Raw genomic sequence first — 55,565 nt, 5'->3', positions numbered from 1 at the left:
CCGGCTCTGCGAGGAGGTCTGCCCCGTCGACGCGATCCTGCTGACGCAGAACTTCGAGTTCACTGCGGACACGAAGGACGACTTCGTGTTCAACAAAGAACAGCTCAAGAACGTCCCGTGGTACAAGGGAATTGACCCGCTGGAGTCCCGGAACCCCGATCGCGGCGCGTGGATCGGGGAGGGCGACGGCGAGGTCGACTACCAGTAGCGGGCGCGTCTCGAAATCTTCAAAGGGGTTCTCATAGGAGACAAACACAATGGTTTATCCTACCATCGCGTTCGGGCTGTTCGCCGCGGTCACGCTGGCGTTCGGCCTCGGGGTCGTCCTAGCGCGCGACGTGTTCCACGCCGCGCTGCTGCTGGGCGGTGCCCTGACGAGCGTCGCGGTCCACTACGTGATGCTGCAGGCGGAATTCATCGCCGCCATGCAGATCCTCGTCTACGTGGGCGGGGTCCTGATCTTAGTCACGTTCGGCGTGATGCTCACGCGATCGGAGACGGAAACGGAGGTGAATAGCGCATGAGCGACGACGACTCGGGCCGCGGGGGACGCCTCGTCCCCGCCGCGGTGGTCGGGCTCCTCTTCGTCACGATGGCCCTGACGGCGTTGTCGGCGGACTTCACCGCAGGGGGTGCCGGCTTCCCGGCCGACGCGTCCGTCGTCCACAACATCGGGTACGCCCTGTTCAACCTCGGCGAGTACGACATCGCGACGATCCCCTCCGAGGGGTTCCTCGCCGCGTTCCTGATCGCCGCGGTCGCCCTCGACGTCGCCGTCGACGGCGCGGTGTACCTGGCGAAACGTGAGGAGGGCGGCTCGATCATCGCCGCCGTGGGACAGGCGTTTACCGACGGCGGCCGCGACGGAGGTGAGCGCTGATGACCGCCGTCGCCTCCTCGATTCCGCCGGAGTGGTACCTGCTGCTCGCGGCCGCCGTCTTCTGTATCGGCCTGTTCGGCGTGCTCACGCGGCGCGACGCGCTGTACTTCCTGATGAGCGTCGAGCTCATGATGAACGCGGCGAACATCAACTTCGTCGCGTTCGCGCTGTACTACGGCGACCTCACGGGACAGGTGTTCGCGCTGTTCGTCATCGCGCTCGCCGCCGCGGAGGTCGCGATCGGTATCGGCATCATCCTCGTGCTGTACCGCAACTTCGGGGTCACTGACGTGACCGTCCCAACGGAGATGAGGTGGTAACATGATAGACGTGTTCTCATACGTTCCGGCGATCGTACTCCTCCCGTTCTTCTCGTTCCTGATCGCGCTCGGTGCCGGCAAATACCTCCCCAAGGGGGGCGCGTTCGGCGGCATCGCGGCGACGGCGGGCTCGTTCCTGCTCTCGCTGTGGGTGCTCGCGACGGTCGCGGGGGGCGAGGCGGCGAATCGAACCATCTACACGTGGGCGAGCGCCGGCGGGATCGGCCCGACGGACGTCGAGCTTTCCTTCGGCATCCTCGTTGACCCGCTGTCGGCGCTCATGCTCGTCATCGTGACGCTCGTCGCGCTGCTCGTGCACGTGTTCTCGCTCGGGTACATGAACGACGAGGGCGAGACGGGGCTCCCCCGATACTACGCCGGTCTCGGCCTGTTCACGGCGTCGATGCTCGGCTTCGTCGTCGCCGACAACCTGCTGATGGCGTTCATGTTCTTCGAGCTGGTCGGGCTCTGCTCGTACCTGCTCATCGGGTTCCACTTCCGGCAGCCCGGCCCGCCGTCGGCGGCGAAGAAGGCGTTCCTCGTCACCCGCTTCGGTGACTACTTCTTCCTCGTCGGCGTCGTCGCCGTGATCGGAACGTTCGGTACGGCGCAGTTCGCCGGGCCGGAGTCGTTCCCGCACCTCGCCGAGGCGGCGCTCGCCGGCGAGGGCTCGGTCGCGTGGACTCCCGGCGGACTCGACCTGCAGACGTGGCTCACCGTCGTCGGCCTGCTCGTCCTGGGCGGCGTCGTCGGGAAGTCGGCGCAGTTCCCGCTGCACACGTGGCTCCCCGACGCGATGGAGGGCCCGACGCCCGTCTCCGCGCTGATCCACGCCGCGACGATGGTCGCGGCCGGCGTCTACCTCGTCGCGCGGATGTACGGCTTCTACGCGCTGACGCCGACGACGCTCGCGGTGATCGCCTTCATCGGCGGCTTCACCGCGCTGTTCGCGGCGACGATGGGCGTCGTCAAAGACGAGCTGAAGCAGGTCCTCGCGTACTCCACCATCTCGCAGTACGGCTACATGATGCTCGCGCTCGGCGCGGGCGGCTACGTGGCCGCGGTCTTCCACCTGACCACCCACGCGTTCTTCAAGGCCCTGCTGTTCCTCGGCGCGGGCGCGGTGATCATCGCGATGCACCACAACGAAGACATGTGGGACATGGGCGGGCTGAAGGACAAGATGCCCGTCACCTACTACACCTTCCTGGCCGGGTCGCTGGCGCTCGCGGGCATCTTCCCGTTCGCCGGTTTCTGGTCGAAAGACGAGATCCTCTACGAGGCGCTCGTCCACGCGCCGGGCGAGCCGCTGCTGTTCGGCGGCTACCTGATGGGGCTGCTCGCTGTCCCCGTCACCGCCTTCTACACGTTCCGGATGGTCTTCCTGACCTTCCACGGCGAGCCCCGCACCGACACCGCGCGCGACCCCGAACCCATCCGATGGAACGTGAAGGGGCCGCTGACGGTCCTCGGCTCGCTCGCGGTCGTCACCGGCCTCATTAACATGGTGCCGGTCCAGAAGGTCCTCGGACTGGAGGGGATCGACCTGCTCCACCGCTGGCTCGACAACGACTGGGGCGGAATTGAGGGGCTCTCCTCGCACCACTACGGCGACATCGGACCGTACAGTAGCGAGTACATCGTCGGCGGCGAGGTCGCCACGGTGCTCGTCGGTGCGGCCGTCTCGCTCGGACTGGCGCTGACCGGTCTGCTGGTTGCGTGGCGGCTCTACAACGTTCCGTCGCCGACGGAGCACACGGCGAAACTCGGCGGGATCAAAGACGTGCTGTACAACAACTACTACCTCGACGAACTGCAGGTATGGCTCGCGTATCGCACCGAGGACGTCGCCGGCGGCGCCGACACCTTCGACCAAGGTATCGTCGACGGCGTCGTCAACGGCGTCTCCTCGGTGAGTCTCATCGGCGGTGACCGGATCCGGCAGGTGCAGAACGGCGTCGTCTCGCAGTACGCCGCGCTGCTCACGCTGGGGCTGGTCGCGCTGATTCTCGTGCTCGGCGTCACCGGGGGGTGGTTCCTGTGATACTCGAAGCGCTCATCGCGGTCGTCTTCGTGAGCGCGCTCGTCGTCCTCCTCTCGCCGAACGAGTGGGCGGGCCGGCTCGCGTTCGCGCTGAGCCTGATCCCGTTCGCGGGATCGCTGTACCTCTGGTCCGGATTCAACGGCTCCGGAAACGCTCTCACGGGCGGCGACATCGCCTACCAGACCCAGATCGAGTGGCTCGAAGTCGGCGGCCGCTCGGTCTCGTGGTTCGTCGGGCTGGACGGCATCAGCCTCCCGCTCGTCGTGTTGACGACGTTCCTCGTCCCGCTGGCGATAGTCAGCGCGTGGACGCCGATCGACTCGCGCCAGAGCCAGTTCTACGGGCTCATGCTGTTCATGGAGGCGAACCTCCTCGGCGTCTTCACGGCGCTGGACTTCTTCCTCTGGTTCGTCTTCTGGGAGGCCGTCCTCGTCCCGATGTACTTCCTCATCGGCGTCTGGGGCGGCCCGCGCCGGAAGTACGCCGCGATCAAGTTCTTCGTCTACACGAACGCGGCGTCGCTGCTGATGTTCATCGGGTTCATGTCGCTGACGTTCGCGCTCGGCGACTCCGTGACCTCGTTCGCGCTCCCGGAGATCACCGGCGCGATCGCCGACGGCGGACTCGGAACCTGGTTCGGCATCTCGCCGGACCGGATCGCGATGGTCGCGTTCCTCGCGATGTTCGCCGGCTTCGCGGTGAAGGTCCCGATCGTTCCGGTACACACGTGGCTGCCGGACGCCCACGTCGAGGCGCCGACCCCTGTGTCGGTGCTCCTGGCGGGCGTCCTCCTGAAGATGGGGACGTACGCGCTGCTCCGGTTCAACTTCACGATGCTCCCGGAGCAGGCGTCCGCGCTCGCGGTCCCGATCGCCGCGATCGCCGTCATCAGCGTCATCTACGGTGCGATGCTGGCGCTCGCGCAGAAGGACCTCAAGCGCATCGTCGCCTACTCCTCCGTCTCGTCGATGGGGTACGTCATCCTCGGGCTTGTCGTGTTCACCGAGTACGGCGTCGGCGGCGCGACGTTCCAGATGGTCGCGCACGGCCTCATCTCGGGGCTGATGTTCATGGCGGTCGGCGTCGTCTACAACGCGACCCACACGCGGATGGTCGGCGACATGGCGGGGATGGCCGACCGGATGCCGGTCACGGTCGGCATCCTCGTCGCCGGCGCGTTCGGCTACATGGGACTGCCTCTGATGGCCGGCTTCGCCGGTGAGTTCTTCATCTTCGTGGGGTCGTTCTCCGCGCCGGCGCTCCCGTACGCGCCGCTGTTCACGGCGCTCGCGATGTTCGGCATCGTCATCGTCGCCGGCTACCTGTTGTCGGCGATGCAGAGCACGCTATTCGGGCCGTTCGAGCTCTCAACCGACTACGAGGTCGGTCCCGCGCCGTTCCACGACGTCGCCCCGCTTGCGGTCCTGCTGGTGGCGATCATCGTGCTGGGCGTCGCTCCCGACATCTTCTTCGAGATGATCCGTGACGCCGCCGTTCCCGTGGTCGAGGGGGTGAGCATCGATGGTTAACTCGCTCCCGCAGGTGACGGCGTTGCTGCCGGTGCTGCTGCTCGGGTTCACCGGACTCGCGCTGCTGCTCGTCGACACGCTCCGTCCCGACACGCGGTCGAACACTTCGATGGCGGTCGTGAGCGCGCTCGGCGCGCTGGCATCGCTGGCCGCGACGGTCTGGTTCGTCGCCTCCGGGACCGGGAGCGGCGACACCGGCGGCGCGATCCTGCTGTTCGCCGACGCGGTCAAGGTGGACACGCTTGGGCTGTTCTTCACGGCCATCTTCGCGTCCGTGACGTCGCTCGTCGTTGTCGCGGCCCACGACTACTTCCACGACCACCCGAACCCGGCGACGTTCTACTCGCTGACGCTGTTCGCGGCGACGGGCATGTCGCTACTCGCGGTCGCGAACTCGCTCGCGGTCGTGTTCGTCGCCTTGGAGATGGTGTCGCTGCCGTCGTACGTACTCGTCGCGTTCCTGAAGCAGAACCGCGGGAGCGTCGAGGCGGGGCTGAAGTACTTCCTCGTCGGAGCGCTCTCCTCGGCGATCTTCCTGTTCGGCATCTCGCTGGTGTACGCGGCGACGGGGTCGCTGATGCTCGGCGAGGTCGCCGGCGTCCTCGGCGATATCGCCTCCGACGCCAACGGGATCGGCAGCCGAAGCGGGATCGCCGGCCTCGGGATCGTGATGATCCTCGGCGGCGTCGCGTTCAAGACCGCTTCCGTCCCGTTCCACTTCTGGGCGCCGGAAGCGTACGAGGGCGCGCCCGCACCCGTGAGCGCGTTCCTCTCGTCGGCGTCGAAGGCGGCCGGCTTCGTGGTCGCGTTCCGCGTGTTCACCGAGGCGTTCCCGGTCGGCGCGTCGCTGGCGGCCGACATCAACTGGGTGCTCGCCTTCGGGATCCTGGCGGCTGTGACGATGACGCTGGGGAACTTCGCGGCGGCCGTCCAAGAGGAGGTCAAGCGGATGCTCGCGTACTCCTCGATCGGCCACGCCGGCTACGCGCTCATCGGCGTCGCGGCGCTCTCCGCGGACGGGAGCGGTAACGGCGCCGTGATGGGCGCGGCGATGGCGCACCTGCTCGTCTACGGCTTCATGAACACCGGCGCGTTCCTCTTCGTCGCGATGGCGGAGCGGTGGGGCGTCGGCCGGACCTTCGAGGACTACGCCGGGCTGGCCAAACGCGCGCCCGTCGCCTCGACGGCGATGGCCGTGTTCATGTTCTCGCTGGCCGGGCTCCCGCCGTTCGCCGGGTTCTTCTCGAAGTACTTCCTGTTCATGGGAGCCATCGACAACGGCTTCCTGTGGCTAGCGGCGATCGGCGCCGTCAACAGCGTGATCTCGCTGTACTACTACAGCCGGGTCGTGAAGGCGCTGTTCATCGACGATCCCGCGTCGCCGACCGCGCTGGACACGATCGACGTGCGGCCGACGGCGCTGTACGCCGCGGTCGTCTTCGCGGCAGTCGCGACGGTGCTGCTGTTACCCGGCTTCGGCCCGGTCATCGAGACCGCCGAGGCCGCCGCGTCGGCGCTGTTCTAGCGGCGTCGCGGTTCGCGCCCGCTTTTCGTTTTTTTCCGATCGATCAGCCGTCCGGTAACCGCAGGTATTCCCGCGTCCAGTGTTAATATCCGGTATGAGTAGGAATCGGACGTACCGCTGTCTGAACTGTCTGGATCACACCGTGAGCCGGGAGTTCGACACGTCGCACCTCTCGGTGACGTGTCCGAACTGCGGCTCGTTCGAGCGGTTTGTTAACGACGCGGTGTTTCAGCAGTTCCGCGCGTTCGAGGAGTCGCCGCCCGCGGAGCTCGACTGGGCGCGGCTGGACCGCACGGAGAAGTTGATCGTCTCGGAGCGGCTCGTCCGCTCGACGAAGACGCTGGCCGACTTCGACGTCGTGGAGGGGGAAGCGACGGTCGGCGAGGACGAGGCAGCGGCCGGAGACGGGGAGGCAGCGGCCGGAGATTGAGTCAGCGCGCGTACAGCTTCCCGCCGACGAGCGACGCGAGGCCGTCGCCGTCGTTCGGGGTGACGGCCACGTACGGCCGGTCGACTGGGCCGAAAACGTCGACGACGCGGCCGACCGTCGAGAGCGACTCGTCGACGACGGCCGAGCCGATCCGCGGCGGCTCCTCGCCGCGGTCGCCGCGGGCGATCGCGAGCCCCCCGGCGGTGCGGACCACGGTACCGACTCGCCGCATCGTCACTCGCGGATGACCCCGAGGTAGGCGGCGACCGCCTGCACGAGGTCGTTCTTCGCGGTGTCTTCGGTGCCGCGCACGACGACCGCGCCCCGCGGCTCGAACTCGCGGGAGTACGTCTTGTCGCGCTCGATCACAGCGTCGTAGCCGACTTGCTGGACCGCCTTAGCGATCTCGTCGACGGTGGGCTCGGAGATCGCGAGGTCCGCCGGCACGCGGCGGCCCTCCGAGCGCGACCGCTCGGCGTCGAAGTACGCGGGATAGACGACGTTCTCGACCATACCGGAGAGGCGAGCGCGCGGCCTAAGGTCGTTTCGGACCCGCGCGGCCGCAGACGCTGGGCGACCCGCGTCGCGGCCGCGGTCCCGCACCGGCGTCGTGGCACCCGGTTACGACGTTCTGAACTCGAATCTTGCGCCGCCGGACTCGCCGGTCACCGCGCGCGCCTCCCACCCGTGAGCCTCGGCGATACGTTCGCTGATCGCGAGCCCGAGGCCGGTCCCGTCCTCGTCCGTCGTGAAGCCGGTGTCGAACACGCGCTCCGTCTCCTCGGGGAGTCCGCAGCCGTCGTCCTCGACGAAGAACCCGGTCCCTCCGTCGCCGTCCGATCGGGGCGAGGCCTCGCCCACGCGGACGGTGAGGCCCTCCGCAGCGCACCCGTCGTCGACGGTGGTCGGTCGGCCGCCGGCGGACCCGAGTTCGACGCTCTCGCCGGGCTCCGCCCGGCCGTCAGTCGGGCCGTGCTCGACGCTGTTCCGGAACACGTTCTCGAAGAGCTCGCGCGTTCTGGCGGGGTCAGCGTCGAGGGTCACGTCCCCTTCCACGACCAGCTCGGCCCCGCCGGTGTCGACGCTCGCCCAGGCGTCTCTCGCGAGCGCCGCGATCGAGGCGCGCTCCGTCTCGCCGACCGACCGGCCCTGTCTGGCCAGCGAGAGCAGGTCGTCGACGAGCTCGCCCATCCGCCCCAGCGCCTCGCCCGCCTTGGGGAGGTGAGCCGTGTCGCCGGTGTCGCTCGCGAGCTCGACGTACCCCTGCGCGACGCCGAGCGGGTTCCGGAGGTCGTGCGAGACGATGCTCGCGAACTCGTCGAGCCGCTCGTTCTGCTCCCGGAGGGTGGCCTCGCGCTCGCGCCGGTCCGTGACGTCCGTGTAAATCGCGTACCCGGAGGCGTTCTCCGCGTCGAGCCGGATCGGGATGACGTGCAGGATGAAGTGGCGGAGTCCGTCCGCCGTCTTCCGGGTCACCTCTCGCCGGACGTTCTCGCCGCGTTGGAGCCGCTCGTTGAGGTCGATTGCCTCCTCGACCGCGCCGTCCTCAACCGGGACGATGTAGTCGTCGAGGGACTCGCCCCCGACTGCCTCCGCGTCGTAGCCGAACGTCTCCTCGAAGGCGTCGTTGACCCGGTGGACGACCGGTTCGCCGTCGACGTAATCGTACGCGACCGCGGGGTCCGGGACGTTCGAGAACAGCGCGAGCAGGCGGTCGCGCTCGCTCCGGAGCGCCTCGTCGGCCCGGATCCGATCGAGGGTCTCCTCGACGTGAGAAGCGAGCAGTCCGGCGAGGCGTCGATCGGCCTCGCTGAACCCGTCCGGGTCGTCCGTCACCAGTTGGAAGACCGTGTCGTCGCCGACGGGAAGGGTGAGAACCGTGTCGTACGGGCTCTCGGCGTTCGGATTCGGTTCCACGACCGGTTCGCCGGTCACCGCGACGGTCCCGGCGGCCCCGCTCCCGACTCGGACGCGGTTGCAGTCCTCGATCGGAACCTCGGCCGAGGCCGCGATCGGCTCGATCCACTTCCCGTCGCGTACGCCGACGAGGCAGTGGTGCGGCGGGAACACCTCGTCCGCGACGGCGATCGCGGCCCGGTGCGTTTCCTCCACGGACCGGACCGACGCGAGTCGCGTCGCCCCGGCGTTGAGTCGCTCGACCCGTGAGGGCGGTCGGGACGGATCGGACCGGACTGACCCGTCGCGCGCGAGGAGCCACCGGACGGTCGCCGCCACGTCGGCGGTCGTCGTCGACACGGCGTCGACGGTCGGGGCCGTCGCCACGTCACCGGCCGGGTCGTCTACGAGGGCGACGACCGGGAGGGACTCGCGGCCGTCGCGGACGCGAGCGAGCCCGGCGGCGTCGCTGACGACCGCGAGGTCGACGTCGCGCAGGCTCTCCTCGTCGACCTCGTTCGGCTCTGCGGATCGCGCTGTCGCGTCGTCGGGGAGATCGGCTGAGATGTGAGCATCGGTAGCGAGGACCAGTACCACCGGTCTTTCGCTCGGCGCGGCGTTCACTGTGATCCGGAAACGGGTCGACGCGATGATAAGTATTCCCTTCGTCGGGGGAGCTCGAGACGCCCCGACTCGCGGGCCGCCGACCCGACGCGACCCACCCCGGAACCCTTTTGCACGAACACGGGTCACGTTCCTGTAATGAGCGATCTCGAAGCGGAGTACCGTCTCGACTACTTCGAGGAGGAAGGGTTCGTCCGGAAGGAGTGCACCTCCTGCGGCGCGCACTTCTGGACCCGAGACGGCGACCGCGAACTCTGCGGGGAGCCGCCCTGCGAGGACTACAGCTTCATCGACGACCCCGGCTTCCCGGAGCCGCGGTCGCTGTCCGAGATGCGGGAGGCGTTCCTCTCCTTCTTCGAGGAACACGGCCACGAGCGGATCGACCCGTACCCGGTCGCGGCGAACCGCTGGCGCGACGACGTCCTCCTGACGCAGGCGTCGATCTACGACTTCCAGCCGCTCGTCACCTCGGGGCAGACCCCGCCGCCGGCGAACCCCCTCACCATCTCGCAGCCGTGCATCCGGATGCAGGACATCGACAACGTCGGCAAGACCGGCCGGCACACGATGGCGTTCGAGATGATGGCCCACCACGCGTTCAACACGCGCGAGGAGGTCGACGAGGACGAGTACGCCTACCACGGCGAGGTGTACTGGAAGGACGAGACGGTCGCGTACTGCGACGAGCTGTTCGAGAGCCTCGGCGCCGATCTGGACGAGATCACCTATATCGAGGACCCGTGGGTCGGCGGCGGCAACGCCGGGCCGGCGATCGAGGTCATCTACAAGGGCGCCGAGCTGGCGACGCTCGTCTTCATGTGCATGGAGCGGGACCCGGACGGCGACTACGAAATGAAGGACGGGAACACGTACTCGTTCATGGACACGTACATCGTCGACACCGGGTACGGGCTCGAGCGGTGGACGTGGATGAGCCAGGGGACGGCGACCGTGTACGAGGCCGTCTACCCCGACGCGATCGACTTCCTGAAGGAGAACGCGGGGATCGAGCACACGGAGGAAGAGCAGGCGCTCGTCCACCGCGCCGCGAAGCTCTCCGGTCGGCTCGACATCGACGACGTCGACGACGTGGAAGACGCGCGCGGCGAGATCGCCGACCGGCTCGACGTCGACGTCGACCGGCTCCGCGAGCTCGTCGAGCCCCTCGAATCCATCTACGCGATCGCCGACCACTCGCGGACGCTCGCGTACATGTTCGGCGACGGGATCGTGCCCTCGAACGTCGGCACGGGCTACCTCGCCCGGATGGTGCTCCGGCGGACGAAGCGGCTCGTCGACGAGGTCGACGTCGACGCCCCGCTCGACGAGCTCGTCGACATGCAGGCCGAGCGCCTCGGCTACGAGAACCGCGACACGATCCGCGAGATCGTCCGCACCGAGGAGCGGAAGTACCGCGAGACGCTCGAACGCGGCTCCCGCAAGGTGGAGTCGCTCGCCGACGAGTACGCCGGCACCGGCGAACCGATCCCGACCGAGACGCTCCTCGAGCTGTACGACTCCCACGGGATCCAGCCGGACATGGTCGCCGACATCGCGGCCGAGCGGGGCGCGACGGTCGACGTACCGGACGACTTCTACGGGCTCGTCGCCGACCGCCACGAGGAGGCGGACGCCGACGAGGCGGAAGACGCGGCCGACGAGCGGCTCGGCGACCTCCCGGAGACCGAGAAGCTGTTCTACGACGACCAGGGCCGAACCGAGTTCGAGGCCGTCGTCCTCGACGTCTTCGAGCGCGAGGACGGCTACGACGTCGTCTTGGACCAGACGATGTTCTACCCCGAGGGCGGCGGACAGCCCGCCGATCGCGGGCAGCTCACCGCCGGCGAGACGACGGTGGACGTCGTCGACGTGCAGGAGGAAGGTGGCGTCGTGCTCCATCGAACCGACGCCGACCCCGGCAAGGGGGAGTTCGTCAAGGGCCAGGTAGACGGCGACCGCCGCGACCGACTCCGCGCGCACCACACGGCGACGCACCTGATCGGCCACGCCGCCCGCGAGGTGCTCGGCGAACACGTCCGGCAGGCCGGCGCGCAGAAGGGGATCGACTCCTCGCGGCTCGACGTCCGCCACTACGAGCGGATCACCCGCGAGGACGTCAAGCGGATCGAGCGCGTCGCCAACGAGCTCGTCCGCGACGACGTGCCCGTGCGCCAGGAGTGGCCCGACCGCAACGAGGCCGAGGCCGAACACGGCTTCGACCTCTATCAGGGGGGTGTCCCGCCGGGAACGAACGTCCGGCTGATCCACGTCGGCGACGCTGACGTGCAGGCGTGCGCGGGCACTCACGTCGACCGGACGGGCGAGATCGGCGCCGTCAAAGTGCTGAAGACGGAACCCGTCCAGGACGGCGTCGAGCGGATCGTATTCGCCGCGGGCGGCGCGGCGATCGAGGCGACCCAGCGCACGGAGGACGCGCTGTACGACGCCGCGAGCGTGCTCGACGTCGACCCGCTCGACATCCCCGAGACGGCCGAGCGGTTCTTCGAGGAGTGGAAGGCGCGCGGCAAGGAGATCGAGTCGCTGAAAGAGGAGCTCGCCGCCGCGCGGGCCTCCGGCGGCGCCGACGCCGAGGAGGTCGACGTGGGCGGTGCCGCGGCCGTGATCCAGCGGCTCGACGGCGACGCCGACGAACTGCGCGCGACCGCGAACGCGCACGTCGACGACGGGAAGGTCGCGGTCGTCGGGAGCGGGGCGGACGGCTCCGCGAGCTTCGTCGTCGGCGTCCCCGACGGCGTCGACGTCAACGCCGGACAGGTCGTCGCCGACCTCGCCGGCCGCGTGGGCGGCGGCGGCGGCGGACCCCCGGACTTCGCGCAGGGCGGGGGCCCCGACGTCGACGCCCTCGACGACGCGCTCGCGGCGGCGCCGGACGTCCTTCGGAGCCTCCAAGAGGCCTAACCCACCCGCGAGTTCACCATGCCACACGCGAACAACGGCGGCGTCTCGGTCCGCTACGAGGTCGACGCGCCGGACGCGGGCGATCCCGACGAGGCGGTCGTGTTCTGCGGCGACGTCGGGCTCGGCGCCTGGCAGTTCGGCTGGCAGCACGCCGCGCTGGCGGGGCCGCACACGGTGATAACGCCCGAGACGCGCGGGGTCGGCCGGTCCGACGCGCCGCCCGGCCCGTACGCGGTCGAAGGCCTCGCCGCCGACGTCGACGCGGTATGCGCCGCGGAGGGGATCCGGAACGCCCACCTCGTCGGATACGGCCTCGGCGGGATGGTCGCGCTCACGGCCGCGCTCGCCTCCTCGCGCCCGGCGAGCCTGACGGTCGTCGGCACGCCGCCCGCGGGCGACGCTTACAACCCCGACGGCGTGTGGGCCGATCCCACCGACCCGGCGGCGGTGGAGGGATCCCTCCACGGCCTGCTCTCCGTCGACTTCCGCGAGGCGCACCCCGACGCGCTCCCGCGGATCGCCGAGTGGCGGCTCGCCGAGGACGCCGACCGCGAGACGTTCGAGGCGCACCGCGCGGCCGTCGAATCGTTCGACGTCGCCGACCGGCTCTACGAGGTCACGACGCCGACGCTCGTCGTCCACGGGACCGACGACGCCGTCTGTCCGGTGTCGGCGGCGAAGACGCTCGCGGAGGGGCTCCCCCGCGGCGAGCTCCACGTGGTCGAGGGCGCGCGGCACTTCGTCGGCGTCGAGGCGTCGGCCGCGGTCAACGACGCGCTGGCCGGGTGGCTCGCGGAGCACGGCGCCGACCCGCTCTCCGGGTGACCCGTTCGGTCCCCTCGGATCGACCCCTCCCGGACGCCGGTAGCGCTTCCCGCCGCCGCAACCGTTTTGCGTCCGTCCCGCCTCGGTGCGGGCAATGACACGGCTTCGGTTCGCCCTGCTGAACGCGGCCCACGACGGCGCCGACACCCGGCGGAACTTCCGACGGGAGCTCGACGCCGACCTCGTCGAGTTCGACGCGGTCGACGGACACCTTCCCGACCACACCGACTTCGACGGCGTGGTGGTCACCGGCTCGCGGTCGTCGGTCTACTGGGACGAGGCGTGGATCCCCGCGCTCGTGGACTACGTCGCGGACGCCGCCGAGGCCGGCGTCCCGGTGCTCGGCGTCTGTTACGGTCACCAGGTGCTCGCGGAGGCGCTCGGCGGGCGCGTGGCGGGGATGGACGGCTTCGAGATCGGGTACAACGCCGTGCGTCGGCGCGGCGACGACGAGCTGTTCGACGGGATCGACGAGGAGTTCACGGCGTTCACCACCCACGGCGACGCGGTGATCGACCTCCCGCCGAGCGCGACGCTGCTCGCCGAGAACGACCACGGCGTCCACGCCTTCCGCGACGGCCACTGCTGGGGCGTGCAGTTCCACCCGGAGTACGACGTCGACACCGCCCGCGAGGTCACCGAGGGGAAACGCGAGCGGCTCGGCGACGCCCGGGTCGACGCCGTTCTCGACGGCATCACCCCGTCGGCGCACGAGGCCGCCTGCGAGGTGAAGGGCCTGTTCGACAACTTCACCGAGTACGCCCGGCGGCTGCGATCGGAGCGCGAGTCGCGGGCGGCGGCCGACGACTGAGCGGTCGCGCCCCGGCGGCCGCGGCGCTGGTTCGGCCCTGCAAAGCGGGACGCCGCGCGGGTCGAACACGCTTATACCGCTCCCGCCCGGAACCACGGTATGAACGTAGTACCGGACACCAGTGCGGTCGTCGACGGCCGCGTGTCCGAACGCGTCGCGGACGGAACCTACGAGGGGGCGACGGTCCTCGTCCCCGAGGCCGTCGTCGGAGAGCTGGAGTCGCAGGCGAACGACGGGCTGGAGTCGGGGTGGGACGGCCTGAGCGAGCTCAAGCGCCTCGCCGACCTCGCCGACGAGGGGACGATCGAGCTCCGGTACGTCGGCGAGCGCGCCGACGGGGACGCCCGATCGCACGCCCACGAGGGCGACGTCGACGCCCTGATCCGCGACATCGCGGCCGACCACGACGCGACGCTTCTCTCGAGCGACATCGTCCAGGCGGAGGTCGCCCGCGCGAAGGGGATCGACGTCGAGTACGTCGAGCCGGTCGCCCGCGGCGTCGTCGACGAGCTTCCGATTCAGGAGTTCTTCACCGACGAGACGATGTCGGTCCACCTCAAGACGGGGACGAAGCCGAAGGCGAAGCGCGGTGCCCTCGGCGAGATGCGGTACGAGATCATCGACGAGGAGCCGACGAGCGAGGCGCAGATGGACGAGTGGGCGACCGCCATCGTCGACTTGGCCCGCCAGTCCAACGAGGGGTTCATCGAGCTCTCCGACGACGGCATGGACATCGTCCAGTTCAGGAACTACCGGATCGCGGTCGCGCGACCGCCGTTCGCGGACGGGATCGAGGTCACGGCGGTCCGCCCGATCGCGAAGACGACGCTCGACGACTACGAGTTCGCCGACGAGCTCCGCGAGCGGTTCAAAGAGCGGAAGCGCGGCGTCCTGATCTCCGGGTCGCCCGGCGCCGGGAAGTCGACGTTCGCGCAGGCGGTCGCGGAGTTCCTCAACGACAGCGACTACGCCGTGAAGACGATGGAGAAGCCGCGCGACCTCCAGGTCGGCCCGGAGATCACCCAGTACGGCGCCCTCGGCGGCGAGATGGAGAACACGGCCGACTCGCTCCTCTTAGTCCGCCCCGACTACACCATCTACGACGAGGTGCGGAAGACGAACGACTTCGAGGTGTTCTCCGACATGCGGATGGCAGGCGTCGGGATGGTCGGCGTCGTCCACGCCTCCCGCGCCATCGACGCGCTCCAGCGGCTCGTCGGCCGCGTCGAGCTGGGGATGATCCCCCAGATCGTCGACACCGTGGTGTACATCGAGGCCGGCGAGGTCCACACGGTCTACGACGTGACGACCGAGGTGAAGGTGCCCGCCGGACTCACCGCCGAGGACCTCGCCCGCCCGGTCATCCAGGTGTCGAACTTCGAGACCGGCCGTCCGGAGTACGAGATCTACACGTTCAACCGACAGGTCGTCACGGTCCCGCTGAACGACGAGGACGGCGAAGGCGAGAGCGAGACCGGCGTCGGTCGCATCGCCAAACAGGAGATCGAACGCGAGATCCGCTCGGTCGCGCACGGCCACGTCGACGTCGAGCTCAGGGGGAACGACGAGGCGGTCGTGTACGTCTCCGAGGGCGACATCGGCACCGTCATCGGCAAGGGGGGCGGCCGCATCAGCGACATCGAAAACCGGCTCGGCATCGAGATCGACGTCCGCACCCACGACGAGAAGCCGGAGGATTCGCGCGGCACCGGTGCCGGCAGCCGCGGCGCGGCCGGAGGGGGAGATGGCCGAGGCGGACAGGTCGGCGAGGAGCGCGGCACCGTCGTCCAGCCGGAGATCACGTCCCGGCACGTCGTCATCGACGTCGACGACGGCGTCGGCGAGACGGTGGAGGTGCGCGCGGACGGCGAGTACCTGTTCACCGCCACCGTGGGGCGCGGCGGCGAGGTGCAGGTGTCCCGCGGCTCGGCCATCGCCGAGGAGTTGGAGGACGCGATCGACCGCAAGCGAACCGTGACGGTCGTTCCGGCTCGCTGACGCGGCCGATACGCCGCGTCTCGCCCGCCGATATCGGCGTCGTTCGACTCCCCGATATTCGTCGATCGTCGAACTTCATCCCTCCTGAAAGATAACGCTTTTTTGGCGGTGGTCGGAACGTCACTGCATGTCAGACGAGTTAAAGCGCGGGCTCGAAGGCGTCCTCGTCGCGGAGTCGGAGCTGAGCCACGTCGACGGCGAGGTCGGTAGGCTCGTGTACCGTGGGTACGACATCGAGGACCTCGCTCGCGGCGCGAGCTACGAGGAGGTGCTGTACCTCCTCTGGCACGGTTCGCTGCCGACGCGCGAGGAGCTCGACGCGTTCGCCGCGAACCTGGCCGCGGAGCGGGCCGTCGACGACGACGTCCTCGAGACGGTCCGGACCCTCGCCGACGCCGGCGAGCGGCCGATGGCCGCCCTCCGGACGGCGACCTCCATGCTGTCGGCGTACGACCCCGACGCGGACACGGACGACGACGATGTCACGGAGACGGCCCGCCGGCAGGGCCGTCGGATCACGGCGAAGGTCCCCACCGTCCTCGCGGCCTTCGAACGCGCGCGTCAGGGCGAGGCGCCGCTCGCCCCGAACCCGGACCTCTCGTACGCCGGGAACTTCCTCTACATGCTCACCGGCACAGAGCCCGACGCCGTCAGCGAGGAGACGTTCGACATGGCCCTCACGCTCCACGCCGACCACGGGCTCAACGCTTCGACGTTCACGGCGATGGTGATCGGATCGACGCTGGCCGACGTCTACTCCGGCGTCACCGGGGGGATCGGCGCGCTCTCCGGCTCGCTCCACGGCGGCGCGAACCAAGACGTGATGGAAGTGCTCTACGAGATCGACGACTCCGCGAAGGACCCGGTCGCGTGGGTGAAAGACGCCCGCGAGAACGGCCGGCGCATCCCCGGCTTCGGCCACCGCGTGTACAAAGTGAAGGACCCGCGGGCGAAGATCCTCCAGGAGAAGCTGCGGGACCTCTCCGAGTCGTCAGGCGACACGAAGTGGCTCGACTACACCACCGCGATCGAGGAGTACCTCACCGACGAAGGACTGTTAGACAAAGGTATCGCGCCGAACGTCGACTTCTACTCCGGCTCCGTCTACGACTCGCTCGGTATCCCGGTCGACATGTACACGCCCATCTTCGCGATGAGCCGCGCCGGCGGTTGGATCGCCCACATGGTCGAGTACCAGGCCGACAACCGCCTCATCCGTCCGCGCGCCCGGTACACCGGCCCCGAGAGCGCCGAGATCGTTCCGATCGACGAGCGGTAGACGGAGCGGCAGCGGTCTCTCGCGACGCGGCCGACCTCTAAACCGAGCGACCTACGCGCCCCACCGCTCCCGGGCGAACTTCGTCAACAACGGGAGGTCGTCGAGGTGGAGCAGCTTCGCCATCGCGGCCTTGTTCCCCTGATTCGCCTGTTCAAGCGTGTTGTCGTCGGTCCGGCGGAGGTCCTCCATGAACCGGTCGTACCGCTCGTTCGGCGCGAGGTACAGCAGTCGGGTGAGCATCAGCCGGGCGCGCATCCGCGGGGCCACGTCCCGGTGCCAGAGCCGCTCGTAGACGGCGAGGCTCTCGGCGTCGAGGCGCCGCTCCGAGTCGGTGAGACACCGGTCGATGGTGGCGGCCGCGGCGCGGGCCGACTTCATCCCCTTGTGGATCCCCTCGCCCCACAGCGGGTCGATGGTGGGCACGGTGTCGCCGATCGCGAGGAACCGGTCGGTGTGCATCTCGTCGGGCATCTGGATGTGCGCGGAGCCGCGGTGGATCGTGTCGTCGATCTGTTCGGCGTCCGCGAACCGGGGATCGCGCTCGATCCAGTCGTTGAGGTAGCCGTCGACGGTTTTCCCCTCTTCGGCGAACTCGCGGTGGCGGTCGTTCTGGATGTAACAGATGCCGACCTTCGCGGTGTCCTCACCGGTCGCGAAGATCCACGAGTAGCCGCCGGGGGCGATGTCGTGGTCGAGCCGGAGCATCATCGCCCGCCGCAGGTCGGCGTACTCGGGGTGGTTCATCTCGACGCCCTCCATCTCGTACTCGATGCCGATCGCCTGGTTCTCCCGTTCGAGGTCGACCACGTCGAGCGCGCTCGCGATCGGCGCTGCCGGGCCGGTGGCATCGACCACCACCTCGGCGTACACCTCCTCGTCGCCGTCGTACCGAACGCCCTCGACGACCCCGTCGTCGTCGAGGATCGGGCGGGAGACGCGCGAGTCGAACCGGTACTCCGCGCCGTTCTCGCGGCCGTCCTCGACGAGGAAGCGCTTGAAGTCGGCGAACTCCAAGACCGCGCCGGGCTGGTAGCTCTCGTAGTAGCTGTTCGGCGACTCCAGGACCACGTCGTCGGTGTACGACATCACGACGTCGTCGGGGATCCCGAAGGCCGACATCATCGACGGGAAGGTCCCCGCGGTCGACTTGTTGCTCTGGCGGGGGAACTCGGCCTCCGGCTCCGTTTCGAGAACGACGACGTCGTAGTCGCGTGTCGCCAGGTCGCGGGCGCACTGCGCCCCCGCTGGTCCGGCGCCCGCGATAACGACGTCGTAGCGATCAACCATATACAATGTAATTCGGACCCACGTAATTAGGCTTGCTGAAACCGGTCACGAACAGGGCGTGAGCCGGCTCCGTCGCCGGAATTTGGCTCTCGGCCGAGGTCGGAATGTCGGGCGCTTCGGCGGTCGCCGGTCGTCAAAAAAATCGGTCACGAAGACGGACGGCGGCGTCAGTAGAACTCGCGGACGAGGTCGGTCGCGCCCTCGGGCGCGCCGTCCGGGATGACCGACATGTCCTCGTCGACGCCGTGCTGCTCGTGGTACGGCACCGACTCTTCGTTCTGGTAGATGACGCCCTGGTGTTCCTTCTCGGAGTCGAGGATGACGTCTTTCGCGTCGCCGCGGTCGGTCGGGTCGTGGTCCGTCTCCTTCAGGTCGACCAGCGAGTCGCGGAAGTAGTCGTACGTGTCGACGTCGTTGAAAGTGACGCACGGCGAGTAGACGTTGACGAAGCCGAACCCGTCGTGCTCGACCGCCTTCTGGATGATCTCCTGGTGGCGGAGCGCGTCGGAGGAGAACGACTGCGCGATGAACGTCGCGCCCGACGCCAGCGCCAGCGCGTGCGGGTTGACCGGGGGCTGCTTCGGCCCGTCGGGGGTCGTTGACGTCTCGAAGTCCTCGCGCGAGGTGGGCGACGCCTGCCCCTTCGTCAGCCCGTAGATGCGGTTGTCCATCACGACGTACGTCATGTCGACGTTGCGCCGGACGGCGTGGACGAAGTGGCCCGCGCCGATGGAGTAGCCGTCGCCGTCGCCGCCGGCGACCATCACTTCGATGTCGGGGCGGGCCATCTTGACGCCGGTCCCGACCGGAAGCGCGCGTCCGTGAACGCCGTGGAGCGCGTAGCTGTGCATGTACGTGCCGATCTTGCCGGAACAGCCGATGCCGGCGACGACGAAGGTGTTGTCGGGGTCGTTGCCCGTCTCCGCGAGGGCCTTCATCATCCCGTTCATGGTGCCGAAGTCGCCGCATCCCGGGCACCACGTCGGCTGCTTGTCGGACTTGAAATCGGTGAATCGAATGTCTGAGCTCATTGGTTACGCCTCCGCCCCCTCCGCGAGGGTCGCTTTGATCTCCGCTGCGAGTTCGTCGGCCTTGAATCGCACGCCGTTGTACTTGTTCACGCGGTCGACGCGCGCGAGTACGTCGTGCTCGACCAGGTCCGCGAACTGCCCCTGTTCGTTGCACTCGACGACGACGACGTTCTCCGCGGCCTCGACGTCGTCGGTGAGGTCCGGCCGCGGGAAGACGTACGGCACCGAGAGCACCCGCACGTCGAGCCCCTCGTCGTCGAGCATCTCGACCGCCTCGGCGAGCGCGCCCTCGTTTGACCCCCACGTGATCACGAGCGTGTCGGCGTCCGCGTCGCCGAACTCGCGCGGGCTCCAGTCCTCGCGCTCGCGGGCCGTCTCGACTTTCTGGTTGCGCTTGTCGACCTGTGCGACGCGCATCTCGGTGTCCTCGGTCCGGCGGCCCTGCTCGTCGTGTTCGAGCCCGGTGGACATGTGCGCGCCGTCGGCGGTGCCGGGGAACGCCCGCGGCGACACCCCGTCGTCGGTGATCTCGTGGGGCTGGAAGCCGCCGGAGTCGCTCATGTGGTCGTCGATGTCGGCCTCGTCGACGACGAAGCCGCGGTCGACCTCGACCGCGTCCATGTCGAACGTGTCCGGGGAGAACGTCTGCTCGGTGACCGCCATCGAGAGGTCGGCGGTGAGGTAGACGGGGAGCTGGTACTTCTCGGCGAGGTTGAACGCCTCGACCGTCTTCCAGAAGCACTCGTCGATGGTCGTCGGCGCGAGCACGAACCGCGGCACCTCGCCGTGGCCGCCGTACAGCATCTGGTTCAAGTCGCCCTGCTCCTGTTTCGTCGGCATCCCGGTCGAGGGGCCGGAGCGCATCACGTTACAGATGACGAGCGGCGTCTCCGAGGTGGCGATGAGCCCGAACGTCTCCGTCATCAGGTCGATCCCGGGCCCGGAGGTCGCGGTCATCGACCGCGCGCCCCCGCGGGCCGCGCCGAGCGCCATGTTGATCGCGGAGAGCTCGTCTTCGGCCTGCACGACGTGGCCGCCGTAGCGCTCGATCCGGCCGGTGAGGTACGTCATCACGTCGGTCGCGGGCGTGATCGGGTAGCCGGCATAGAAGCGGCAGCCGGCGGCGATGGCGCCCATGCCGATGGCCTCGTCGCCGTTGAGGAGGACGTAGTCCTCGTCGGTGGTCTCTAAGTCGTAGTCGAACTCGTGGTCGTACTCCTCGCCGACGTACGACCGCCCCGCGCGGGCGGCCTCCTTGTTGTTGTCGACGAGCTTCTGGCCCTTGTCTGCGAATCGCTTCTCCAGGGCGGAGTCGAGGTTCTCGATGGGGAACTCGGCGACCTCGCAGGCCGCGCCGAGCGCGACGACGTTCCGCATGATCGCCCCGCCGGCCTCCTCGGCGAGCCGCTTGAGCGGGACGTCGATCCCGGTCATCTCCCCGGGGATCTCGACGTCCTGCATCGTGGTCCGCTCGCCGTCGTAGATGATCACCGACCCCTCGTGGAGCTCGTCGAGGTTCTCCTCGATGGTCCGGGGGGTCAACGCGATGAGCACGTCGAGCCGGTCAACGACGCTCTGTACCTTGTCGACGGAGGTTCGCACCTTATAGGCGGTGTAACCGCCACGGATCCGCGAGGCGAAGTCCTTCGACGTGAACACGTGTCGACCCGCCCGAGAGAGCGCTTGCGCGAAGATCTTCCCGGTCGAGTCGATGCCGTCGCCGGCCTCCCCGCCGACGGCCCAGTTGAAGTCCGCAGCCATGCTATGTCGCAGTTTTCGCCGGACTCATCAAAAGACTTCTGGAAGGAGCTACCAGCGGCTTTTCAAACATTCGTCCATATTTAATCGTATATATGGATATACAACAAAAAATTCCTATCTAAAACCGTCTCAGGTGGACGATCGTTTTCCATTTTTCCTCACGATCGACCCTCTGCGTCGCAGTCGGTTTTCGACGTTCGTCGAATCCCGAGCGCCCGTCACCGGCCGGTCGTCTCAGACGCGGGCAACACCGACGCGGACGGGAACACGTTTGTGTCCGCCGACCGGATCCGTCGTATGGACACGACAGCGACGGTCAGCGCGGTCGAGGCGGTCGGCCGCGACACGTACGCCCTCCGGTTCGACGCGCCGGACGGGTTCGCCGCCGAACCCGGTCAGTTCGTCAGGCTCGGCACCGAGATCGACGGCGAGTCGGTCGCCCGCTTCTACACCCTCTCGTCGCCCACGGTCGGGGACAGCTTCGAGGTCACGGTCGGCATCGATCCCGAGGAGGGCGGCGAGTTCTCCGCGTTCCTCGCCGACGCGGAGGCGGGCACGGAGATGACGCTCTCGGGCCCGTTCGGCGACCAGCACTACGACGGCGAGCCGCGAGCGGTCGTGATCGCGGGCGGCCCGGGCGTCGGCCCGGCGGTCGCCATCGCGGAGCGCGCGCTCGACGACGGCGCGGAGGCCGCGGTCGTCTACCGCGACGACGGCGTGTCGCACGCGGACCGCTTGGACCGGCTGAAGGAGCGCGGCGCCGCGATCCACCTCCTCGACGCCGACGAGGAACTCGACGACGCGGTCGCCGAGGCGCTGACGGGCGTCGACGGCGAGACCGTCTTCGTGTACGGCTTCGCCGATTTGGTGGCCGACGCCGAGGCCGCAATCGACGCCGCCGGCGGCGACGCGGACGCCGCGAAGGTCGAGAACTTCGGCTAGACGCGGTTCGGTACGTTTCGGTTGAACGTTACTGAATCGCTGGTCGGGGATCGACGGAGAACACCGCCAAAGCCCCAGGCGCGAGGCGGGCGCACGCTCGCTGCGCTCCTCAGTCGTTCGCTGCGCTCACTCCTTACGGTGCTTGCGTCGCCTCCGCCCGCCTCGCGCCTGCCCCTTTGAATCCCACCCGTCCGCACCGTCCCGCACCTCAACCTCCCCAGCCTCGTCAGTCGCCCTCCGCGTCGCTCCGGGCGACTGACTCCCTCGCGCGTGCTGCTCGGCCGCCAGGCGGCCTCGCAGGCACGCGCCGACCGCGATCCGCCGCGGATCAGTCTCCGAAGTAGTCCGCCAGCCGCTCCGCGGCCTCCACGGCGCGGGGGGTGACGAGGGCGAACCGGATCCACTCGTCGCGCGCGCTGCCGAACGCCTCGCCGGGCATCCCGGCGACGCCGGCCTCGTCGACTAACCGCTTCACGTTCGCCATCGTCCCGGGGAAGCCCTCGAAGCGCGCCAGCACGTAGAAGGCGCCCTCGGGGCGGCTGTACTCCGCGCCGGCCGCGTCGAGCGCGTCGGTGAACGCGTCCGCCCGGTCCGCCAGCAGCTCGCGGGCCTCCGCGTAGTACTCGGGCGGCGTCTCCGCGAGCGCGTGGTGGACCGCGTACTGCGACGGCCGGGGGCCCGCGACGTTCACGAGCATGTGCCGCGTCTTCGCGTCGCCGACGTGGCCCGCCGGGAGTATCCCGTACCCCACTCTGAAGCCCGTGATCGCCATCGACTTCGAGAAGCCGCTGGTGACGATCACGCGGTCGGAGTCCAGCGTCAGCGCCGACTCGAAGCGGCCGGTCTGGTCGAAGTGGTCGTACACCTCGTCGACGAGGACGAGGGCGTCTACCGCGTGCGCGATCTCGACGACCTCGCGAACCGCGTCGAGGTCGTACACGGCTCCCGTGGGGTTGTTCGGCGTGTTCAAAACGATCAGCGCGGTGTCCGCGCTCGCGGCCTCGCGGATCGCCGCGACGTCGAGGCCGCCGTCGCGCTCGGTCGGGACGAGCGCCGCCTCGCCGCCGAGCATGTCCACCTTCCCGGGGTAGTACGGGTAGACCGGATCGAGGAGGACGGCCTCGTCGCCGGCGTCCCGATCGAACGCGCGCGCCATCGCGAGGTAGTTCGCCTCGCCGGTCCCGTTCGTGACGACGACGCGGTCGACGTCGACGCTCCGCCGCTCGGCGATCGCCTCCCGGAGCTCCAGCAGGCCCTCGCTCGGCGGGTACTGGAAGGCGTCCGGGGGGAGGTCGGCGTACTCGCGGAGCGCCTCCCGCAGCGCGGCGGGCGGCTCCCAGTCGGGGTTGCCGCTCACCATGTCGATGACGTCGCGGTCGGCCGCGGCCGCGTACTGCATCACGTGGAAGAACTTCGGCTCCTCGTACTCCATACCGACCGCTGGGCGGCGTCCGCCGTGGCTCTTTCGACCGGCGGCGCGCCCGAGTCAAACGGACGGCGCGCTCGCGCGACCGGCTGGACCGCCCTCCGCCGGTCGCCCGAATCCGGAGGTTTCACTTACGGCCCCAGCCACCCGGTGGTATGAACAAACGCGGCCACGTCCTCAACGCCTTGCTGCTCGCGCTCGGGCTCGGCTTCGTCATCGAGCCCGGGCTCGACATGGCCACGGCGCGGACCACCGCCCAGATCACCGTGCCGATCGTGCTGGGGGCGCTGTTCCCCGACGTCGACACCGCGTTCGGTCGCCACCGGAAGACCCTCCACAGCCTCCCGGTGCTCGCCGTCTTCGTCGCGTACCCGATCGTCTTCGGGAACCTCCAGTACGTCTGGATCGGCGTGTTGACCCACTACCTCCTCGACGTCGTCGGGAGCCGCCGGGGGATCGCGCTGTTCCACCCGCTGTCGGACACGGAGTACGGCCTCCCCTCCGGCGTGACGACGAGCAGCAAGTACGCCGACCTCGTCACCGTCGTCATCACGGCGCTGGAGTTGGCGGCGTTCTGGGCGCTCCATACCTACGTCGTGACGCTCGACCTCGATCTCTCGGCGGCCGCCTCGGAGGCGGCGGCGGGGCTCGGCGTCTGAGGCGTCTCACTTCTCTGCGATCGCGGAACGGCGGCCGCGTCACTTCGGTCGGTAGTCCGAGAGCGTCCCGGAGTAGACGCTCACGTCGTTGAACCGACCCTCGTACACGACGTTCGTCGGCAGGGTCGGCTCGTCGCCGGAGAGGAACAGCCGGTCGAGCTTCTCCCAGGTGTTCTCGTAGCCGAGGTGCGCGAACTCGAGGAGCCCGCGGAGCTGGTGGCGGACCCCGCCGCGGTGGACCACTGTCCGGGGACGCTCTTGTCGGAAGGCGTCGACGACCGCGTCGGCGTCGTCGAAGTCGCCCTCGAATTCGGTCCACGCCTCGCCGACGGTGCCGGGGAGGTGCGCGTACGAGGAGCCGAACCCGGGCTGATCGGTCACCTCCGCGATCCGTCGCGTCCGGCCGTTCTGGTGCGGGAGGAGCTTGGTGTTGTACGTCTCCACCGCTGCGAGCCGCTCGGCGTGCGCCGCGATCTCCGGGCGAGTCAGCGAGATGGTGGCGAAGCCGGGGTGGGGGACGAGCACGACGGCGTCCTGTCGCTCGAACTCGGCCATGGCCGCCTCGAAGGTGATGTAGTCGGGAACCGGCTCCTCCAGCCCGAGGACGAGGAGGTGCCGGCGGTTCCCCCAGTCGCCGGTGAACACCTCGCGAGCCGGGACGATCGTCAGGTCGTCGTCGGCGTACCGACCCGCGCGCTCTTGGACCGTCCGGAGCCGGGTGAAGTGTGGCGCGTACACGAGCGCGTCGATCCCCCGCTCCTTCGCGAGGGCCACGACGTCGTCGTCGAGCACCTTCACGTGGGCGTCGACGCGCGTTCTCGATCGGGTCACGAATGCACGATATGCGTCCCCGAGCAAAGGGGTATCGTTCGACGGCGAGCGGATCCGGTTCCGGCGCGGGGTACAGCGAGCGCGTCCGACGCCGACGCTCCCGGGCGGCGCCGACGACCCGTCGCCGCCGGGGGAAACGGTTAATCCCCCGCGGGAGCGACGGGAACACATGCCCCGCTGGACGTGCGGAATCGACGGCTGTGACGCCGCCTTCGACGACGTTGAGTCGGCCATCGTCCACCAGACCGACGGCCACCAGCGCCACGAGTGCAAGGTGTGCGGCACGATCGTCCCGGACGGCTACTTCGCGATCCGACACGCGTTCGACGAGCACACCCGCGCCGAGTTCGTCCGCGCCTACGACGCCGACTCCGCGGCCGTCCGTCGCCGCGAGGAGATCAAACGGGAGATCGAGCGCGAGGCCGACCTCCAGCGCGTCGTCGACGAGCTGGACCGCGGGGTCTGACCGCCGCGGGTCACTCCTTACAACACCCGCTTCCCGAACGCGCTCGCCGCCAGCTCCGTCGCGAGCTCGGCCGTCTCGTTGTGCTGGTCCAGCGTCGGGTTCACCTCGACGAGCTCCATCGACCGGAGGCTGCCGGCCTCGTCGACGATCTCCATCGCGCTGTGGGCCTCACGGTAGGTCACCCCGCCGCGGACCGGCGTCCCGACCCCGGGCGCCTCGTTGGGATCGAGCCAGTCGAGGTCGAGGCTGACGTGGACGCCGTCGACGCCGTCGCCCGCGGTCGCCATCGCCTCCTCGGTGACGTCGGTGATCCCGCGCTCGTCGATGTCGGACATCGTGTACGCCGCGAAGCCGTGCTCGCGGATGACCTCGACCTCCGACTCGTCGACGGAGCGGAGCCCGACGAGCGCGACGTTCTCCGGGGTGAGCCCGGGCGCGTTCGCCCACTCCGACCCCGCGAACTCGTCGAAGCCGAGCGCGGCCGCGAGCGGCATCCCGTGGACGTTGCCCGAGGGGGTCGTCGAGGGCGTGTTGAGATCGGCGTGAGCGTCGAACCACACGGCCCCGATGTCGGCGTCGCGCGCGGACCCCGCGAGCGACCCGATGGCGATCGAGTGGTCGCCGCCGAGCGCGAGCGGGACGGCGCCGTCGGCGAGCGTTCCGCCCACTTCGTCCGCGAGGCGCCGGCAGACGTCGGCCGTCTCCCCGAGGAACTTCGCTTTCCCCCCGCTCGGGGCGTCCGCGTCCGGGTCGCGCTCCTCCGCGCGCGGGACCGCGAGGTCGCCGGCGTCGACGGTCTCGACGCCCGCGCTCGCGAGTTGGTCGGCGAGCCCGCCGTACCGGATGGCCGACGGTCCCATGTCCACGCCGCGTCGGTTCGCCCCGTAGTCGGTCGGCGCGCCGATGATCCTGACGGTGGTCATACCAGTGGACGCGGCGTCCCGGCGCTTGAATGGCGGGGGTCCAGCCGGACCGACCGCCGGACGCGATCGCACACGGTTTTGTCGCCGCGTCCCGATCGTCGGGTATGAGCGGCACCGACGGCGGTTCCGGCGCTCTCGACGAGGGCGACGGCAGTTCCGCCGCCGCCGACGAGGACGACGCCGGAAGCGACGCCGCCGACGAGCCACCTCCCGAGTTCGACCCCGCCGATGTCAGCGGCAGCGACATCGAACCGATCGGCGGCATGATCGCCGTGGCCTTCACCGGGGCGGTGATCGGCCTCGTCGGCGCCGGGATCGCCCTGTTCGTGAGCGACCTCGGACTGGCCCTGATCGGGGTCGGCGTCGTCGTCGCGCTCTCGAGCCCGCTCGCGTACGTCCGGCTGCGCAGACGGTACGGGTCGTAGCCGTCGACGTACGGATCGTAGCCGTCGACGGCGCGGATCGGCGGATCTCGCACGATCGTTTATAATGGGCTTCCATCGCATTTAAGCGGTGCCGCAATCTATTCGCGACCATGTCATCGATCGAGCTCACGTCGAGTCAGAAAAGCATCCTCACGGCCCTCATCAACCTGTACGGGGAACAGGAAGACGCCGTCAAGGGCGAGGCGATCGCCGAGGAAGTCGACCGCAACCCCGGCACGATCCGCAACCAGATGCAGAGCCTGAAAGCGCTCCAGCTGGTCGAGGGCGTCCCCGGTCCGAAGGGCGGCTACAAGCCAACCTCGAACGCGTACGAGGCGCTCGACATCCAGCGCATGGACGAGCCGGCCGACGTCCCGATCTTCCACGAGGGCGAGGAGGTAACGGGCGTCAACGTCGACGGGATCGACCTCTCCAGCGTTCACCACCCCGAGCTCTGCCGCGCCGAGATCCACGTCCAGGGCTCCGTCCGGAGCTTCCACGAGGGCGACTCAGTCACCGTCGGCCCCACGCCGCTCTCGAAGCTCGTCATCGACGGAACCGTCGACGGGAAAGACGACACCGCGAACATCCTCATCCTCCGCATCGACGACATGCGCGCCCCCGACGAGCCCGCCGAGCACTGACGACCGCCGAAATCAACGGTCTCGCCGGCGACACCTCTCTTCCGCTCTCACACTCGACCCGCCGACGGCCAGAGCGCCGCCGCTGTCGAAGTCGAAAGCCGGTGACCGCGAAAAGCCGCTTCGACCGGTGTCGTGACCGCCGAGCCTACGTCGTGACCGCCGAGCCTACGTCGTGACCGCCGAGCCTACATGTCGCCGAACGCGCTCACGCCGCGCCCGGGCGAGGAGACCTTCGAGATCCACCGCACCGCGATGGACTTCTTCAGCAGCTTCGCCGGGGTGCCGCCGAACGTCTTGATCGGCATCCCGACCACGTCGTGAGCGACCGCCTTCTCGCCGACGGAGATGACGGTCCCCTTGTCCGAGTGCTCCCACGACTGGAGGGGCGCGCCGCGGGCGGCCCGCGCGAGGTTCTCGCCGGCGACCTCGGCGGCCTGCCAGGCGGCCTGCGCGGTCGGCGGCGCCACGTCGTCGTCGCCCTGCTCGACGAGGGCGGTGTCGCCGATGGCGAACACGCGGTCGTCGCTGGTGGTGAAGTCGGAGGCTGCGTGGACCCGGTTGGAGCGCTCGTCCTTCTCGACCTCGACGTTCTCCAGCTCCGGCTGGCCCGTGATCCCGCCGGTCCAGACTAAGACGTCGTGGGCGAGCTCCTCGGCCTCCTCGTCCCCGCCGCCGCCGAGGTAGACCGCGTCCTCGTCGGCCTTCGAGATGAAGTCGCCGGTGAGGATCTCCACGTCGGCGTCCTCCAGCCGCTGGCGGAGCGCGCCCTGAAGCTGGGCGTCGTTTCCGGGGAAGACCTCGTCGAGCCCCTCGACGAGTGTGATGTTGATGGGGGCGCGGTGCTTGTCGCGGTACTCCGCGATCTCGCCCGCGGTCTGGATACCGGAGAGCCCGGCACCGCCGACGATGACCTCGACGGGGTCGGACCGGGTCGCCTCGGCCGCGGCCGACCGCACGTCCTCGTGGATCGCCTTCGCGTCGTCGAGGCTCTTGAGCTGGTGGGAGTGCTCTTTCAGACCGTCGATGCCGAAGAAGGCGGTCGTGGAGCCGACGCCGAGCAGCAGGTAGTCGTAGTCGACGGTCGTCCCGTCGTCCGTCTCGACGACTCGCTCGTCGGTGTCGACGTTGACGACCCGCCCCTGCACGAACGCCGACTCGGGCGATTTGATCTCGTCGACCGGGATGGTGATCTTGTCCGCGACCGAGGGGTTGCGGATGGCCCGGTGGACCTCGTGGAGAACGAGATGGTAGTCGTGCTCCGAGACCCACGTGAGCTCCGCCTCGCCCTCGCCGACCTCGTCTTCGAACGCCTTCACCGCACCCGCCCCGGCGTAGCCGGAGCCGACGACGACGACCTGTGTACTCATGCCTATCGTTCCGCAGTGCGCGGGTAAAGTCGCTTTGGAACGTCCGTGAGGGCGACGAGACCGGGGGACTGCTTTCCGGTCTACAGCGAGAGCCCGGCGTGCCAGCGGTCGGCGCTCGCCTCCCGCTTGACCTCGTCCATACGCGCGAGGAGCTTCACGGCGAGGCTCGCGGTCTCGGCCGCTCGCGACTCGCCTTCCGTGCGGAACTCGCCGGTCACGCGGTTCGCGTACACCGAACAGACCGCGCCGGCGCGGAGCCCGTACACGTTCGCGATCGTGAGGATCGCCGACGCCTCCATCTCGATGTTCTTCACGTTCGCGTCCCGCAACTCGGCGACCAGCTCGTCTGAGCCGGCGGCCTCGAACCCCTCGAAGCCGGGACGGCCCTGGCCGGCGTAGAAGGAGTCGGCGCTCATCGTCACGCCGGTGTGGTAGTCGTGGCCCAGCCGCTCCGCGGCGGCGACGAGCGCCGAGACGACCTCCCCGTCGGCGGCGGCCGGGTAGTCCTCGCGGACGTACTCGTCGCTCGTCCCCTCCTGTCGGACCGCACCGGTCGTGATCACGAGGTCGCCGACGTCCATCCCGGGCTGGATCGCGCCGCAGGAGCCGACTCGAATGAACGTGTCCACGCCCGCCCGGGCGAGCTCCTCGACGGCGATGGCGGCCGACGGCGAGCCGATCCCCGTCGACGTCACCGAGATCGGCGCGCCGTCGTAGCTGCCCGTCGCGGTGCGGTACTCGCGGTGGTGCGCGACCTCGTCGTGGTCGTCCCACAGCGTCGTGACCTTGTCGACGCGCTCGGGGTTGCCGGGGAGGAGCACGGCGTCGGCGACGTCGTCTGGCCCCACCTCGACGTGGTAGCCGGCCTCGTCGTTGGGGTCCTCGCTGTCGCCCGCGGCGCCGTCGGCGGAGGTCTCGCTTTCGTCGGTCATGTCTCCGCCCTTCGGCGAGCCGTTTAAAAGTAGTTCCGTCTCGCGATCCGCCGCCCGGCGGCTCGGCCTCCCCTCCGCCTTCAGACGTCCCTCGCGTCGTCGAGCGTTCCCTCCGAGATCGTGTTCGGGAGCAGCTCGCCGAGCGTGTACGCGCTCGTCTCGCCGTCGCCCTCGTCGCAGACGACGACGAGGTCGTCGGCCGCGAACTCCGCGAGCGTCTGCCGGCACATCCCGCAGGGGGTGACGCCGTCTCGCACCCCGGACGTGACGGCGATCCGGTCGAACTCGCGGTGGCCGTTCTTCACCGCCTCCGCGAGCGCGACCTCCTCGGCGTGGAGGCTGTTGGAGTAGTTCGCGTTCTCGATGTTACAGCCGGTGTAGACGGTCCCGTCGGCGGTTCGGAGCGCGGCGCCGACGCGGTACTCGGAGTACGGGACGTGCGCGTCGTCGAGCGCGTCGCGCGCGGCCTCGATCAGGTCCATATCCGGTCGTCGGCCGGCGGGGCGATAAGCGGTCGGGGTCGCGGCCGCGCTCCGGGTGCGCCCTCGACGCGGATCACCGCCCGGTGTCGTACTTATACGTCGCCGACTCGGGGTCGATCCCGAAGTCCTCGGGGGACTCCGTCTCGTCGCCGTCGGCCGACTCCGCCGGCTCGGCCTCCTTGAACGCCTCGCGGAAGCGGTCCGGCATCTCGAACGCGTCGACCGGGAGCCGCAGGCCGACGACGCCGCCGCCGAGGAACTCTCGCTTCTCGTCGAGCCGGTCGGAGAGCGCCGGCGGGAGCTCGTCGGTGTCGACCTCCTCGAAGCCGAACTGGGTCAGGTAGGCGGGCTGATCGGTGAGGACGTACACCGTCTCGAACCCGTCCGCGGCCGCGGTGTCGACGAGGCGCTCGACCACGTGCGCGCCGACGCCGCGACCGCGCCACTCGGGGAGCACGCCGATCCCGGTGAGCTCGATCCGGTTCTCCTCGCCCTCGTCGCCGCGGTGGAGCCGGAGCCGACCGAACCCGGCCCGGTCGCCCGACTCCTGGTCGACCGCGATCACGTAGTCCCGCGAACGGAAGGCGACGTCGTCGAGCCCGAGCCCCTCGATCGCGTCCAGTAACCACGCCTCGTCACGGTTTTTGGCGTCGCGGACGTACATACTCTCACGTACGCGGGCCGACGTAAAAACGGTTCCCCGGCCAACGTCGGCGACCGCGGCGGCGCGTGGAGGCCAGCCGGCCGCGCTCGCCGCCCCAGCGCTCAGATACCCTGTCCCATCAGGTGGCTGCGCAGCACGTCAGGCGTCTTGAGCCCGGCGTCGCTGTTGACCAGCACGACCGTCTCGTCGCCGTCGAAGAACCCGTCCTCCTTGAGCGCCCAGGCGCCGGCGGGCGCGGCGCCGCCGGTAGCGCCCATCTCCATGACCTCATTCTGGGCGACGGCGACCGCGCTCGCGAGCACGTCCTCGTCCTCGACGCCGACCGCCGTTCCGCCGCTTTCCGTGACCGCCTCGACCGCGGCCGCGCCGCCCGCGGGGTCGGCGATCTCCAGCTCGCCGCAGATCGTGTCGGGCGTCTCCCACGGTTCCGGTTCGTCGAGGCCGCGCTCGACCGCCGCCGCGATCGGCGCGCAGCCCGCCGCCTGCGCGGCGACGAGTCGCGGGACCGCGTCGACCGCGCCGACCCGCACCAGCTCGGTGAACCCCTTGTACACGCCCGCGATCACCTCGCCGGAGCCGGTGGGGACGACGACGACGTCGGGCGCGTCGCCGAGATCGGCGACCAGCTCGAACGCGAGCGTCTTGGCGCCGTCGTGGCGGTACGGCGTCGCGAACTCGCCGAGGTCGGTGTAGTCGGTCTCCAGCTGCTCGTCGACCGCCGCGGCCGCCGCGGGGAACCGGCCGCCGACCACGCGCATGTCGCCGCCGTGGACGTTCGTCATCGCCTTGTTCGAGAACGCGCACCGCGAGGGGACGAACGCGTACGAGCGCAGGTCGGCCCGGCCCGCGTACGCCGCCATCGACTGCCCGGCGTTGCCCGGGCTCGCGCACGCGAGCGGTTCGACGTCGGCGCCCTCGGCCGCCCGCGCCGCGACCGCGGTGAGCGCGACCGAGAGGCCGCGGTCGAGCACGGTCCCCGTGGGGTTCCGCCCCTCGTCCTTGACGTACACCGAATCGACGTCGAGCTCGTCGGCGAGCCGATCGGTCGGGACGAGCGGCGTCGCGCCCTCGCCGGCCGAGATCGCCGTCTCGGCCGGGAACGGGAGCAGCGCGTCGAAGCGCCAGTGGCCGCGCCCCGCGCCCGCCGGGCCGTCCTCGGGCGACCCCAACAGCGCCTCCGGGTCGACCGCGTCGTAGTCGTAGGCGGGGTCGAGCCCGCGCGCCTGCTCCTCGGCCGACACCGCCGTCGGGTCCGCGGTCTCGTGAACGCGGCCAGACGCGCGACTCTTCAGCCCGCGGAACGCCGTCGTCGTCTCCGTCGACTCCATACGCACCCTTGCGGCGGCGGCGACTAATCGCTTCTCACTCGACGCGCGGACGGGCGCGACGTCGCCGATTCGGAGCCGGTCTCTGCGGTCCGTCGGTCGGATCCGATCCGTACCGATCCGTGACTGTTGCTGAGAGGAACATATAAACTATTGTATTAGAAACATGTTCTATGACCATCCTCGTCGACTTCGGCATCTCGGTCGACCGCTTCGAGCTCGGCGGCTTCGTCGCCGACCTCGCGCTGGAGGCCGAGCTCGAACGCATCGTTCCGACCGGCGACCGCGTGATACCGTACGTGTGGGTCACCGGGGAGTCGGCGACGTTGGACTCGCTCACCGAGTCGCTAGAGGCCAGCGACAAGACGCGTTCGGTCGCCGTGCTCGACGAGCTGCTGATCGACGGCGCCGAGGAACGCCAGCGCCTCTACCGCGTCGAGTGGGTGACCGACGAGCTCGACGTCGTCAAAGGCATCGTCGACGCCGACGGCGCGGTGCTCGAAGGCAAGAGCACGAACGACTTCTGGCGGCTGCGGCTCCGGTTTCCCGACCATCAGAACGTCGCCGAGTTCTACCAGTACCTCGCCGACAACGACATCACGGAGTTCAGGATCGACAGCATCTACGAGCTGGAACAACGGTCCGACCGGGGGTCGAAGCCCTGGACGCCGGAGCAGCGCGAAGCGCTCTCCGCCGCCGCGGAGCGGGGCTACTTCGACGTTCCGCGCGACGCGAGTTTAACGGAGATCGGAGCGGCTCTCGGGATCACCCAACAGGCCGCCTCGGAGCGCGTCCGGCGCGGGGTGCGAAACGTCGTCCACGACGCGTTGGACCTCCCGGACGCGCGTCGGAATCGCGGCTAATTAAGTATATAAAAACGGCTTGTACGTGAAAGCCACCGACAGGGTACGGTTTGATTCGACTCCGCGACAGATCAACGAGCACTGATGACTTGGCGGCCATCTGCCATATCGACCGCGACCGCGGGAGCCGCCGCGATCGCGAACGAGACGACGACTTCCGGGTCGGGACCGCGACGGAGGTCGATCACACGAGCTTCGATTACCGAAGGACCGCGACCGTCAGCCGAGAGGGCAGGCGGCCGCGCCCGGTGCACATGAGCGGTCGAGACCCGTCGGGGTCGGAGCCGGGTCCCGACGCGCGGGCGGGGCGATGCACCCACTGCGGCGCTCCCGCCTTCGGCCGCGTTTCGCTCGTCTTCGAGGCGGACTCCGGCTCCAGAGAGCTCGACCTGCGGCTCTGTGACCGGTGCGTGGATTCGTTCACCGCGGAACCGGACGTCCGGCTGGCGGTGTGACCGACGCGCGGTGTGACCGACGCGGTCCGGCGCGCGCGACGGCCCGGTTCCCGCCCCGCCGGCGCGACTCGCCGGTCGGCACTCGCCGGGTCGCGTCCGACTCGCCGCCGCTTATAAGCTCTCGACCCGAATCGGGCGTATGGACGGAGACGCCACCGTCGTCGGCGGCGGGCTCGCCGGGCTCGTCGCGGCGACCCGGCTCGCCGAGGCGGGCGCGGACGTGACGCTGTACGAGCGACGGCCCGATGTCGGCGGACGCGTGCGGACCGAGACCGTCGACGGGTTCACTATCGACCGCGGCTTTCAGGTGCTGTTCACGAGCTACCCGGCGGTCGCGGCCGAGCTCGACGCCGACGCCCTCGACGTCCGGCGCTTCGCTCCCGGCGCGACGATCTGCCGGCCGGGATCGCGGTCGACCCTCTCGGACCCCCTCCGCGATCCCCGCGGGGCGATCCCCTCGCTCTTGAACGACGAGGTCTCGTTTTCGGACAAGCTCCGGACGCTCGCGCTCCGGTACGACCTCTCGAAGCGGGACGAGGGCGACTTCTTCGCCGGGCGGGACGACTCCATCCGCGAGTACCTCCGCGATTGGGGCTTCGCGGACGACTACGTGACCAACTTCGTCGAGCCCTTCTACGGCGGGATCACGCTCGACCGGAGCCTCTCCACCTCGAAGCAGGTGTTCGAGTACACGTTCCGCGCGATGGGCCGCGGCGCCATCGGCGTCCCCGCCGAGGGCATGACGGCGATCCCCGAGACGCTCTCCGCCCGCGCCCGCGAGGCGGGCGTGACGATCGAGACCGGCGAGGACGTCGAATCGGTCCGAACTGCGGGCCAGGGGCGGATCCCGTTCCGCACGGGACGCGCCGACGCCGAGGGGGCCACCGTCGAGCTCGCGGACGGCTCGACGCGGGAGACGGACGCGGTCGTCGTCGCCGCCACTCCGCCGGAGGCCCGGCGGCTGACCGGCGTCGAGTCGATCCCCACCGAGGCCGTTCCCAACGTCACCGGCTGGTACGCGCTCCCCGCGGGCGAGTCGTTCGAGACCGGGAAGCGGATCCTGCTCAACGCGGCCGACGAATCGCCCAACGCCGTGATACCGATGTCGGAGGTCGCCCCCGAGTACGCCCCCGACGACCGCGCGCTGCTCGCGGCGACGTTCCTCGGCGAGGCGTCGCTGGACCGCCCCGCCGACGCGCTCCGGGACGACGTCCGCGACGCCTTGGAAGCGTGGTACCCCGACCGCGGGTTCGACGGGCTAGAGACGCTCGACGTCCACCGGATCCGGTTCGCGCAGTTCGCGCAGCCGCCCGGCGTCCACGCCGACCTCCCCGACCCCGACGACCCCGAGGGCCCCGTCGTTCTCGCCGGCGACTACACGGCGTGGTCGTCGATCCAGGGCGCGCTGGAGAGCGGCCGAACGGCGGCCGCGGCCGCGGGCGACTATTTATAAGTAGCGTCGCGCTCCGCAGCGGCTACTCCTCTCGGTGGAACGACCCCTCGCCGTGCTCGTCGATCGCCGCGAGCAACTCGTCGCGCTGGCGGCGGATCTCGGGCGGGAGGTCGGCGTACGCGTGGTCGAACATGTCGGTCGGATCGGCCTCGATCGACTCCGCGACGTCGATCGCGTCGGCGACGACGTCGTCGGCCTCCTCGCGGATCGCCGCGACGCCCTCGTCGTCGATCCGCCCGGTCTCCCGCAGGAACGCCTCCATGCGGTCGAGCGGGTCGAGCGCGCGCCACGGATCGACGTCGTCGGGGTCGCGGTAGGCGGTCGGGTCGTCGGCGGTGGTATGCGCGCCGAACCGGTACTCGACGAACTCGATCAGCGCCGGGCGGGGGGTGTCGGCGGACGCGTCCGCCGGTCCCTCGCCCCCGGCCCGGGCGCGCTCGGCCGCCTCCCGCGTGACGACGTAGCTCGCGAGCGGGTCCATCCCGTCGACGCGAACGCCGTCGAACCCGTAGGCGGTCGCCTTCTCGGCGAAGGTTTCGCTCGCGGTCTGGCGCGATTGGGGGATCGAGATCGCCCACCCGTTGTTGTGACAGCAGAAGAGCGTCGGCGTGTCGAAGACGCCCGCGAAGTTCATCGCCTCGTGGAAGTCGCCCTCGCTGGTCGCGCCGTCCCCGAAGTGCGCGACCGAGACCCGGTCCTCGTCGCGGTAGTCGAACGCCCACCCGGCGCCGACCGCGTGCGGCAGGTGCGCTCCGATGCCGATGTTCAGCGGGAACACGTTGCCGTCGGCGATCGCCTCGGTCCCGGACTCGTGACCCATCCAGTAGGGGAGGTACTCGGAGAGCAGGTCGCGGACGACGACCGCGCCGTGCTCGCGGTACTGGTAGCTTATCAGGTCGCGGTCGGCGAGCGCGTGGGTCGACCCGACCGCCGACCCCTCCTGTCCCGCGCAGGGCGCGTACGTCCCGATCCGCCCCTGCCGCTGGAGGCTGACCGCCCGCTCGTCGAAGCGGCGCGTGACGACCAGATCGCGGTAGATCGCGCGGAACCGCTCGTCGGAGAGGTCCGGGACCGTCGCGTCCGGCAGGGGGCTCCCGTCCGGCCCGAGCACGCGGTAGACGTCGGCGTCGGCGAGCGGGTCGGCGTTCGAATCGGGGGAACCGGCGGCGTCAGCGCCGTTCTCGTCCATGGGCGATCGGTGTGCGCGCCGGTCACAAGGAGTTAGCGGTCGCGGCGGCGTCCGACCGCCGCCGGCTCCGACGGCGGACGTACGTGATCGGGAGGCCGACGAGGACGCCCGCGACGGCGACCATGCCGAGCACGAACCCGACGAGCAGCGGGACGGGACCGGCCGTCAGCATCTCCGGCCCCCAGACGAACGCGAACCGGACCGTCCAGAGGGCGCCGGTGACGAGCGCGGTGAGCAGCCCGAACGCGGCCCCGCGCGGGTAGGTGAGGCTCCCCGGTCGCTCGACGAGCGCCCACCAGACGACCGCGCCGACGACGAGCGCCGGCGTCGCGAGCAGCGGCATCGAGAACGCGGTCGGGAGGCCGATCACCTCCGCGAAGAGGCCGAGCATGTCGGAGAGCACGAACGCCGTGAGGGTCGCACAGCCGAACGCGTAGACGCCGGCGAGCAGCGCCCACCGCTGCGACGACGGGAGCCCCGCCTCGGTCCGAAGAGAGTCGTCCATACGCGGACGTCGTGAAAGCGAACCAAAACGTTTCCCGTGGGTGAAACGCCGACTTGAGCCTCCTCCGCGGCGGCTCCCTCGACCGGTGGGCGGACTGCCGCCCCGGCTCATTCGACCGCGATCTCCAGCTCGAACGGGTACGCCCCGTGCTCGTCGGGCGTCCGGTCCGGGACCCCCCATGAGACGTGGAACAGCCCGCGGCTCGTGTACGTGCCCTCGGAGAGCCCCTCGGGGACCGCGTACGTCGCGGCCATCTCGTCGCCCGCGTCGAGCGACTCCAGCGACTCGCCGTCGCTGCGACTCGGCCGCGGCCCCTCGATGCCCTCGGTCTCGACGATATCTAGCTCCGTCCGCTCCCCGTCGTGAACCACCCAGAGGGCGCTCGGCAGCGCGCCCCGGCTCGTGAACGTGTACGGTCCCTCAGCGTCGCCGTCGGCGTTCTCGGGCGCCGGCGCGACCGTGAGGGTGAACCCCCGGTCGGGGGCCTCGCTCGCCGCGCTCTCGCTCGCCGCGACCGAGACCGACACCGGGAGTCGGTCGTACCGCGGCTCTCCGACGATAATGTCGTACACGGTCCCGTCGAGCCGGTAATACGGCGGCTCGTCGTACGCCGCGGCGACGTCCCCGTAGGCGTCCGGCACCTCGTCGGCGAAGTACTGACTGCGATCGGGAGTCGTCAACGCCGGCTCCCGGTGCGACGACGCCAGCGCGCGCTCGAAGAGCGACACCACCTCGCCGTCGAGCGCCGACTCGTCGACTACCGGCCGGTCCCACATGTCTCTCTCGGTCAGTTCGCGCGCCGTGATCGCGTACGGCGGCTCCTCGTTCTCGACGGTCGTCTCGATCCGGGAGACGCCGCGTCCGTCCTCCAGGTAGTCGTACTCGTCGAGGAACGCGGCGACGGCGTCCGGGCGGACGCACCGGCGGTACTCCCCGCGGGCCGCGTTCGGACCGTACGCCGTCAAGGCGGTAACGAACGTCTCGACGGCCTCGGAGCCGAGATCGTCGCGCCGCCCCGCCTCCCGGAGGACGCGGTCCTCGTCGTCCCCCTCGGCCTCCTCGTCGACGAGCTCCGCGGTGAACGTCGGAAGCCTCGGGTCGAACGCGTAGCGCGTCCCGTCCAGCTCGACGTACGGCCTGAGCTCGCCGCGGTCGTACACGCGGAACTCGTCGACCGCGGCCAGCAGCGCGTCGCTCGGGTCGTCGGTCTCGAACCGCCCGTCGCGGGCCTCGGCGAGGGGGTCGCGCAGCGCGGCCGGGACCTCGGATTCGGGGACGACGTGCGCCGGGTCGATCCCGCGGCTCGGCGACGGCTCGTACGCGGTGACGACGTGCGACACCGTTCGGAGCTCGACGGCGAGGGACGCGCCGGACTCGTCACCGCCGGACGATCGCTCCCCGTCGGCCGCCGCCGACCCGTCGTCGGTCCCGTTCGGCGTCTGACCAACGCCCGGATCAGCTCCGGCACACCCGGAGAGCGCGGCGACGGATCCGCCGATCGCGGAGAGGAGGGCTCTGCGGTCCATACTCGGGGGCTCCACAACGATCGATAAAAATCTTCTGCGGGTCGGGCCTGCGCTCGGCAGTCGGCTCCCGACTCAGGGGGTGATCACGGCGCGACCGTCGATCTCGCGGTGTTCGAGCTTCTCGGCGACCGTGTTCACGTCGCCGAGGTCGTACCGACTCGTGTGGAGATCGACGTCGCCCTGCTCGACGAGCGCGACCAGCTCCTGGAGCTCGGCGTACCGACCGACGATGTTGCCGACGAAGGAGAACTCGCCGTTCACCAGCGCCTGTGACGGTTCGTGGACGTGCCCGCCGTAGCCGATGATGTGGTGGTCGCCGCCGCCCGCGGTGATGTCGGGCGCGTAGCCCGTCGTCACGTCCGCGCCGACGAAGTCGAGCACCTGCGCGGCGCCCGTCCCGTCGGTGATGGCCTCGATCTCCGCCGGCACGTCCGACTCGGAGGGGTTTATCAGGTGGTCGGCCCCGTAGCCGTCGGCCAGGTCCAGCGCCGACTGCTTGAGGTCGACGGCGGTGATCTGGGCCGCGCTCATCGCGCTCAGACACTGGAGTCCGATGTGGCCCAGCCCCCCGACTCCGATGACGACCGCGTGGTCGCCCGGGTTGAGGTCGGCGACCGCCTTCTTCGCCGCGTGATACGCCGTGATTCCGGCGTCGGCGTGGGGCGCGATGTCGATCGGTTCGACGCCGGACGGGAGCGGGATCACCGAGCGCTCGCTGGTGTGCAGGTACTCGGCGAAGCCGCCGTCGTGGGTGAGGCCGTTGAACGCGCTGTTCTCGCAGTGCATCGTCTCGCCGAGGCGGCAGGGGCGACAGGTGCCGCAGGTCTGGACCGGGTGGCAGATCACCGGGTCGCCCTCCGAGACGATCTCGACGTCCTCGCCCGTCTCGACGACGGTGCCCGCGTTCTCGTGACCCAGTGTCAGCGGGAGCTCCTGCGGGACGTACTCCGTCCACATCCCCTCGATGATGTGGTTGTCCGTCTGGCACCAGCCGGCGCCCTCGACCTCGACGATCACGTCGCTCGCGCCCGTCGCGTGCGGTCGGTCTACCTCGTCGATCGTGAGTCCCTCGCTCATGTCGTCGGTGTACTCGTGGAGTCTGGCTGCTTGCATGTGACATATTATCTCGCAGCCTACATCATAAACGTTCGTTACGGTGAGGTCTCCCGGCGTCGCGACCGCCATCGAACGCGACGGCGACGGAGTGAAACCGGCGACTCGACCGATGAACGAACAACCGGTGCGTAATTTACCTGAACGATCCTTATAGTTATGTGTTGTCGATTCACACATTCACTTGTATGTACGAGAAGGACGGCGAGGAGATCTTCGTCATCGACGGCCACGTTCACATGTGGGACGCGCGGCAGGAGAACATCATCCACGAGGGGGGCGAGCAGTTCCTCCAGTGTTTCTACGACTACCACACCGGGTTCACCCCGGAGGAGGAGCAGTGGGACATCGACACGTACCGACACTACGGCGCCGACAAGATGACCGAGGACCTGTTCGGGAACGCGGCCGCCGACATGGCGATCTTCCAGCCGACGTACCTCGACGACTTCTACGACGAGGGGTTCAACACCACCGAGCAGAACGCGGAACTTGCGGAGGAGTACCCCGAGCGGTTCGTGCTCAACGGGAGCTTCGACCCGCGCGACGGCGAGGAGGGGCTGCGCTACCTCGAACACCTCAAAGAGGAGTACGACATCCCCGGCGTGAAGCTGTACACCGCCGAGTGGCGCGGCGACTCGAAGGGGTGGCGGCTCGACAGCGACGACGCCTTCGAGTTCCTCGAGAAGTGCTCGGAGCTCGGCATCGAGAACATCAACGCCCACAAGGGGCCGACGATCCGCCCGCTCAACCGCGACGCGTTCGACGTGAAAGACATCGACGACGCCGCCTCGTCGTTCCCGGAGCTCAACTTCATCGTCAACCACGTCGGGCTCCCGCGGCTCGACGACTTCTGCTGGATCGCGGCCCAGGAGCCGAACGTGTACGGCGGGCTCGCGGTCGCCTCCGCGATGTCGACCCACCGCGAGCGGAAGTTCGGGGAGATCATGGGCGAGCTCCTCTTCTGGCTCGGCGAGGACCGGATCCTGTTCGGCTCCGACTACGCGCTGTGGAACCCGGACTGGCTCGTCGATCAGGTGATGAACGCCGAGCTCACCGACGAGCAGCGAGACGAGTACGGCGTCGAGCTCGACGTCGAAACCATGAAGAAGATCATGGGCGAGAACGCCGCGGAGCTGTACGACATCGACATCGAGGCGAAGAAACGCCAGTTCCGCGACGACGACATCACCGAGCGGTTCGACCTCGGCACCCACTACGGCGGTGACGCGGGGGCCGCGGCGGACTGATGTCGGGGAGCAGCGCGGGTCCGGCCGGCGACGCCGGCGGCGATCCCCGGAGCGACTCGGCGGAGAGATCCGCTGACGACCCGCCGGGCGACCCCCACGAGACGGCGGCGGTCAGGGATCGATTGGACCGCGTCGAGGACCCCGAGCTCGCCCGGTCCATCGTCGAGCTCGACTACATCGACGCGATCGAGGTCGACGGGGACCGCGTCGAGGTCCGGTTCACGCTCCCGACGGCGTGGTGTTCGCCCGCCTTCGCGTGGATGATGGCGACCGACGCCCGCGACGAGGTCGAGGCGCTCGACTGGGTGCGCGAGGCGCGGATCGAGCTGTGCGACCACATGCACGGCGAGGAGATAACCGCCGGCGTCAACGCCCGCGACGGCTTCGGCGAGACGTTCCCGGACGCCGACGGCGACGTCGCGGCGGTCCGCGCCGCAATCGCCGACAAGGCCCGCGTCTCCAGACAGCGCGAGGCGGTCCGGACGCTGCTCGACGCTGGGGCCGACCCCGAACAGGTCGTCTCGCTCGAACGGTCCGACCTGACGGTCGACGGGGACGAGGCGCACGTCGATCTCGGCGGGTTATCGCTCGTCGTCGACGCCGCGCCGATCGCCGACTACCTCGACCGGGTCACGACGAGCGGACACGTGACGGAGCCGGGCGACACGCTGTTCCTGACGCCCGAGGGCGACCCGATCCGGGCGGACCGGCTGGACGTGGTCCAGAAGCGCTCCCGGCTCGCGGCCGTGAACATGGGCGGGCAGGGCGCCGTGTGCGACGCGCTTCACCGCGCCCGACACGGGCCGGACGGCCCGGACGGGTCCGGCGCGTCGTACGTCGATTCGTCGGACCCCGATGAGCGAGCGTACGACGGCGACGTCGAGGAGTTCACCTCGACGTGGACGCTCGGGACCGACGACTGAGCCGCGGGCCGCCAGTTCGTTTCCCCTCCACCGCGTTCCCTCGCCCTCAGCGGATAGGACCGAGTCCGCCCATTCCGCCGCCGCCACCGCCCGACCCGCCGTCCTCCTCGGGCTCTCCGTGCCCCTCCTTCTCCAGCCCGTGGCGACCGCTCGCGGCCCACTCGTCGCGGTCCCAGCCGCACGCCGGGCACTCGCCGTCGCCCCAGTCGAACGGCTCGCCGCAGCCGAGGCAGGCGTTTTCCGTGTTCATAGGTCACAGTACTCCCGCGCCGACAAAAGCGTTCACAACAGCTCGCGGAACTCCCCCAGCGGCGGGAATCGGAGCGACGCCTCTGCGCCGCGCGCGTCGGGGTCCACCACGACCGGCGCCAGCCGGTCCGCGTCGGTGACGAACGGGGAGTCGAACGCCCCCGTTCGCATGTCGTTGACCGCCACGCCCGGGGCGAGCCGGGTGAAGGCGGGAAGCATGAGGAGGTCGACCCCGCGATAGACGCCCTCGCCGCCGAGGAAACAGGGTCGGCGGTCGCCTTCGATCTCGATCGTCGGGTGGACGTGGCCGATCACGTACCGGTCGGCCGCCGTCGACGGCGCCTCGTGGCCGTGGCAGACGACGGTGCGCGGGGGACCGTCGCCATCGTCGCTCTCGATCTCGTTCCCGCTCCCGCTCTCCCCGTGCCGGGCCGGACCGAGAAGGTACTCCTCGTGAATCGGGTCGTCCCACGCGTTCGCGAGGGCGGTGTCGTGGTTGCCGGCGACGAGTTCGAGGGCGGCGCCGCTCGCCTCGCAGGCGTCGCGGAGCGCCTCCAGCGTCCCGAGGCTCCGGTCGGTGACGCGGTCGAACGTGTGGACGACGTCGCCCGCGACGACGACGGTCGCGGGGTCGAACCGCGCGAGGTGTCCGCGGAGCCGGTCCACGAGGTCCTCGCGCTCGCCGATCGGGAGCGACACCGCGGAGGCCTCCCCGCGGCCGACGTGGAGGTCGGCCACGACGAGCGCGTCGTGGCGGTCGAGGTAGGCCGCGCGCTCGCCGAACGCGGTCCCGGTCATCGATCGCCCCCGGTCATCGATCGCTCCCCGTCACCGGTCGCCCCCCGTCACCGACCGAAGCCCGCCGGGGAATCGGCACGATCGGTCCGGGCGGCGGGACGGCCCCGGCCGGCCTCCTCGCCCGCGCCGCCGGCGTGGTTGCGGGCGGTCGCGTACGCCTCGCGGACGCGGCGGAACGACTCCTCGTCGCCGCCTTGGTCGGGGTGCGTCTCCTTGACCCGCTCGCGGTAGGCCCGTTTCACCTCGTCTGCGTCGGCGTCGCGGGCGACGTCGAGCTCCGCGAACGCCGCCGCCACCGGGTCGCGGCCGCCGCGTTCGACCGACGGGTCCGGCCCCCAGTCCGGCTCGATAACGTCGAACGGGAGGCGGCGACCGAGCCCCCGACCCGGCATCTCGTGCTCGCAGAGGACGGTGTAGACGCCCTCTCCCTCCAGCCGGAAGTAGTCGTGCGCGTCGAACGTGATTGCGACGCCGCGCTCGGGGAGGTAGAAAGGGACGGCCACCTCGCCGAGCGGGTGGTCCTCGCGGAACCGCTCGTCGATGGCCGTCAGGTACTCGCGGATCTCCCGGCGTCGTCGTTCGTCGCCCGCGGCGGTCTCGCCGTCGCCGGCCGCGGCGACGCTCGGGGCGACGAACCGGTTCCCGAGGTAGAAGGCGACCGCCGCGAAGGCGGAGGCGATCCCGCCGAGCGCGACTCCGAGGAGGATCCACGGCGGCACCGCGCTGATGAGCTCGACGACCACGATCCAGATAACGGCTCGTCGCCTATCAACCCCTCGCCGGGATCGCGAGGGGTCGGCGAGGGGTCGGCGAGCGGCGCGCTACGGGCGAGAGCCGACTACCGACAAAAGGAGCGCCGGCGTCAGAGGATCCCCTTCGCCTCGAGGCCGTCGAGGATGTCGTCGACGAGCGCTTCGGGGGTCTCGTAGGGGAACTCCTGTTCGCTGCCCAGCTTCGCGGCCATCTCCATCGCCGTGAGGCTCACGTCGCCGGCCTCGAACTTCGTGGCCGGACCGTTCGGGAGCGCCGGGACGAGGTCCATCTGGTTCTCGACGGGGAAGTCGGCGCCGCCGAAGGCGTCGAGGAACTGTTCGCGGAGTTCCGATCTGACGTCACTCATACTCTCCCATCCCGCGAGCCACCGCAAAAGCGTTGCGGAACAACGATAAACGAGTTTGAGGTTCTCGAACGACGACGCGGCGCCGACGAACCGTCGGCGGCCCGCTCCGGAGAACGCCGACTGTCGTGCCGGAACCTCTCCACCTTTGTCGCTGGGCGCCAACCGTCGCGCATGTCGTTCGACTTCGACTTCGAGCTGTTACGAGAGCTGACCGAGGCCCGCGGTGTTCCGGGATACGAGGACGACGTCCGCGAGATCGTCCGCCGCGAGCTCGCCGACACCGCCGACCGGGTCCGCACCGACGCGATGGGGAACGTCGTCGGCACCGTCGAGGGCGACTCGGACTACTCGGTCGCGGTCGCGGCCCACATGGACGAGATCGGCTTCATGGTCCGGCACGTCACCGACGAGGGGTTCGTGCAGGTCGACCCGCTCGGCGGGTTCGACGCCCGCGTGCTCCGCGCCCAGCGCGTCACCGTGCACGGCGAGGAGGACCTCACCGGCGTCATCGGCTCCGTGCCGCCCCACACGCTCACGGAGGAGCAGACGGAGAAGGACGACGAGGTCTCGGACGTGTACATCGACCTCGGCCGCGACGGCGAGGACGTGGCCGAGCTCGTCGGCGTCGGCGACCTGGTCACGCTCGACCAGACGACGACGCGGATGGGTGACCGGGTGACCGGCAAGGCGCTCGACGACCGGATCTGCGTGTTCGCGATGCTGGAGGCCGCCCGCCGGACCGACGACCCCGACGTGACGATCCACTTCGCGGCGACCGTACAGGAGGAGGTGGGGCTCCGAGGCGCGAATGCGCTCGGCGTCGACATCGATCCGGATCTCGCCGTCGCCCTCGACGTCACCGTCGCCAACGACGTCCCCCAGATCGGGGAGCCGGCCGACGCCGTCACCGAGCTGGGCGAGGGGACCGCGATCAAGCTCAAGGACTCCTCGGTGATCACCAGCCCGAAGGTCCACGGCCGACTGACCGACGTGGCCGAGGCGGAGGGGATCGACCACCAGCACGAGGTGTTGCCCGCGGGCGGCACCGACACCGCCGGCTTCCAGAACACCGCCGGCGCGAAGCCCGTCGGCGCCATCTCGATCCCGACGCGCTACCTCCACACCGTCACCGAGACCGCCGACGGCGACGACGTCGCGGCGACGATCGACCTGTTGACGGCGTTCCTCGACTCCGAGACGGGCGAGCACGACTACACGCTATAAATATAAACAATTCCGCGGCGGCGCGCACGCTGCTCGCGCCCGTCGGGCGCGAGCAGCGTGCGCGAGGGAGTCGGTCGTCCTCCGCGTTGCTCCGGACGACCGACGAGGCTGGGGAGGCGCGAGGCGCGGTTGCGGTGCGGTTGGGGTGGGACTCAAAGGGGCAGTCGGCTCCGGGAAGACGGGCGACGCAAGCAGCGTGGCGCGTAGCGCCACGGGCAGCCGGCGGCTTCGCCGCCGGCGACACCGCAAGGAGCGAGTGAAACGAGCGACTGAGGAGCGCAGCGAGCCCCTCGACCGGAGCCGACTGGGGCTTTGGAGGCGTTCGTCGCGCAGTCAGCGTTTTATAAGCAAGCGGCCGAATCTCTGTCCCCACTCGCTGTCCCGACCGGACGACCGATCCAACCCTCTCAATCGTTCCATCGCCGGACCGCTTATTACGCGCCGCCCGAACGTCTCTGCGTGGACGAACTCGTCGTGAGCACCGAGGTGTACGCCGACGTCGAGGAGGTGTACGAGTTCCTGCTCGACTTCCCGGGGTACGCCCGCTACTCGAAGTACCTCGACGACGTGCGGACGATCGAGGGCGACGGTGGCCCCGGAACCCGCTACGCGCTCCGGTTCGCGTGGTGGAAGATCACCTACACGGCCCACTCGCGGGTGACGGGCGTCGAGCCGCCGGAGCGGATCGACTGGGAGATCACGAAAGACATCGACGCCGGCGGGCGCTGGCGCGTGACATCGACGGGGCCGGACCCCGAGTCCGACGGCGACGCCGAGACCGACGCCGCCGACTCGCCGGTCTGCGAGGTCGCGCTCGAAGTCGAGTTCGACCCGGGGTCGGCCAGCCCGGACGCGCTCGACCTCCCGCGGCTCGTCTCCTTCGACTGGGTGGTCAAGAAGGCGGTCCCGCTCATCCGTACCGAGGCCGAGCGCGTCGTCCAGCGCGCCGTCCGCGACCTAGAGGGGTCGACCCGGAACGTCGACCTCGACGTGTACGTCGACTCCGAACGGATCTGAGGAGCGGGCGGTCCGCGTGCGACGCGGTGTCCCCGCCGTCGCCGAGTCGAAGGCCTTAATATATCCAGCGGGGAACGATGGAACGCGTACGAGGGCTCGTAGATCAGTGGTAGATCATCCCCCTGGCACGGGGAAGGCCCGGGGTTCAAATCCCCGCGAGTCCACTCCTTCACTCCCTTCGGTCGTTCAGTCGTTCCCTCGCGTGGTCCCGTTCGTTTCACTCACGGGACCCCCGCGAGTCCATGTTTTTGCGCCGCGAGCAACACCGCGAGCGGCGCGACACTGCAACGAGCCGGGATTTGAACCCTGCCAGTCGCGCGCAGCGAACGGAGTGAGCGAGCACGTCTGGCTCCGGTTCAAAATCCCCGCGAGTCCACTCGACTCACTTCGTTCGTCTCGTTCCCTCGCGTGGTCCCGTTCGCTAGCATCGCCGGCGCTTCGCGCCGGCTGCAAGAGGGACCTCCGGTCCCTCTCTGCTCACGGGACCCCCGCGAGTCCGTCCGTGTTCGTTGTTCCGCCAGCGACGCTACTCTAATCGCGGTTCGAATTCCGTCACGCGCCGCTGACCCACCGCAACACCTCGCTCTGACGGTCGAGGAGGGTTCCGAGGTGGTCGGTCTCGGAGGTCGCGAGCCCCGCGTCGGTCTCATCCGCGAACGCTCGCACCGCCGATAGCGGCGCGTTCTCGTCGCGGGTCCCGTGCCAGGCGCGGACGGTGGCCGACGGCCGGTCCAGGCCGGCCCACTCGTCGCCGAACCACCGGTTCTCCCGGGCGACGGCCTTCGCTCCCGGCCGCAGGGCCTCGCGGAAGTCGTCGGCGACCGCCCGCGAGACGGCCTCCGACACCGAGCGGTCGGTGTACTGACCGACGACCGCCTCGGGGCCGGCCACAGACGCGTACGCGCCCGACAGCCGGAAGAGGACGCGGACGGCGAGGGGGATCCGCGACAGCTTGACGAGGCCGACATCGGACGGGGGCACGACGCTGCTGACAAGCCCGACGCGATCGACCCGCTCGTCCGCCGCGGCCGCGAGCGCGAACGGGCCGCCGCCGGAAAAGCCCACGACCTCGGCGTCGTCGACCGACTCCGCGTCGAGGAGCGCCCCTAAGTCTCCCCGCCAGTCGCGCCACTCCCAGCCGACCGGCGGCGCCGACGAACGCCCGTAGCCCGGTCGGTCCGGAACGAGGAGGCGAACGCCCTCCCCGGCCGCGGCCTCGGAGAGGAGCGCCGCGAACAGTCGCGACCCCGGGGTTCCGTGGTGCGCGACGACCGGCGTCCCGCCCTCGTCTCCGCCGACGGCGTAGGCGAGCGTCCGGCCGTCCGAGAGCGTGCACGTCTCCGTGGCGAGCCCGCGGGGTCGACTCGCCTGCTGTATGTTCCGTTGCACGCGTCGCCCTTCCGCGCCGTCCGGGATAACGGGTCGGGATTCCCAAACCGCTCTTTTAGTCTCCGCCTCCCACGGGGCCGGCGACTGACGTGGGTGTTACCGCGGATTGATGCGGGACGCTCCCGTGGATCACTGCATGTCGACGCACGAGGTCACGGCGGACCGCCCGGACGGCCTGCTGCACGCGACCGGCAGGGACTTCTGACGGCGCGATGGGTCTCAGAGAAGCGATTCTGGAGTTCCTGGCGTGCGACGAGGCGTCCGCCCGGAGCGCGTTCCGCGACCTCCTCGGCCATCGCCCCGACGCCACCGACGGCAGCGACGCCTCCGCGAGGCGCGGGCTCGACCCGCACCGGCTCCCGCGGACGCGTTCGGAGGCGGCCCTGCCCGCCGCGATCGCCGACTCGGACGACCTCACCGACCGCGGTCGGCGCCTGATCGAGCGCGTTCGGCTCCTCGACGACGCGCCGCTCGGCGTCACGCTCTGCGGGCCGGCGTACCGCGACACCCCGATCCTGTACGCGAACCGGATGACTCGCGAGCTCACCGGCTACTCGCTCGCGGCGCTCCGCGGGCGCAACCCGCGGCTGTTACAGGGGCCGAAAACGAGTGACCCGGCCGTCGCCGACCTCCGCGAGGCGGTGTCGATCTGGGAGCCGGTGACGGTCGAGCTGTGGAACCACCGGCGCGACGGCACCCCGTTCCTGAATCGCGTCTCGCTCCGGCCCCTCCCGGGCGACGACGGGACGATCACGCACTGGGTCGCCGTGCAAGAGGCGGTCGACGGGAGCGGCGCAGGGCGCTGAGCTCCCGAACGCCCCTACCGGAGCGTCGAGGTCGGCACGACCGACGGCAACACCCCGCCGCCGGCGTCCTCGATCACGGCCTCGGCGACGTGTTCGCCGCTGAGCAGACACATCGGCATCCCGATCCCGGGGTTCGTGTACGCGCCGACGTAGTAGAGCCCCTCGACGCCCGGGGCGCGATGCGCCGGCCGGAGCGGCCCGGTCTGCCCGAGCGTGTGCGAGAGCGCGAGCGCGGTGCCCCGGGGCGCGTTGAAGCGCTCGCGGAAGTCGGAGACGCAGGCGGTCTCCTCGAACACCACCCGGTCGCGGAAGTCGACGCCGGCGTGCTCGGCCAGATCGTCGAGCACCAGCTCGCGGAAGCGCTCGCGGGTCTCCGGGTCGTCGTCGAGTCCGGGCGCCAGCGGGACGAGGGCGAACACCGCCTCGCGGCCCTCGGGCGCCGCCTCCGGGTCCGTCTTCGAGGGGACGTGGACGTAGTACGCCGGGTCGTCGGGCCACGCCGGGTCGTCGAAGATCTTCTCGAAGTGGGGGCGCCAGTCGGTCGGCAACACGAGCGCGTGGTGGTCGAGGTCGACGTCGCCCTCGACGCCGAAGTACATGAGGAACGCCGAGGGGGCGTACGTCCGCGACTCCCAGTACGCCTCGCGGCGCGCGTGCTCGTCGGAGAGGAGGTCGCGCTCGACGTGCGGCGGCGCCGCGTTCGCGACCACGCGGTCGAACCGGCCGGTCGCCCCGGGAGTCTCCACGTCGAACTTCGGTCCCACCGCCGCGACCGAGGGGTCGATGGCGCGCACCGGCGTCCCCGTGCGGATCTCGGCGCCGAGGTCCGTCGCGAGCGCCGCCATCCCGTCGACGACGCTCGCGATGCCCCCGGTCGGGTGATAGACGCCGAGGTTCATGTCGACGTGGCTCATCAGCGTGTAGATCGCCGGCGTGTTGTACGGCGACCCGCCGAGGAAGACGAGCTTGTACTCGGCGATCTGCCGCAGCTTCTCGTGGTCGAAGTAGTCGCCGACGTAGTCGTCCATCGTCCGGAGCTTCGGGAGCGCGCGCCCCGACCGCAACACGTCCGTATCGACCATGTCCCGGAGCCGCGAGCGGCTCGGGTAGACGAACCGGTCCATCCCGAGGTCGTACGCCTCCGCGGCGTCGTCGAGGTACGCGTCGAGCCGGTCGCCGGCGCCCGCCTCGTACGACTCGAACAGCGCCTTCTGCCCCTCCCGGTCCGCGGGCATCGTCGCGCGGTCGCCGTCCTTCCAGACGACCTCGTAGAGGGGGTCCAGCTCGGTCAGCTCGTAGAACTCCTCGGTCGACCGGCCGAAGTGACCGAAGAAGCGGTCGAACACCTCCGGCATGAGGTACCACGAGGGACCGGTGTCGATCCGGAAGCCGTCGCGCTCGATCCGGCCGGCGTACCCCCCCGGATGCTCTTTGCGCTCGAACACCGTCACGTCCGCGCCGGCGTCGGCGAGGTACGCGGCGGCGGAGAGGCCGCCGAACCCCGCGCCGACCACGGCGATCTCCTCGCCGGCGAGGCGCTCGTCGTCGCGTGAACGAGGGCTCATCGCGAGGCCGTACGGTCTCCGAGGGATTCACTGCCCCGCCATACTATGTGGGCCTTTTACCCCGACCGCGGCCCCCTCACGACTCGCCCTCCGGCGGGGTCCGGTCCTGCAGTCGTCGGGCCGCGAGCGCGAAGAGCCCCGTCCCGATCAGGTAGAGCCGCCAGCCGGCGTTCGCGACCGGGAATATCCGTTCGACCGGTTCCTCGATCGCCTCGTCGGGATCGCGCGGCTGGACGGGGTTGTTGATATGGACGGTCTCCGTGGTCCCCGTGGTCCCCGCGTCGACCGTGCGCGCCCCGGTCTCCGAGTCGACGCGGAGGTCGACGAACGTCTGGACGAACCCGTCCGCGGTCGAGAACAGGATCTCCCCCTCGAGCCGGAGGAACCGATCGCGGAGCGGCCACAGGTAGTTCACCCCGTCGAGGTGGACCCAGTCGAGCGCCACGTGCGCGAAGACGTGCGCGAACAGCGCGGCCCACGCGACGGCGACCCACCGCGCCGAGAGCCGGCCGCGCACGAGCGAGGTCTCCCGCACCCGCGTGTCGTAGTACAACAGGAGCGCGGCGGCCGCGGGGATCGCGAGCGTGTGGCCGACGGTCCGGTGGGCGCCCGACATGAACGGGCCGAGGAAGCTGTCGACCTCCGGGGCGACGAGGACGAGGAGCAGGACCGCGATCGCCCGCCGATCGAACCGGTCGTCGAGCAGCCCGGCGGCGAGCAGCACCGCGAACCCGGCGTGGACCACCGTCGAGACCATCTATCGGGTCACCTCCGGATCGCCTCCGGGTCGTCGTCGGTCTCCCACCGGAACCGAACCGCCAGCAGCGCGCCCGCGGCGGCGACGACGACCAGCTGCCAGCCGGTCCGGACGAGGTGTAGTTCGCGCTCGGCGCCCGGCGAGAGCCCCGGGCGGCCGTCGGGGTTCGCGAACGTCGGGATCGCGTACGACTCCGTCGTGCCGAGCGCCTCCAGCGGGAGGATCCCGGGGCCCCCGCCCCCGAGCGTGACGAACGTCTGGACGACGCCGTCCTCAGTCGAGAGGAGGAACCCCCCGCTGACGAGGTAGTAGGCGTCGGCGAGGGGGTACAGCAGGTTCACCCCCTCGCTGCCGAACAGGTCCGGACCGACGCCGGCGACGAGGAACGCCGCGAGCGCGACCCACGCGACCCGGACGCCCCGTCGCCCCGCCCGCTCGCGGAGCCGGGAGGCGTCCCGCAGTTCGGTGTCCCAGTAGAGGGCGACGCCGGCCGCGAGCGGGAGCCAGACGGCGTGGAGGAGGGCGTTCGTCGCGCCCGGGACCGCGAGGCTCGCGACCGCGTCGAGGTCCGGGAGCACCGCGGCGACGACGATGACCGCGACCGAGCGCCGGTCGAACGCGGCGCCGAGCAGGGCGGCCGCGAGCAGCGCGCCGAACGCGGCGTTGACCAACGTCGGTGCCATATCCGCTTTGACGAGCCCAGCCGAATAAGTCGCTCGGGGAGCCGTCCCCGGATCAGCGGGCGTCGCCGTCGCGGTCGGCGGGAGCGGGGTCGTCGACGAAGTCGAAGTCGCCGGAGGCGTCGGCCTCGTCGTCGCCCGTGTCACCGTTGCCGGCGGTCCCGTGGCCGCCCGTGTCACCGTTGCCGGCGGTCCCGTGGCCGCCCGTGTCACCGTCGTCGTCCGTGTCACCGTCGCCGCCCTCGTCGCCGTCGCCGTTGGCGCCGTCGCTCCCGCCCTCGTCGCCGCTCACCGATACCGCCGGAAGCGGCTCGGACGGCTCGGGGCGACCGAGCAGCGCGAGGGCCATCCGCCGAGCGACGTACGCCGCGAGGTTCGCGAGATGGAGCGCGAGGAGGACGCCGGCGACGCCGAGCGGGAGCGCGACCAGCGCCTCCGGCAGGGTGTCGATCGCCCACGTCACCGGCTCGCCGTTGACCTCGCCGAAATCGGCCGTGTACGGGTACCGAAGCGGCGCGGCGACCAGCGGCAGCGCGCTCGCGAGCAGGACGAGGGGAACGAACGCGAGCAGGCTCACCCAGAACTTCAACGAGAGGAACCCGAGCCCCCGCCACGTCGACGGCGCGTCCACGTACTTCCTGGCGCCCGCGAGCGCGCCGTCCGCGGCGGCGAGGTCGTCCGGGCGCAGTAGGTGGGTCCCGAGCAGCGCGTTCGCGAGCCGCCGCTCCAGTCCCGCGGCGAGCCGGGCGCCGATCAGCGTCGCGAACAGGACCACCAGCCCGACGAGCGCGACCGACAGGGCCAGGCCGAACGCGACCCCGAAGGTGAAGACCGCCGAGTAGACGAACCCGAGCGGGACGGCGAGCAGGAGGTACAACAGGTGCCTGTACGTGCGGCCGTCGGCGACGACGCCGACGACGGGGAGCTCGGAGGGGTGACGGAGGGAGACCATACGCGGTCGAAACCGGTTCCTCTGTCGACATAAATCGGTCGCTCCCGGCGTCGTGTGGCGGTCTCAAGCGCCGCTACGGGGCGGAGCGGCCACGGACGTCGCCGCGTCGCTCTCAGCCGACGAAGAAGTCGATGGCGTTCCCCTTCGACTGTCCCTTGTACAGCTCCGAGTAGCCGCAGTTCGCGCAGGAGACCACGACGAACGAGCGGTTCTGCACGTCGAACATCTTGGTGAGGCCGGTGCCGCTCGTCGCGATCTCGTCCGTCTCGGTCTCCTCGCTCCCGCACTTCGGACAGCCCGATCCCTCGCCGGCCGCCAGCGATTCGGGTCGGTCTCCCGATCGCGCCGAGTCGGGATCGGCGCGACCGTCGTCCGCGTCGTCCCACTCGTCGCTCGGTTCGTTGCCGAAGACGGAGTACTCCACGTCGTCGTCGTTTTCGGAGGGCATCAGCCCTACCTGCACGCGCGACCGACAAACCTCTTGTGGGGGTGTGCGACGCCGGCGACGTCTCTCTCGATCGCGACGTCCCTCGCGACCGCGATGCCTACTCGTCGATCTCGTCGACGAGTCCGTCGGCCACGCCGACGTACCCCGCGGGCGTCAGCGCCCGCAGCTCCTCGCGCACGTCCTCGTCGACGTCGAGGTCGCCGAACAGCTCGCGAAAGTCGTCGAGCGTCACCGACCGCCCGCGCGTCAGCTCCTTCACGCGCTCGTAGGCGTCGGTGTCGCCCTCGCGTCGGAGGATCGTCTGGACGGCCTCGCCGATCACCTCGGGGGTCGCCGCGAGCTCCTCGCGCATCACCGCCTCGTTCGGAACGACCTTCGCGAGCCCGTTCCCGGCTTTCCCGTAGCCGATGAGACAGTGCGCGAGCGCGGCGCCGACGTTGCGCTTGACGGTGGAGTCTGAGAGGTCGCGCTGGAGCCGCGAGCCAGTCACGTAGTCCGCGAGGAAGGTGAGGTCGCCGTTCGCCTTCGACAGGTTCCCCTCGCTGTTCTCGAAGTCGATCGGGTTCACCTTGTGCGGCATCGTCGAGGAGCCGGTCTCCCCCTCGACGGTCCGCTGGCCGAGGTACCGGTCGGAGACGTACAGCCACGCGTCCAGGTCCAGGTCGAGGAGCACGTTGTTGACGCCGCGGAGCGCGTCGAACAGCGCCGCGAGGTCGTCGCAGGGGTTCACCTGCGTGGCGAGCGGCGTGTGTTCCAAGTCGAGCCCGCGCACGAACGACTCGGAGAACGCCCGCCAGTCGACGTCGGGGTAGGCGGCGTCGTGAGCGGCGTACGTGCCCGAGGCGCCGGCCAGCTTCCCGGAGAGGTCCCCGTTCGCGACGACGACGCGGCCGAGCGCGCGCCCGAGCCGAGAGGCGTACACCGCCATCTCCTTGCCGAACGTGGTCGGCGTCGCGGGCTGGCCGTGGGTGCGGGCGAGCATCGGCGTCCCGCGGTACTCCTGGGCGAGGTCGACCAAGGCGTCCCGGACCTCCCGGATCGCGGGCACGAGCACCTCGCTCACCGCGGGCTTGAGCAGGAGCCGGTGCGCGAGGTTGTTAACGTCCTCGCTGGTGAGCCCGAAGTGGACCCACGGGTACAGCGCCTCCGCGTCGTCGACCGCCCCGGAGTCGTCCGCCTCGTCCAGCCGGACGCGCAGGAAGTACTCGACCGCCTTCACGTCGTGGTTGGTCGCGGCGTACCCCTCGGCGCCCTCGACTTCGAGCGCCTTGATCAGGCGCGCGTCCTCGGCGGAGAACGACTCGTAGACGTCGCGGAGCGCCGCCTCGGCGTCGTCATCGAGCGCGATCGGCGTCTCGTCGAGCGCGGCGAGCTCGATCAGGTACTCGACCTCGACGCGGGTCCGGGCGCGCATCAGCGCGGCCTCGCTGGCGTACGGCGACAGCGGCGCGGTCCGCGAGGCGTATCGCCCGTCGAGCGGCGAGACTGCCGCGAGGGGGTCCGACCGCGACAGGCCCGAGATGGCGTGGTCCGTCATGTCCGCGACTGCCCCCGGAGCCAGCAAAAACGTGTCGATGGCGTGGCGCACGGACGTGGATAGGTGAGCCCACTTTTCGCGACCGGTCGGGCGATCCTATCCGCAAACGTGGATACTCGGGCGGAACGGACCGCAATCGATATACGCGATCGGTCGGACCACTCGCGTATGAAGTTCGCCGGACTCGCGAGCAACCGGGGGCGGAACCTCAGACACATCGCCGACGCCGCGCCGGGCGGCGCGGAGCTGTCGGTCGTCCTGACGAACCGGGAGCAGGCGCCCGTGTTGGAGGCCGCGACGGAGCGACGGATCCCGACCGAGGTCGTCGAGCGCGAGGGGGAGGAGTCGCGCGCGTCCCACGAGCGACGAATCTTAGACCGGCTCGCCGACTACGACTTCGACCTCGTCTGCCTCGACGGGTACATGCGCGTGCTCACCGACGAGTTCCTCGACGCGGCGCCGACGACGCTGAACGTCCACCCCTCGCTGCTCCCGGCGTTCCCCGGGATGGACGCCCACGAGCAGGTGCTGGACGCGGGCGTTCGGACAACGGGGTGTACCGTCCACGTCGTCACCGAGGCGATCGACGACGGCCCGATCGTCACCCAGGAGCCGGTCCCCGTCTACGGCGACGACGACGCCGACTCGCTGAAGGACCGGGTGCTCCACGACGCGGAGTTCACGGCGTACCCGCGGGCGGTCCGGTGGTTCGCCGAGGACCGCGTGACGGTGGAGCGCGAGGGCAGCGACGCCGTCGGCGTGACCGTCGAGGGCGACGCCGGCGGCGACTTCCCGGAGCGTCGGTTCGCCTCCGAGGAGCGCGCCGCGACGCTCCGATACGGCGAGAACCCGCACCAGGACGCCGCGCTCTACGCGGACGACGGCTGCGAGGAGGCGAGCGTCGTCGGCGCCGACCGGCTGAACCCCGGTTCGAAGGAGATGGGGTACAACAACTACAACGACGCCGACGCGGCCCTGAACCTCGTGAAGGAGTTCGACGAGCCCGCGGCCGCCGTGATCAAGCACACGAACCCCGCCGGCTGCGCGACGAGCGACGAGCTCGCGGACGCGTACGACCGCGCGCTCCGGACCGACGCGAAGTCGGCGTTCGGCGGCATCGTCGCGCTGAACCGCGAGTGCGACGCCGACACCGCGACCGCGGTCGCCGACTCGTTCAAAGAGGTCGTCGTCGCGCCCGGCTACACCGACAGCGCGCTCGACGTGCTCCGGGAGAAGGGGAACCTCCGCGTGCTCGACGTCGGCCCGCTAGGCGAGGGCGACGACCGCTTCGCCGAGCGGTTCACGGAGAAGCCGATCGTCGGCGGCCGCCTCGTGCAGGAGCGGGACCGCCAGTCGCCCACCGCCGCGGACCTAGAGGTGGTCACCGAGCGCGAACCCACCGACGAGCAGCTGGAGACGATGGTCTTCGCCTGGAAGACGCTCAAGCACGTCAAGTCGAACGGGATCCTGTTCGCGACCGGCACCGAGACGGTCGGCGTCG

General features: G+C 70.1%; 56 protein-coding genes and 1 tRNA gene (1 of these 57 running past the window's edge). 28 read left to right on the top strand and 29 right to left on the bottom strand.

Features of this window, described 5'->3' with window-relative positions:
- From DJ73_RS16820 to DJ73_RS16785, 8 genes are all read left to right on the top strand, one after another.
- Positions 1-208, top strand: the 3' portion of a protein-coding gene (locus tag DJ73_RS16820) for an NADH-quinone oxidoreductase subunit I (RefSeq protein WP_006113010.1). It extends 254 nt beyond the left edge of the window; the window shows 208 of its 462 coding nt (coding positions 255-462); its start codon lies off the left edge, out of view; it ends in the stop codon at positions 206-208.
- A 49-nt stretch (positions 209-257) separates the two neighbouring features.
- Positions 258-524, top strand: coding sequence for an NADH-quinone oxidoreductase subunit J (locus DJ73_RS16815; RefSeq protein WP_094525386.1), 267 nt, complete (start codon positions 258-260; stop codon positions 522-524).
- On the top strand, positions 521-880 hold the full coding sequence (locus tag DJ73_RS16810) for a hypothetical protein (RefSeq protein WP_094525387.1): 360 nt from the start codon (positions 521-523) through the stop codon (positions 878-880). Before DJ73_RS16815 ends, DJ73_RS16810 begins: the two co-directional genes overlap by 4 nt.
- The gene (nuoK, locus tag DJ73_RS16805) at positions 880-1,200 is read left to right on the top strand and encodes an NADH-quinone oxidoreductase subunit NuoK (protein WP_008004452.1); all 321 of its coding nucleotides are present in this window, start codon (positions 880-882) and stop codon (positions 1,198-1,200) included. Before DJ73_RS16810 ends, nuoK begins: the two co-directional genes overlap by 1 nt.
- Position 1,201: 1 nt before the next feature.
- Entirely contained in the window at positions 1,202-3,244 is a 2,043-nt protein-coding gene (nuoL, locus tag DJ73_RS16800; protein WP_094558538.1) for an NADH-quinone oxidoreductase subunit L, read from the top strand.
- Positions 3,241-4,773 carry a NuoM family protein gene (locus tag DJ73_RS16795; RefSeq protein WP_170938272.1) on the top strand — a complete coding sequence of 511 codons (1,533 nt, stop codon included), beginning with the start codon at positions 3,241-3,243 and terminating at the stop codon, positions 4,771-4,773. Before nuoL ends, DJ73_RS16795 begins: the two co-directional genes overlap by 4 nt.
- On the top strand, positions 4,766-6,298 hold the full coding sequence (locus DJ73_RS16790; protein ID WP_094558537.1) for an NADH-quinone oxidoreductase subunit N: 1,533 nt from the start codon (positions 4,766-4,768) through the stop codon (positions 6,296-6,298). Before DJ73_RS16795 ends, DJ73_RS16790 begins: the two co-directional genes overlap by 8 nt.
- A 94-nt stretch (positions 6,299-6,392) precedes the next feature.
- On the top strand, positions 6,393-6,728 hold the full coding sequence (locus DJ73_RS16785; protein WP_094558536.1) for a hypothetical protein: 336 nt from the start codon (positions 6,393-6,395) through the stop codon (positions 6,726-6,728).
- 1 nt (position 6,729) lies between these two features.
- Here DJ73_RS16785 and DJ73_RS16780 read toward each other — a convergent pair whose 3' ends face one another.
- The 3 genes from DJ73_RS16780 to DJ73_RS16770 all read right to left on the bottom strand — a co-directional run bounded on the left by DJ73_RS16780 (position 6,730) and on the right by DJ73_RS16770 (position 9,248).
- Positions 6,730-6,960: an H/ACA ribonucleoprotein complex subunit GAR1 gene (locus tag DJ73_RS16780; RefSeq protein WP_094525391.1), complete on the bottom strand. Its 231-nt coding sequence runs from the start codon at positions 6,958-6,960 to the stop codon at positions 6,730-6,732.
- 2 nt (positions 6,961-6,962) lie between these two features.
- Positions 6,963-7,241: a signal recognition particle subunit SRP19 gene (gene srp19, locus DJ73_RS16775; RefSeq protein ID WP_094525392.1), complete on the bottom strand. Its 279-nt coding sequence runs from the start codon at positions 7,239-7,241 to the stop codon at positions 6,963-6,965.
- A 108-nt stretch (positions 7,242-7,349) separates the two neighbouring features.
- Entirely contained in the window at positions 7,350-9,248 is a 1,899-nt protein-coding gene (locus tag DJ73_RS16770) for an ATP-binding protein (protein ID WP_094558535.1), read from the bottom strand.
- A gap of 138 nt (positions 9,249-9,386) precedes the next feature.
- Here DJ73_RS16770 and alaS point away from each other — a divergent pair, with 138 nt between their 5' ends.
- From alaS to citZ, 5 genes are all read left to right on the top strand, one after another.
- Positions 9,387-12,167 carry an alanine--tRNA ligase gene (gene alaS, locus DJ73_RS16765; RefSeq protein WP_094558534.1) on the top strand — a complete coding sequence of 927 codons (2,781 nt, stop codon included), beginning with the start codon at positions 9,387-9,389 and terminating at the stop codon, positions 12,165-12,167.
- Between the two features lie 18 nt (positions 12,168-12,185).
- Positions 12,186-12,992 (top strand): alpha/beta fold hydrolase, encoded by an 807-nt coding sequence (locus tag DJ73_RS16760; RefSeq protein ID WP_094525395.1) that lies wholly within the window; start codon positions 12,186-12,188, stop codon positions 12,990-12,992.
- Between the two features lie 94 nt (positions 12,993-13,086).
- A complete protein-coding gene (locus DJ73_RS16755) occupies positions 13,087-13,803 on the top strand; it encodes a type 1 glutamine amidotransferase (RefSeq protein ID WP_094525396.1) in 717 nt (238 codons plus the stop codon).
- A 99-nt stretch (positions 13,804-13,902) separates the two neighbouring features.
- A complete protein-coding gene (locus tag DJ73_RS16750) occupies positions 13,903-15,801 on the top strand; it encodes a PINc/VapC family ATPase (protein WP_094525397.1) in 1,899 nt (632 codons plus the stop codon).
- 127 nt (positions 15,802-15,928) lie between these two features.
- Positions 15,929-17,080, top strand: a complete 1,152-nt coding sequence (gene citZ / locus DJ73_RS16745; protein WP_094558533.1) for a citrate synthase — start codon at positions 15,929-15,931, stop codon at positions 17,078-17,080.
- 51 nt (positions 17,081-17,131) lie between these two features.
- Here citZ and DJ73_RS16740 read toward each other — a convergent pair whose 3' ends face one another.
- The 3 genes from DJ73_RS16740 to DJ73_RS16730 form a co-directional block, all read right to left on the bottom strand.
- Complete coding sequence (locus tag DJ73_RS16740; protein ID WP_094525399.1) at positions 17,132-18,367, bottom strand: digeranylgeranylglycerophospholipid reductase; 1,236 nt, start codon at positions 18,365-18,367, stop codon at positions 17,132-17,134.
- Positions 18,368-18,534: 167 nt separating this feature from the next.
- Positions 18,535-19,398 carry a 2-oxoacid:ferredoxin oxidoreductase subunit beta gene (locus tag DJ73_RS16735; RefSeq protein ID WP_094525400.1) on the bottom strand — a complete coding sequence of 288 codons (864 nt, stop codon included), beginning with the start codon at positions 19,396-19,398 and terminating at the stop codon, positions 18,535-18,537.
- Between the two features lie 3 nt (positions 19,399-19,401).
- Positions 19,402-21,159, bottom strand: coding sequence for a 2-oxoacid:acceptor oxidoreductase subunit alpha (locus DJ73_RS16730; protein ID WP_094558532.1), 1,758 nt, complete (start codon positions 21,157-21,159; stop codon positions 19,402-19,404).
- Between the two features lie 297 nt (positions 21,160-21,456).
- On the opposite strand from DJ73_RS16730, the gene DJ73_RS16725 reads away from it, so the two are divergent.
- Complete coding sequence (locus tag DJ73_RS16725; protein WP_094525402.1) at positions 21,457-22,101, top strand: FAD-dependent oxidoreductase; 645 nt, start codon at positions 21,457-21,459, stop codon at positions 22,099-22,101.
- A gap of 328 nt (positions 22,102-22,429) precedes the next feature.
- Here DJ73_RS16725 and DJ73_RS16720 read toward each other — a convergent pair whose 3' ends face one another.
- Positions 22,430-23,533 carry a pyridoxal phosphate-dependent aminotransferase gene (locus DJ73_RS16720; RefSeq protein WP_094558531.1) on the bottom strand — a complete coding sequence of 368 codons (1,104 nt, stop codon included), beginning with the start codon at positions 23,531-23,533 and terminating at the stop codon, positions 22,430-22,432.
- 149 nt (positions 23,534-23,682) lie between these two features.
- Here DJ73_RS16720 and DJ73_RS16715 point away from each other — a divergent pair, with 149 nt between their 5' ends.
- The gene (locus DJ73_RS16715) at positions 23,683-24,186 is read left to right on the top strand and encodes a metal-dependent hydrolase (RefSeq protein WP_094525404.1); all 504 of its coding nucleotides are present in this window, start codon (positions 23,683-23,685) and stop codon (positions 24,184-24,186) included.
- A gap of 39 nt (positions 24,187-24,225) precedes the next feature.
- Here the strand turns inward: DJ73_RS16715 and DJ73_RS16710 are convergent, their stop codons facing one another.
- Positions 24,226-25,017 (bottom strand): PHP-associated domain-containing protein, encoded by a 792-nt coding sequence (locus tag DJ73_RS16710; RefSeq protein ID WP_241881348.1) that lies wholly within the window; start codon positions 25,015-25,017, stop codon positions 24,226-24,228.
- A gap of 169 nt (positions 25,018-25,186) precedes the next feature.
- Here DJ73_RS16710 and DJ73_RS16705 point away from each other — a divergent pair, with 169 nt between their 5' ends.
- Positions 25,187-25,483 carry a hypothetical protein gene (locus tag DJ73_RS16705; RefSeq protein ID WP_092561897.1) on the top strand — a complete coding sequence of 99 codons (297 nt, stop codon included), beginning with the start codon at positions 25,187-25,189 and terminating at the stop codon, positions 25,481-25,483.
- 17 nt (positions 25,484-25,500) lie between these two features.
- Here DJ73_RS16705 and rocF read toward each other — a convergent pair whose 3' ends face one another.
- The gene (gene rocF, locus DJ73_RS16700) at positions 25,501-26,406 is read right to left on the bottom strand and encodes an arginase (RefSeq protein ID WP_094525406.1); all 906 of its coding nucleotides are present in this window, start codon (positions 26,404-26,406) and stop codon (positions 25,501-25,503) included.
- A gap of 104 nt (positions 26,407-26,510) precedes the next feature.
- On the opposite strand from rocF, the gene DJ73_RS16695 reads away from it, so the two are divergent.
- Both DJ73_RS16695 and DJ73_RS16690 read left to right on the top strand, forming a co-directional pair.
- Entirely contained in the window at positions 26,511-26,831 is a 321-nt protein-coding gene (locus DJ73_RS16695) for a hypothetical protein (RefSeq protein WP_094558530.1), read from the top strand.
- Between the two features lie 110 nt (positions 26,832-26,941).
- Positions 26,942-27,475: an Rrf2 family transcriptional regulator gene (locus DJ73_RS16690; RefSeq protein WP_094525408.1), complete on the top strand. Its 534-nt coding sequence runs from the start codon at positions 26,942-26,944 to the stop codon at positions 27,473-27,475.
- 185 nt (positions 27,476-27,660) lie between these two features.
- Here DJ73_RS16690 and DJ73_RS16685 read toward each other — a convergent pair whose 3' ends face one another.
- From DJ73_RS16685 to DJ73_RS16665, 5 genes are all read right to left on the bottom strand, one after another.
- Positions 27,661-28,842 carry an NAD(P)/FAD-dependent oxidoreductase gene (locus tag DJ73_RS16685; RefSeq protein WP_094558529.1) on the bottom strand — a complete coding sequence of 394 codons (1,182 nt, stop codon included), beginning with the start codon at positions 28,840-28,842 and terminating at the stop codon, positions 27,661-27,663.
- Positions 28,843-28,922: 80 nt separating this feature from the next.
- Positions 28,923-29,774, bottom strand: a complete 852-nt coding sequence (locus DJ73_RS16680; protein ID WP_094558528.1) for a nucleoside phosphorylase — start codon at positions 29,772-29,774, stop codon at positions 28,923-28,925.
- 80 nt (positions 29,775-29,854) lie between these two features.
- Positions 29,855-30,256 (bottom strand): cytidine deaminase, encoded by a 402-nt coding sequence (gene cdd, locus DJ73_RS16675; RefSeq protein ID WP_094524592.1) that lies wholly within the window; start codon positions 30,254-30,256, stop codon positions 29,855-29,857.
- 73 nt (positions 30,257-30,329) lie between these two features.
- Positions 30,330-30,920, bottom strand: a complete 591-nt coding sequence (locus DJ73_RS16670; RefSeq protein ID WP_094558527.1) for a GNAT family N-acetyltransferase — start codon at positions 30,918-30,920, stop codon at positions 30,330-30,332.
- A 101-nt stretch (positions 30,921-31,021) separates the two neighbouring features.
- The gene (locus DJ73_RS16665) at positions 31,022-32,248 is read right to left on the bottom strand and encodes a pyridoxal-phosphate dependent enzyme (protein ID WP_094558526.1); all 1,227 of its coding nucleotides are present in this window, start codon (positions 32,246-32,248) and stop codon (positions 31,022-31,024) included.
- 170 nt (positions 32,249-32,418) lie between these two features.
- Between DJ73_RS16665 and DJ73_RS16660 the strand changes: the two genes are divergently transcribed.
- From DJ73_RS16660 to DJ73_RS16650, 3 genes are all read left to right on the top strand, one after another.
- Complete coding sequence (locus tag DJ73_RS16660; RefSeq protein WP_094558525.1) at positions 32,419-33,108, top strand: helix-turn-helix domain-containing protein; 690 nt, start codon at positions 32,419-32,421, stop codon at positions 33,106-33,108.
- A gap of 254 nt (positions 33,109-33,362) precedes the next feature.
- Positions 33,363-33,563, top strand: a complete 201-nt coding sequence (locus DJ73_RS19940) for a hypothetical protein (protein WP_141212023.1) — start codon at positions 33,363-33,365, stop codon at positions 33,561-33,563.
- 139 nt (positions 33,564-33,702) lie between these two features.
- Positions 33,703-35,016 carry an NAD(P)/FAD-dependent oxidoreductase gene (locus DJ73_RS16650; RefSeq protein ID WP_094558524.1) on the top strand — a complete coding sequence of 438 codons (1,314 nt, stop codon included), beginning with the start codon at positions 33,703-33,705 and terminating at the stop codon, positions 35,014-35,016.
- A 22-nt stretch (positions 35,017-35,038) separates the two neighbouring features.
- Here DJ73_RS16650 and DJ73_RS16645 read toward each other — a convergent pair whose 3' ends face one another.
- The 4 genes from DJ73_RS16645 to DJ73_RS16630 all read right to left on the bottom strand — a co-directional run bounded on the left by DJ73_RS16645 (position 35,039) and on the right by DJ73_RS16630 (position 39,349).
- Positions 35,039-36,205 (bottom strand): thiamine pyrophosphate-dependent dehydrogenase E1 component subunit alpha, encoded by a 1,167-nt coding sequence (locus tag DJ73_RS16645; RefSeq protein WP_094558523.1) that lies wholly within the window; start codon positions 36,203-36,205, stop codon positions 35,039-35,041.
- A 22-nt stretch (positions 36,206-36,227) separates the two neighbouring features.
- On the bottom strand, positions 36,228-36,710 hold the full coding sequence (locus DJ73_RS16640; protein WP_094558522.1) for a hypothetical protein: 483 nt from the start codon (positions 36,708-36,710) through the stop codon (positions 36,228-36,230).
- 107 nt (positions 36,711-36,817) lie between these two features.
- Positions 36,818-38,236, bottom strand: coding sequence for a hypothetical protein (locus DJ73_RS16635; RefSeq protein WP_094558521.1), 1,419 nt, complete (start codon positions 38,234-38,236; stop codon positions 36,818-36,820).
- A 72-nt stretch (positions 38,237-38,308) separates the two neighbouring features.
- The gene (locus DJ73_RS16630) at positions 38,309-39,349 is read right to left on the bottom strand and encodes an NAD(P)-dependent alcohol dehydrogenase (RefSeq protein ID WP_094524583.1); all 1,041 of its coding nucleotides are present in this window, start codon (positions 39,347-39,349) and stop codon (positions 38,309-38,311) included.
- Positions 39,350-39,537: 188 nt separating this feature from the next.
- Here DJ73_RS16630 and DJ73_RS16625 point away from each other — a divergent pair, with 188 nt between their 5' ends.
- Both DJ73_RS16625 and DJ73_RS16620 read left to right on the top strand, forming a co-directional pair.
- Positions 39,538-40,599, top strand: coding sequence for an amidohydrolase family protein (locus DJ73_RS16625; protein ID WP_094524582.1), 1,062 nt, complete (start codon positions 39,538-39,540; stop codon positions 40,597-40,599).
- The gene (locus tag DJ73_RS16620; RefSeq protein ID WP_094558520.1) at positions 40,599-41,522 is read left to right on the top strand and encodes a metal-sulfur cluster assembly factor; all 924 of its coding nucleotides are present in this window, start codon (positions 40,599-40,601) and stop codon (positions 41,520-41,522) included. The genes DJ73_RS16625 and DJ73_RS16620 overlap by 1 nt, the downstream gene beginning before the upstream one ends.
- A gap of 46 nt (positions 41,523-41,568) precedes the next feature.
- Here the strand turns inward: DJ73_RS16620 and DJ73_RS16615 are convergent, their stop codons facing one another.
- From DJ73_RS16615 to DJ73_RS16600, 4 genes are all read right to left on the bottom strand, one after another.
- Positions 41,569-41,772: a hypothetical protein gene (locus DJ73_RS16615; RefSeq protein ID WP_094524580.1), complete on the bottom strand. Its 204-nt coding sequence runs from the start codon at positions 41,770-41,772 to the stop codon at positions 41,569-41,571.
- Positions 41,773-41,804: 32 nt separating this feature from the next.
- The gene (locus tag DJ73_RS16610) at positions 41,805-42,569 is read right to left on the bottom strand and encodes a metallophosphoesterase (RefSeq protein WP_094558519.1); all 765 of its coding nucleotides are present in this window, start codon (positions 42,567-42,569) and stop codon (positions 41,805-41,807) included.
- 47 nt (positions 42,570-42,616) lie between these two features.
- Positions 42,617-43,312, bottom strand: a complete 696-nt coding sequence (locus DJ73_RS16605) for a J domain-containing protein (protein ID WP_094526535.1) — start codon at positions 43,310-43,312, stop codon at positions 42,617-42,619.
- Between the two features lie 119 nt (positions 43,313-43,431).
- Positions 43,432-43,689, bottom strand: a complete 258-nt coding sequence (locus DJ73_RS16600; RefSeq protein WP_094524577.1) for an MTH865 family protein — start codon at positions 43,687-43,689, stop codon at positions 43,432-43,434.
- 171 nt (positions 43,690-43,860) lie between these two features.
- Between DJ73_RS16600 and DJ73_RS16595 the strand changes: the two genes are divergently transcribed.
- The 3 genes from DJ73_RS16595 to DJ73_RS16585 all read left to right on the top strand — a co-directional run bounded on the left by DJ73_RS16595 (position 43,861) and on the right by DJ73_RS16585 (position 46,094).
- Positions 43,861-44,913, top strand: a complete 1,053-nt coding sequence (locus DJ73_RS16595; RefSeq protein ID WP_094524576.1) for a M42 family metallopeptidase — start codon at positions 43,861-43,863, stop codon at positions 44,911-44,913.
- Between the two features lie 459 nt (positions 44,914-45,372).
- The gene (locus DJ73_RS16590; RefSeq protein WP_094524575.1) at positions 45,373-45,930 is read left to right on the top strand and encodes an SRPBCC family protein; all 558 of its coding nucleotides are present in this window, start codon (positions 45,373-45,375) and stop codon (positions 45,928-45,930) included.
- Between the two features lie 92 nt (positions 45,931-46,022).
- Positions 46,023-46,094, top strand: a tRNA-Ala gene (locus DJ73_RS16585).
- A 388-nt stretch (positions 46,095-46,482) separates the two neighbouring features.
- Here DJ73_RS16585 and DJ73_RS16580 read toward each other — a convergent pair.
- Positions 46,483-47,319, bottom strand: a complete 837-nt coding sequence (locus tag DJ73_RS16580) for an alpha/beta hydrolase (protein WP_254921694.1) — start codon at positions 47,317-47,319, stop codon at positions 46,483-46,485.
- 212 nt (positions 47,320-47,531) lie between these two features.
- On the opposite strand from DJ73_RS16580, the gene DJ73_RS16575 reads away from it, so the two are divergent.
- A complete protein-coding gene (locus DJ73_RS16575) occupies positions 47,532-48,125 on the top strand; it encodes a PAS domain-containing protein (RefSeq protein WP_094558518.1) in 594 nt (197 codons plus the stop codon).
- A 14-nt stretch (positions 48,126-48,139) separates the two neighbouring features.
- On the opposite strand, the gene DJ73_RS16570 is transcribed toward DJ73_RS16575, so the two are convergent.
- From DJ73_RS16570 to purB, 6 genes are all read right to left on the bottom strand, one after another.
- Positions 48,140-49,690: an NAD(P)/FAD-dependent oxidoreductase gene (locus DJ73_RS16570; protein WP_094558517.1), complete on the bottom strand. Its 1,551-nt coding sequence runs from the start codon at positions 49,688-49,690 to the stop codon at positions 48,140-48,142.
- Positions 49,691-49,766: 76 nt separating this feature from the next.
- Positions 49,767-50,447 (bottom strand): metal-dependent hydrolase, encoded by a 681-nt coding sequence (locus tag DJ73_RS16565; RefSeq protein ID WP_094558516.1) that lies wholly within the window; start codon positions 50,445-50,447, stop codon positions 49,767-49,769.
- An 8-nt stretch (positions 50,448-50,455) separates the two neighbouring features.
- Positions 50,456-51,130 carry a hypothetical protein gene (locus tag DJ73_RS16560; RefSeq protein WP_094524571.1) on the bottom strand — a complete coding sequence of 225 codons (675 nt, stop codon included), beginning with the start codon at positions 51,128-51,130 and terminating at the stop codon, positions 50,456-50,458.
- Positions 51,131-51,182: 52 nt separating this feature from the next.
- Positions 51,183-52,079: a sensor domain-containing protein gene (locus DJ73_RS16555; RefSeq protein ID WP_094558515.1), complete on the bottom strand. Its 897-nt coding sequence runs from the start codon at positions 52,077-52,079 to the stop codon at positions 51,183-51,185.
- Between the two features lie 112 nt (positions 52,080-52,191).
- Positions 52,192-52,527, bottom strand: coding sequence for a zinc ribbon domain-containing protein (locus DJ73_RS16550; RefSeq protein ID WP_094524569.1), 336 nt, complete (start codon positions 52,525-52,527; stop codon positions 52,192-52,194).
- A gap of 97 nt (positions 52,528-52,624) precedes the next feature.
- Positions 52,625-54,064, bottom strand: coding sequence for an adenylosuccinate lyase (purB, locus tag DJ73_RS16545; protein WP_094558514.1), 1,440 nt, complete (start codon positions 54,062-54,064; stop codon positions 52,625-52,627).
- A 168-nt stretch (positions 54,065-54,232) separates the two neighbouring features.
- Here purB and purN point away from each other — a divergent pair.
- The coding region (gene purN, locus DJ73_RS16540) for a phosphoribosylglycinamide formyltransferase (protein ID WP_094558513.1) at positions 54,233-55,565 on the top strand (1,333 nt) is incomplete at its 3' end.

Source organism: Halorubrum sp. Ea1, assembly GCF_002252965.1.
Lineage (GTDB): Archaea > Halobacteriota > Halobacteria > Halobacteriales > Haloferacaceae > Halorubrum.
This window is presented reverse-complemented; position numbering and strand designations above follow the sequence as displayed.

Coding starts and splice junctions, on each gene's coding strand:
- DJ73_RS16735 (WP_094525400.1), bottom strand. CDS start 19,398: ATGAGCTCAGACATTCGATTCACCGATTTCAAGTCCGACAAGCAGCCG.
- srp19 (WP_094525392.1), bottom strand. CDS start 7,241: ATGGTCGAGAACGTCGTCTATCCCGCGTACTTCGACGCCGAGCGGTCG.
- DJ73_RS16720 (WP_094558531.1), bottom strand. CDS start 23,533: ATGGAGTACGAGGAGCCGAAGTTCTTCCACGTGATGCAGTACGCGGCC.
- DJ73_RS16555 (WP_094558515.1), bottom strand. CDS start 52,079: ATGGTCTCCCTCCGTCACCCCTCCGAGCTCCCCGTCGTCGGCGTCGTC.
- DJ73_RS16610 (WP_094558519.1), bottom strand. CDS start 42,569: ATGACCGGGACCGCGTTCGGCGAGCGCGCGGCCTACCTCGACCGCCAC.
- DJ73_RS16725 (WP_094525402.1), top strand. CDS start 21,457: ATGGACACGACAGCGACGGTCAGCGCGGTCGAGGCGGTCGGCCGCGAC.
- DJ73_RS16750 (WP_094525397.1), top strand. CDS start 13,903: ATGAACGTAGTACCGGACACCAGTGCGGTCGTCGACGGCCGCGTGTCC.
- DJ73_RS16780 (WP_094525391.1), bottom strand. CDS start 6,960: ATGCGGCGAGTCGGTACCGTGGTCCGCACCGCCGGGGGGCTCGCGATC.
- DJ73_RS16630 (WP_094524583.1), bottom strand. CDS start 39,349: ATGCAAGCAGCCAGACTCCACGAGTACACCGACGACATGAGCGAGGGA.
- DJ73_RS16635 (WP_094558521.1), bottom strand. CDS start 38,236: ATGGACCGCAGAGCCCTCCTCTCCGCGATCGGCGGATCCGTCGCCGCG.
- DJ73_RS16680 (WP_094558528.1), bottom strand. CDS start 29,774: ATGACCGACGAAAGCGAGACCTCCGCCGACGGCGCCGCGGGCGACAGC.
- DJ73_RS16695 (WP_094558530.1), top strand. CDS start 26,511: ATGAGCGGCACCGACGGCGGTTCCGGCGCTCTCGACGAGGGCGACGGC.
- DJ73_RS16730 (WP_094558532.1), bottom strand. CDS start 21,159: ATGGCTGCGGACTTCAACTGGGCCGTCGGCGGGGAGGCCGGCGACGGC.
- purB (WP_094558514.1), bottom strand. CDS start 54,064: ATGACGGACCACGCCATCTCGGGCCTGTCGCGGTCGGACCCCCTCGCG.
- DJ73_RS16690 (WP_094525408.1), top strand. CDS start 26,942: ATGTCATCGATCGAGCTCACGTCGAGTCAGAAAAGCATCCTCACGGCC.
- DJ73_RS16595 (WP_094524576.1), top strand. CDS start 43,861: ATGTCGTTCGACTTCGACTTCGAGCTGTTACGAGAGCTGACCGAGGCC.
- DJ73_RS16705 (WP_092561897.1), top strand. CDS start 25,187: ATGCCCCGCTGGACGTGCGGAATCGACGGCTGTGACGCCGCCTTCGAC.
- DJ73_RS16665 (WP_094558526.1), bottom strand. CDS start 32,248: ATGGAGTCGACGGAGACGACGACGGCGTTCCGCGGGCTGAAGAGTCGC.
- DJ73_RS16615 (WP_094524580.1), bottom strand. CDS start 41,772: ATGAACACGGAAAACGCCTGCCTCGGCTGCGGCGAGCCGTTCGACTGG.
- DJ73_RS16740 (WP_094525399.1), bottom strand. CDS start 18,367: ATGGTTGATCGCTACGACGTCGTTATCGCGGGCGCCGGACCAGCGGGG.
- citZ (WP_094558533.1), top strand. CDS start 15,929: ATGTCAGACGAGTTAAAGCGCGGGCTCGAAGGCGTCCTCGTCGCGGAG.
- DJ73_RS16790 (WP_094558537.1), top strand. CDS start 4,766: ATGGTTAACTCGCTCCCGCAGGTGACGGCGTTGCTGCCGGTGCTGCTG.
- DJ73_RS16685 (WP_094558529.1), bottom strand. CDS start 28,842: ATGAGTACACAGGTCGTCGTCGTCGGCTCCGGCTACGCCGGGGCGGGT.
- cdd (WP_094524592.1), bottom strand. CDS start 30,256: ATGGACCTGATCGAGGCCGCGCGCGACGCGCTCGACGACGCGCACGTC.
- DJ73_RS16550 (WP_094524569.1), bottom strand. CDS start 52,527: ATGCCCTCCGAAAACGACGACGACGTGGAGTACTCCGTCTTCGGCAAC.
- DJ73_RS16660 (WP_094558525.1), top strand. CDS start 32,419: ATGACCATCCTCGTCGACTTCGGCATCTCGGTCGACCGCTTCGAGCTC.
- DJ73_RS16670 (WP_094558527.1), bottom strand. CDS start 30,920: ATGTACGTCCGCGACGCCAAAAACCGTGACGAGGCGTGGTTACTGGAC.
- DJ73_RS16760 (WP_094525395.1), top strand. CDS start 12,186: ATGCCACACGCGAACAACGGCGGCGTCTCGGTCCGCTACGAGGTCGAC.
- DJ73_RS16645 (WP_094558523.1), bottom strand. CDS start 36,205: ATGGACGAGAACGGCGCTGACGCCGCCGGTTCCCCCGATTCGAACGCC.
- DJ73_RS16560 (WP_094524571.1), bottom strand. CDS start 51,130: ATGGCACCGACGTTGGTCAACGCCGCGTTCGGCGCGCTGCTCGCGGCC.
- DJ73_RS16755 (WP_094525396.1), top strand. CDS start 13,087: ATGACACGGCTTCGGTTCGCCCTGCTGAACGCGGCCCACGACGGCGCC.
- DJ73_RS16625 (WP_094524582.1), top strand. CDS start 39,538: ATGTACGAGAAGGACGGCGAGGAGATCTTCGTCATCGACGGCCACGTT.
- DJ73_RS16650 (WP_094558524.1), top strand. CDS start 33,703: ATGGACGGAGACGCCACCGTCGTCGGCGGCGGGCTCGCCGGGCTCGTC.
- DJ73_RS16620 (WP_094558520.1), top strand. CDS start 40,599: ATGTCGGGGAGCAGCGCGGGTCCGGCCGGCGACGCCGGCGGCGATCCC.
- DJ73_RS16600 (WP_094524577.1), bottom strand. CDS start 43,689: ATGAGTGACGTCAGATCGGAACTCCGCGAACAGTTCCTCGACGCCTTC.
- alaS (WP_094558534.1), top strand. CDS start 9,387: ATGAGCGATCTCGAAGCGGAGTACCGTCTCGACTACTTCGAGGAGGAA.
- rocF (WP_094525406.1), bottom strand. CDS start 26,406: ATGACCACCGTCAGGATCATCGGCGCGCCGACCGACTACGGGGCGAAC.
- DJ73_RS16785 (WP_094558536.1), top strand. CDS start 6,393: ATGAGTAGGAATCGGACGTACCGCTGTCTGAACTGTCTGGATCACACC.
- DJ73_RS16575 (WP_094558518.1), top strand. CDS start 47,532: ATGGGTCTCAGAGAAGCGATTCTGGAGTTCCTGGCGTGCGACGAGGCG.
- DJ73_RS16810 (WP_094525387.1), top strand. CDS start 521: ATGAGCGACGACGACTCGGGCCGCGGGGGACGCCTCGTCCCCGCCGCG.
- DJ73_RS16640 (WP_094558522.1), bottom strand. CDS start 36,710: ATGGACGACTCTCTTCGGACCGAGGCGGGGCTCCCGTCGTCGCAGCGG.
- DJ73_RS16815 (WP_094525386.1), top strand. CDS start 258: ATGGTTTATCCTACCATCGCGTTCGGGCTGTTCGCCGCGGTCACGCTG.
- DJ73_RS16565 (WP_094558516.1), bottom strand. CDS start 50,447: ATGGTCTCGACGGTGGTCCACGCCGGGTTCGCGGTGCTGCTCGCCGCC.
- nuoL (WP_094558538.1), top strand. CDS start 1,202: ATGATAGACGTGTTCTCATACGTTCCGGCGATCGTACTCCTCCCGTTC.
- DJ73_RS19940 (WP_141212023.1), top strand. CDS start 33,363: ATGAGCGGTCGAGACCCGTCGGGGTCGGAGCCGGGTCCCGACGCGCGG.
- DJ73_RS16570 (WP_094558517.1), bottom strand. CDS start 49,690: ATGAGCCCTCGTTCACGCGACGACGAGCGCCTCGCCGGCGAGGAGATC.
- DJ73_RS16715 (WP_094525404.1), top strand. CDS start 23,683: ATGAACAAACGCGGCCACGTCCTCAACGCCTTGCTGCTCGCGCTCGGG.
- nuoK (WP_008004452.1), top strand. CDS start 880: ATGACCGCCGTCGCCTCCTCGATTCCGCCGGAGTGGTACCTGCTGCTC.